The sequence below is a fragment of the Streptomyces sp. NPDC012827 genome, from assembly GCF_042900905.1.
In the GTDB taxonomy this organism is placed as follows: domain Bacteria; phylum Actinomycetota; class Actinomycetes; order Streptomycetales; family Streptomycetaceae; genus Streptomyces; species Streptomyces gulbargensis.
This window is the reverse complement of record NZ_JBIBBY010000010.1, coordinates 55,776-111,076: the sequence shown is the minus strand read 5'-3', so window position 1 is coordinate 111,076 and position 55,301 is coordinate 55,776. Positions and strand designations below refer to the sequence as shown.

Here is a 55,301-nt window from a genome sequence, read left to right as displayed (position 1 = left end):
CCGAGGAAGAAACTCCTGGCGCCCACGTCGCCGTTGACGGTCGAGCGGGTGATGAGGAAGCCCTTGCGCCCGGCCGGGGTGCTCGGCGCCGTCACGTAGCCGGCCGAGGTGCCGTCCCAGCGCTTCTTCAGGGTGAGGACGGAGCGGTCGATGACGGCCGTGGCGCGGCCGAAGACGAAGTCGACGTTGCCGACGACGTAGGAGTTGGTGAGGCGGACGCGGCCGAGCCGGTCCTTGGCGGCCGTGTCCAGCAGGAGGGTGTCCTGGTCACCGCTGATGATCAGTCCGTCGAGGAGGACCCGGTCGGCGGCGGTCCGCAGGGCGACGGCCTGGTGGCCGGTGATGTGCTGGTTCCTCGCCTCGTCGAAGTCGTTGGCGACGGTGAGGTTGCGGGCCTGGAAGTCGTCGGCCTCGACGGCGAGGGTGGCGCTGCCGCCGGTGCCGTACGTGCCCGAACCGTCGGGCCTGGGCGTGCCCGAGGCGCGGCCCTCGACGAGGACGGTGTCCTTCCGGCTCGCGCCCATGCCCTGGATCGTGACGTGCGGCTTGTTCGACGGGACCTTCACCGCCTCCCGGTACGTGCCGGGCTTCACCTGGATCACGACCCGGGAGGAGTTGCCGGCGGGCACGGCGTCGACGGCCTTCTGGACGCTGGTGAACTGGCCGCTGCCGTCCTTGGCGACGGTCAGCGTACGGGTGGCGGCGGCGGCACGCGGGGTGCCGAGCGTGGCCCGGGGGCCGGCACCGGCCTTGACGATCGCGGGCACGTCGGCCGCGGCGTCGAGGGTGTACGGGTAGAAGCGGCGGGGGTCGAAGGCCGTGCCGCCGCTCTCGTTGCGCCCCTTGGTCCCGGAGAAGACGTTCCCGCGCTGGACGAGGGAGGCCGTGGCGTCCTTGATGACGGGGTTGGTGACGCCCTGGAAGTAGCTGTTCTCCAGGACCATCGCGGTCCGGCCCCGGGCGTAGTTGCCGTAGGCGGAGGTGATGGCCGTCCCCGGGTCGTCCTGGAGGTAGTTGTTGTAGAGGTGGGCGTGGGCGGCGTTGTCGGTGGACGGGTTGCGCTGCTCGGTCTCGCGGAACCAGTTGTGGTGGATCGTCAGGTCGGCGGTGGTGTTCTCGGTCCACCCGATGCCGAAGGTCTTGTTGTTGTTCCCGAGCCGGTTCCAGGACACGGTGACGTACGAGGTGTCCTTGCGGCTGTCGATCAGGCCGTCGGCCATGTGGCGCAGGTCGTTGTGGTCGATCCACACGTGGTGGGCACCGTCCATCTGGACGGCGTCGAAGTCGTGGTCCTTGTCGTTCCACACGCCCTGGTACGCGTCCCGGATCGTCAGGTTCCGGATGATCACGTTGTGGACGCCGGGACCGAGGAAGAAGCCGCCGCCGACGATGTGGCCGGAGGTGCCGGAGCCGATGATCGTCTTGTCGGAGGCGACCTTGATCTCCTTGCCGACCGGGGTCACCGGGATGGTGCCGGCGACGACGATGACGTGCGGCCCGGCGGCGGTGGCGTACTTCTCCAGGTCGGCGAGCGTGCGGACGGTGACGACCGGGCCGCCGCGCCCCCCGTACGTGCCCTTCTGTCCCAGGGCGTCGACGGAGGCGAAGCCGTCGGCGGCCTCCTCGGCCCAGGCGGGGGCGGCGGCCCCTGCGGTGGGCCGGGCGTCCTCGCCGAACATTCCGAACGCGGTTCCGTAGGCCAGCGCCCCGGCTGCCGCGAGCGCCACGGGTATCCCGGCCACCAGGGCCGTCCTGCGCCTGCGGTGCCTCGCTCCGCCGCGTGTCCGGTTCACGTCGTGCTTCCTTCCGTACGTGGGGGGTCCGCCGCCCCGTGGGGCGACCGGTGAACAGTCGGTGGTCGCCGCCGGGCGCCGAAAGGTTGCCGTCGGCGCCGCACTTCTCCGAGGTTCCCGCTCTTCTGCGCCGGGGCCGGCCCGTCCTGGGGTCCGGCACGTGCGCCGGCTGAGTACGCGTGCTCATGTCCGGGCGGTGCGCCGCCGGAAGCATGAGGGGCGTCAGCGTTCCGTCTCGGGATCAGGGGCTCCTCGTGCTCAGTCGTCTCGCCGCCCATGTCGTGCCGCTTTTCGGGCGGTTGACCGTCACCACGGACCCGGAAGTCCGGGTCGAGCCGGGCAGCATCCTGGTCGTGAACCACACCTCCCTGGCCGACCCGGCGCTCGTCCTGGCCGCGCTGCGCCGGCGGATGGCCGTCGAGCCGGTGGTGCTGGCCACGGCGGGGCTGTGGCGGATCCCCGGCCTGGGGCGGGCGCTGTCGCGGGAGGGGCACGTGCCGGTGCACCGGGGATCGGCACGGGCTGCGGCCGCCCTGGACCACGCCGCGGTCGCCCTCGCCTCGGGCCGGCCCGTGATGCTGTACGCGGAGGGGCGGATCCCGCCGCGCCGTGACGCCGGTGAGAACCCGCCGGAGCCGTTCCGTACCGGACTGGCCCGGCTCGCGGCCGTCACGGGGGCGCCGGTCGTCCCCGTCGGACAGGCCGGTGCCCGGCGGATCACGTCCGGCGGGCGGGCCAAGCAGATCGCCGGGGTCCTCACGGCCCCGGTCCGCCGGCCCGGCCTGCATGTGCACATCGGCACGCCGCTGCGGCTGCCGGCCGACGTGGCCGCCGCGACCGCCCTGGCGCACGGGGCGGTGACCGAGGCGTGGCGGACGGCGGCACGGGCGCTCGGCGAACCGGCGGCGTTCGCCGAGGGTCCCGGCCGGCCCGCCGGGAGCCGCCGTTCGGCGTGGCGGCGCCGCCCCGATTCCCGGCGGGTCTGAGCCGGCGGCGTTACGGACCACAGGGCCGGGCCGGCCGGCGGCCGGCTCAGAAGACCGACAGGCCGGTGATGGTGGTGAAGCGGTCGAGCGCGGCGACGCCTGCGACCGAGTTGCCACGGCTGTCGAGTCCGGGGCTCCAGACGCAGAGCGTGCACCGGCCGGGGACGACGGCCACCACCGCGCCGCCGACGCCGCTCTTGCCGGGCAGGCCCACCCGGTAGGCGAAGTCGCCGGCCGCGTCATACGTGCCGCAGGTGAGCATCACGGCGTTGACCTGCTTGGCCTGGCTGCGGGTCAGCAGCCGGCTGCCGTCGGCGCGGACGCCGTGGCGGGCGAGGAAGCCGGTGGCGAGGGCGAGGTCGGCGCAGGAGGCTTCCAGGGAGCACTGGCGGAAGTACTCGCGGAGCAGGTCGGGGACGGGGCCGGTGATGTTGCCGTACGAGGCCATGAAGTGGGCGAGGGCGGCGTTGCGGTCGCCGTGGGCGGCCTCGGAGCCGGCGACCTCGGGGTCGAAGTCGAGCCCGGGGTTGCCGCTCTCGGCGCGCAGGAAGTCGAGGAGGCTGCCGGAGGCGTCGCCGGTGAGCCGCTGGAGCCGGTCGGTGACGACGAGGGCGCCCGCGTTGATGAAGGGGTTGCGGGGGATGCCGTTCTCGTACTCCAGCTGGACCAGGGAGTTGAAGGGGTCGCCGGAGGGCTCGCGGCCGACGTGGGCCCAGAGTGCGTCGCCCTCTCCGGCGAGGGCGAGCGCGAGGGTGAAGACCTTGGTGACGGACTGGGTGGAGAAGGGGTGCTGCCAGTCGCCCACCCCGTACACCGTGCCGTCGAGTTCCGCCACGGCCATGCCGAAGCGGGCCGGGTCGCCGGCCGCGAGGGCGGGGATGTAGTCGGCGGGCCGGCCGCGCTCGGTGAGTCCGGCGATCTCCTCGGCGATCCGGTCGAGGACGGGCCGGAAGGAGTGGGTGTCGCTCACGCGCCGCCGTCCCGGGCGGCGGCGTCCCCGGCGCGGAGAGCGGCGGCCAGGCCGAGGTCTCCCCCGGCCGGCACGGCGAAGTAGCGTGCCACGTCGGCGTCGGTGACCTCGGTGAGCTCGGCCGGGGACCAGCGGGGGTCGCGGTCCTTGTCGACCACCTGGGCCCGGATGCCCTCGACGAGGTCGGCCGTGGCCAGGGCGGCGCAGGAGACGCGGTACTCCAGGTCGAGGACCTCCTCCAGAGTGGTGAGGGTCCGGGCGCGGCGGAGGGCGGCGAGGGTGGCCTTGAGGGCGGTGGGCGACTTGGCGAGGAGGGTGGTCGCCGTCTCCTTGGCGGCGGGTTCCCCGGTGTCGAAGAGGCGGTCGACGATCTCCTCGACGGTCGGGGCCGCGTAGCAGTGGTCGATCCAGGGCCGCCGGCCGGCGAGGACCCCGGGGGCGGGGGGCTCGGCGTGCCGGGCGACGGCCTCGTCGGCCGGGAGCCGGGTGAGGTCCGCGGCGAGGGCGGGCAGCCGTTCGGCGGGGACGTGGTGGTCGGCGAGGCCGGTGAGAAGGGCGTCGGCGGCGCCGACGGGGGTTCCGGTGAGGGCGAGGTGGGTGCCGAGTTCGCCGGGGGCACGGCCGAGGAGGTGGGTGCCGCCGACGTCGGGCACGAAGCCGATGCCGGTCTCGGGCATGGCCACGCGCGAGCGTTCGGTGACGACGCGGACGGAGCCGTGCGCGGAGACACCGACGCCGCCGCCCATGACGATGCCGTCCATGAGAGCCACGTACGGCTTGGGGTAGCGCGCGATACGGGCGTTGAGCCGGTACTCGTCACGCCAGAAGGCGGCGGAGGCGGAGCCCCCCGCGCGGGCGTCGTCGTGGATGGCGCGGATGTCTCCGCCGGCGCAGAGGCCGCGCTCGCCGGCGCCCTCGATGACGACGGTGGTGACGGCGGGGTCGTCCGCCCAGGCGGTCAGGGCGTGGTCGACGGCGAGGACCATGGCGTGGGTGAGGGCGTTGAGGGCGCGGGGGCGGTTCAGGGTGACGAACCCCGCCCGGCCCTCCGTCCGGAGGAGCACGTCAGGAGTTCCGGTCGGCACGTTCACTGGGTCCCTTCCCGTGGCGCGGGTCGCTCTCGGGGGCCACCGTACCGGCGGTGGCGGGCGGCCCGGACACGGGGTGGGGCAGGAGGACGGGAAGGCGCATCCGCTTCTCGCGGATCCTGATCGCGCGGTGTGCGACCGGTGAGGGCCGCTGCTCCGCGCCTCACGCGCGTCCTTCCCGTCCCCTTCATGGAACCACCGCACGCCGTGGGGCGCGAGCGCCGGCGGGGCGCTCGCGCCCCCGGTGGCGGGGCGTCTCAGGCGGGCAGCAGGTCCTGCAGACCGGGGACGCGGCGCGGGGCGGAGAGACGGAGCTCGATGATGTCCCGGACGGTGGGCCACTCCTCGTCGAGGATCGAGTAGAAGGCCGTGTCCCGGACGGCTCCGTCGAGCCCTCGTGAATGCGCCCGGCGGACGCCCTCGCAGGTGGCGCCGAGCCGTTCGATCGCGATGCGGGAGCGGGTGTTGCGGGCGTCCGCGCGCAGCGTGATCCGGCGCACCCCCCACGACTCGAAGGCGTGCCGCAGCATGAGGAGTTTGGCCTCGGTGTTGATGCCGGTGCCCCGGGCGTCGCCGGAGATCCAGGTGTTGCCGATCTCGGCGGCGTCCGGGACCGCGGTGAGGGGGTCGCCGTGGGGCATCCCGGGGACGGGAGGCCAGACGAGCGGGCCTCTCCAGTAGTCGAGTTCGAGGAAGCGTGTGGAGCCGATGACCCGGTCGTCGGCCGTACTCACCAGGGCGAACGGCAGGCAGCGGCCCGCCGCCTGATCGGTGAGGGCACGGGCGATGTAGTCGAGCGCCGACTCCAGGCCGTCGGGAACGGGAGTGAAGGCGTACGCCGATCGGTCCGCCCCGCCGGCCCGGGCGAGGGCTTCGGCGTGCCGCATCGCCAGCGGCTCCAGGCGCACGGAGCGCCCGGTCAGGAGAACAGGTACTGGCACGGAACCTCGGGTCTTTCACGGGCAGGGAGCTTCTGCCGCGGTTGCGCCGCGGCAGCAGCTGGGGGGAGGTTCTCGCCGGGTGCCGAGCACGTCGTGGGAAGCACAAACGCGCAGGTGGAACGGTTCGTCACCAGGTGCGAGGAGGACAGTATGCAGCCACAACCGCTCGGAGAACAGAACCCCGGGAGAACCCGCGTCCACGCACGGGTGAAGGCTGCCGCGCGGGCCCGTCCCGCGGTCTCAGCGGGCGGACACGGCCGCCCGCCAGTCGGACGGCCGGTCCCTCCTCGCGCGCTCCCTGCCCGCCCCCGGCCCGGCTCAGGCGCAGGTCAGGGGCGTACCGGGGCGGATCAGACGCAGGTGGCGTGGCCCCAGCCGTCGGGGTTCTTCGCGATGGTCTCGCCCTTGTCGTAGGCGCGGCCGCACCGGCAGCGGCCGGGGAACTTCGCCTTGAGGGTGCCGCCGGACGGGCGACTGCGGCGCGCGGGGGCGGTGCCGGCGCCGGAGGCGCTCCCGCGGGGCGCGGAGGAGCGCGTCCGGGTCGCCGGGGGGCGCGATCCCGGTTCGGCGGGCGGGAGTTCGGCGCCGGTGGCGGAGCCGATGGGCTCCTGCGTACGGGCCGTGTGGCTGGCCGCGCGGTCGGCGGCGTCGTTCAGGGGGTCGCCGTCGACCTGGTGGGCGGGGGTGTACACGAAGTCGATGTCTCGGCCGGTGAGCAGGGCGTCGATCCGGACGACGAGGTCCTTGTTGGCGACGGGTGTGCCCGCCGCCGTCTTCCAGCCTTTGCGGCGCCAGCCGGGCAGCCAGGTCGTGACGGCCTTCATGGCGTACTGGGAGTCCATGCGGACCTCGGCGGGGACGGCCGGGTCCAGCGCTTCGAGCAGTCGTTCCAGGGCCGTCAGCTCGGCCACGTTGTTGGTGGCGCGGCCCAGCGGGCCGGCCTCCCAGCGCTCGACGCCGCCGTCGGCACGGCCGATGACCCAGGCCCATGCGGCCGGTCCGGGGTTTCCCTTCGACGCGCCGTCGCACGCCGCGATGATCTTCTGCACCATCCCACGATCCTGACACGGCCCTGACGGGTGCCCGGACCACCCCCCGGGGCCGCCGGGCCGCCCTCCCGCCGGGGCGGGGGGCGGTCGGGGTCAGAAGGCGCCGTAATTGACCTGCCAGGTGGGCAGGCCCATGTGCCGCCAGAGGGCCACGACGCGGTCGCGGTCGTCGAGGGAGAGGCGGACGGCGTAGCGGTCCCTTATGTGCGCGTCGAACAGCTCGGCCTTCACGATGTCGTCGCCGCGCCCGTCGCCGGCGGCCCGCATCCACAGTTCGTCGTACGGGACCCCGTGGCGGGCGAGCCAGGCCTCGGTGACGGGCCGGTGGTCCTCGCTCCGGCCCGAGAGCAGCACGATCCGGTCGCGCTCGCTGTGCCGGAAGGCGCGCAGGGCGTCGCGCACGGGCGGGTTGAGGAGGTCCTCGCCGCAGCGCGTGAAGTCGTACGGTCCCCGGTCGCCACGCAGGGCGAGGGTGCCGTCGATGTCGCAGAGGACGGCGGAGGGCAGGGCGGGGTCCGGCACGTAGGGCAGGGCGGCGGGGCGGTCGTTGAGCCAGTCCTCGGTGAGGCGCCAGCCGCCGCGGGTGGCCTTGGCGTGCTTGTCGGCGAGCAGGCGGATGATCTCCTCGCCGACCGGGCGCTCCCGGGCGGCGTCGCGCCGCAGGCACTCCTCGACGGGCACGGTGGTGAAGTCGTGGACGACGAAGGTGGCCGGGCGGCCGGCGACGGCCGCCTTGAGGCGCTTGGGGATGTGCGGGGTGAGGTGGGTGTTGTCGACGACGACGTCGAAGCCGTCGTCGAGGGCGGCACGGACGGCGGCGTCCTGGATGCCGAGCACGGTCTGCTCGTGGGCGTGGGAGCGGCCCCGGCCGGCCTCGGGCCGGTCGAGCATGGCGCGCAGATCGTCGAGGTTGACGCGCCGCATCCGGCCCTCGGAGGCCTCCTGGAGCGCGCGGGCCGCGGTGGTCTTGCCCGAGGCGGGCAGTCCGGTCATGACGTGGACGACGGGCACGGTCAGTTCTCCTCGTCGCGGGCGAAGGGGTCGGTGGCCTCGGGGCGGAGCTGCCGCCAGACGAGGAGGTCGGTGCGGCGCCCGTCGAGGCGCAGGAAGACGGCGGCGCGCAGGCCGCGGTCGGTGAGACCGGCGGCGGCGCGGGCGAACGCGGCCCGGTCGCCGGCGAGGTGGGCGAGACGTGCGAAGGCCTCGTCCACGGCCCGCTCGCGGCGGGCGGCGGCCTCTTCGAGGCGGGCGACGACGGAGCGGACCCAGGCGTCGAACTCGTCGGGTACCTGTTCGAGGAGCGCGTCGAGGGGCTTGCCGCCGTGCGCCTCCACCTCGGCGACGGGGCAGCCGATGCCCTTGGCCACCTCGGCCGCGGGCAGTCCGGCGAAGCGCTGGATGCCGTGGCCGCGCCAGATGTCCCGCTCGGTCACACCGGTGAGCACCTTGTGGAGGCGTACGTACTCGGGCAGCTTGGCCTTGGCGCGCACCCCGGAGGCGAAACGGAGGACGAAGCCCTCGGCGTCGGTGCCGGTGGCGCGCCGGCCGCCGGGCAGCGTGTCGGACTCGGTGAGGGCGATCAGTTCGGCGAGGCCGGTGACGGGCCAGGTACGGACGACCGAGCCCAGCGGGCCCCAGCCGGCCGCGGCCTCGGCCGGCGGGATCTCGGTGCCGTCGGCGGCGAAGGCACCGAGGAGGACCAGGTCGCGCCGCTCGCCGTAGTTCACGACGATCCGGTTCTCGGGGTAGAGGATCTCGGCGAGGTAGGTGACGCCGGGGGTGAGCCCGCCGGTGTCGGCGGCGTCCAGGCGGCGCTGGGCCCAGGTGGCCTGCGTGCTGGTGAAGGAGCCCTTGGAGGCGGCGCGCCAGCGGCCCGCGTAGTGGAAGACCACGGCGAGGCTGCCGTCGACCTTGTCGTACACCTCGAACGGCTCGTCGGGCAGCGGCGGCGCGTAGGGGCGGCCCTCGGCGTGCTCGGAGACGTTGAAGAACTTGGGGAAGGGCAGCGCGACGATCCGTCCGCCGTCGTCGGCGACGAGGCCGCGGCAGCGGGTGGTGGCGGTGTTCCAGTGCTGGGCGTACTGGCAGGCGCGTGTGTAGGTGTAGATCGACAGCGGCAGCTCGGGGTGTGCCTTGCGGGTGACGTGTCCGTCCGCGAGGGCGGCCGTCAGCTCGTGGGGCGGTATGAGGTCGTGCAGAGTCAGGGTCGCCTGGCTCATGGGGGTCCCTCCCGTGGTTCGTCGATCCATTCTGCGGACGGGGCGGGCGGGGGGACACCGATTTATCCGGGCGGGGGCGGTACGGTGCGGCGCCCGGGCTCCCCCCTCCCCGGTGTGCGGGCGGCGCCCCGTAGACTCGCCGTCTCCCCGTCGGTGACGGCACCGACCCGGCTGAAGGAAGCGGACTTCATGAACCACGCGGACGGCACCGCACCGATCTACGCCCAGCTCATACGCGAGCGGGGAGATGTTCCGGGTGACGTCCGGCAGGTCGCCGAGGAGGTGCTGCGGGACCTCAGCCGCGTGATCCAGGTGCCCCCGGCGGGTCCGGGCGGACCCGCGGGCCCGGTGGGGGCCATGGGGCAGGGGGGTCCGATGCACCAGGGTGGGCCGATGGGTCAGGGCGGCCCGATGGGCCCGGGCGCGGGCATGGGTCACGGTGGGGGTCCGGGGGCGGGCCACTCCGGTGTCGTCGCGGCCCACCGCGCGATCCGCTAGCCGGTCCCCCTCGGTCGGGACGCGGCCCGTCGTCCCTTCTCCGGACGGCTGTCGGTGGCATGCGCCATGCTGGCCGGCGGACCGGCGCACGCCGGTCCGCACGCGACAGGAGGGGACGCCGACATGGCCGAGGTTCTGCTCTTTCACCACGCGCTCGGGGTGACCGAGGGGGTGCGCGCGGTCGCCGGTGACCTGCGCCGGGCGGGGCACACGGTGCACGTCCCCGACCTCTACGAGGGGCGGGTGTTCGGGGATCTGGAAGCCGGGGCGGCCCACGCCGCGTCGATCGGCTTCGACACGCTCGTGGCGCGCGGGGAGCGGGCGGCCGCGGAACTGCCCGGGCGGCTCGTGTACGCGGGCCTCTCACTCGGGGTGCTGCCGGCGCAGAAGCTGGCGCAGACCCGGGCGGGGGCGGCGGGCGCGCTGCTGGTCGCCGCCTGTGTTCCGGTGACGGAGTTCGGCGGGGCGTGGCCCGAGGGGGTGCCCGTGGAGGTGCACGGGATGGGCGCCGATCCGTATTTCGTGGACGAGGGCGATCTCGCGGCGGCACGCGAGCTGGTCGCGGGCCCCGGGGACCGGCGGCTGTTCCTCTACCCGGGCCGGGAGCACCTGTTCATGGAGCGTGGCGGGCCGTCGTTCGCGCCCGAGGCGTACGCGCTCTGTCTGGAACGGATCCTGGCTTTCCTGGAGCGCTCCGACAAGGACGCGGCCGGCGGGCCGTAAGACTTCCGTCGCTCCCCCGGCGTCCTGGTGCGGTGCCGTCGCCGCACGAGGCGCCCCGGGCCGGGTCGGGTCGGGTCGGCCGATCGGTGGACACCGGTGTCGTCCGGCGGGCGGACCGGTGGGCCCGTCCACGGCGGCGGCGCCGCCCGTCCCCGTGCCGGTGACGCCCTCCGGGAAGGCCGCGCCCGGCACGCTCCTGGTGACCGATTTCGGTGCCGACACCGTCACGTTCGTGGACCCGGCGCGCGGCGCCACCGGCTCCGTGCGGGTCGGGACCGCTCCGTACGGACTCGCCGTCGGCGCGGACGGGCGGGCGTGGGTGGCCACCGCCGAGGGTGTGGCGGTGGTGGACACGGCGAGCCGCTCGCGCCTCGCGCTGATCCCGTACCGGACGGCCACGGGTCCGGTGACGACCGGTGAGTACCGGGGCGGGGGCATGGGCATCGCGCTCGCGCCGGACGGGCGCCGGGTGTACGTGGGCGTGCACGTGCCCGGCGGCCACGGCGCCCTGGAGGTGATCGACACGGCCGCACTGCGGGTCACGGACGCGGTGCCGGTCGGGCGGCGCCCGTTCGACGTGGACGTCGCCCTCGACGGTTCCGAGGTGTACGCGACCGGTCACGACTCCTTCGACGTCACGGTGGTCGCGGCGGACACGCTCCGCCCGCGCCGGGTGGAGGTCGCCCCCTACGGGACGGAAGGCGGGCTCGGCTCCTGGCTGAAGCCGCACTACGCGGCGGTCCGGCCCGCGGACGGGAAGCTGCTGCTGCCCTTCGAGGGCGAGCGGCTCGCGGTCGTGGATCCCCGTACGGGTCGGACGGACATCGAGCCGATGACGGCCGGCACCCATCAGCACGGCACCACCGTGACCGGGGACGGCACGCTCCTCACGGTCGGCACGGGCCCGATCGACCCGGCCGAGGACCAGGGGCCCTCGCTCAGCGTGCGCACCGCCGACGGGGACGAGCGGGTGTACCCGCTGGACGGTCCGCACGAGGACGTCGCCGTCTCCCGGGACGGCGGGACGGCCTATGTGACCGGCGGTTTCACCCGGGACGGCTACTGGGACGGACTGACGGTCGTGGACCTGGAATCGGGGCGGACACGGCGGCTTCCGGCGGGTTCCCGGCCCCTCGGCGTCGCCGTCCTGTGAGGGGCGGACGGACCCTCCCGAGGAGCGAGGCCCCTCCAACAGGGATAAAAAGGGTGAGCCACGGATAGGCGGCGCTAGGAAGGCCATGCGATCCGGAGCGATCGCATCCGATGGCACCGTGCACGCTCCTACGGAAGGGCGGACAGCGTGACTCGACCGAGGATCCTCGTGGTGGGCGCCGGCTTCGCCGGAGTGGCCTGCGTCCGGCGGCTCGAACGGCGGCTCACGGAGCGGGAGGCACAGATCACACTGCTGTCGCCGTTCTCGTACCAGCTCTACCTCCCGCTCCTCCCCCAGGTGGCGGCCGGCGTGCTGACCCCGCAGTCGGTGGCCCTGTCGCTGCGCCGCAGCGAACGGCACCGGACCCGGATCGTGCCGGGCGGGGTGGTGGGCATCGACACGGCGGCGAAGGTCTGCGTCGTACGGACCATCGCGGGCGAGTACGTCACCGAGCCGTACGACCATCTCGTCCTCTCCCCCGGCAGCGTCACCCGCAGCTTCGACATCCCGGGGCTCGCGGAGTACGCGCGGGGCATGAAGACGCTCGCCGAGGCGGTCTACGTCCGCGACCACGTGATCGCGCAGCTGGACCTGGCGGACGCGAGCAACGACGAGGCCGAGCGGGCGGCGCGGCTGCAGTTCGTGGTGGTGGGCGGCGGGTACGCCGGCACCGAGACGGCCGCCTGCCTGCAGCAGCTCACCCACAACGCGGTGAAGCGGTACCCGCGCCTGGACCCGAAACTGATCAAGTGGCATCTGGTGGACATCGCGCCGAAGCTCATGCCCGAGCTGGGCGAGAAGCTGGGCGCCGCCGCCATGGACATCCTCACCCGGCGCGGCATCGAGGTGTCGCTCGGGGTGTCGGTGGCCTCCGTGGACGAGGACACGGTGACGCTGACCGACGGGCGGGTGCTGCCGAGCCGCACGCTCATCTGGACGGCCGGTGTGGCCGCGAGCCCGCTGATCGGGACCCTCGGCGCCGAGACGACGCGCGGCCGGCTGGTCGTGACGCCCGAGATGACCGTCCCCGGTTTCGACGGCCTCTGGGCGCTCGGTGACGCGGCGGCCGTGCCGGACCTCGCCAAGGACGAGAAGGGCGCGATCTGCCCGCCGACCGCGCAGCACGCCATGCGGCAGGGCAAGGCGGTCGCCGACAACCTCGTCGCCACCCTGCGCGGCACGGAGGTGACGCCCTACCGGCACAAGGACCTGGGGCTCGTCGTGGACCTCGGCGGCATGGACGGCGTGTCGAAGCCGCTCGGTGTGGAGCTGCACGGCATGCCCGCGCAAGCGGTGGCGCGCGGATACCACTGGGCGGCGCTGCGGACCGGTGTGGCCAAGACCCGGGTGATGACCAACTGGCTGCTCAACGCGGTGGCCGGGGACGATTTCGTCCGGACCGGCTTCCTGGCGTCGAAGGCCGGCACACTGCGGGACTTCGAGTACACCGACGCCTATCTGACGCCGGAACAGGTCCGCGAGCACACGGGTTCGTTCCGCGGCGCGGTCACCTGAGGGACCGCGCGCCGGCCGGCGCGCGGTCAGCGGGCGAGTTCGGTGCCCGGCCCCATCACCACGACGGGTTCGCGGGCCGGGTCGAGCGCCCGGAGGAGTTCCCGCAGGTCCTCCCGGTCCAGGCTGACGCACGCCTGGGTCGGGCCGCCGTGATCGACGTGGATCCACACGCCGCCGCCCTTCCCCTGGCCCAGGGGGCGTTCCTTGTCGAGCGGAGTCCTGCCGGGCACGCGGTTGTAGTCGATGGCGATCACGTGGTCGAAGGAGCCCTCCAGGGGTTCGCCGAGGAAGCCGGTGCCGCTGATGGCGAACCCGGGGTCCTGGTCGTACGGGAGGCGGGCGCCGGGGTCGGGCAGCCGGCCGCCCGCGTCGCCGAGCCGGAAGACCCCGATCGGGCTGCGCAGATCGCCCGCGTGGTGGTCGTGGGTCCAGCCCTTGAGGGCGTTGTGGGACGCCCAGGGACCGGCGGCGCGCTCCCACCGCCCGGCGGGGCTGCGCGCGTAGAGGACCGTGGTGGCGGTGTTGCCGTCCGGCGAGGCCCCGGCGACGACGAGGGCCTGCGAGGTGCCGTCGGGGACCCGGGCCTGGGTGGCGGGCCCGAGGCCGGGGATCCTCGGGGCGGGCACGGGCCGGGCGTCGCCCGGTGCGGCGGAGGGTGAGGCCGGGGCGGAGGCGGCGGGCGGGCGGGGTGCGCGGGTCGGGGAGGCGGGGGCGGGTTCGGGGGTACGGGCGCAGCCGGTGAGCAGCAGCGCCGCGCACAGGGCACCGGTGCCCAGGTGCAGCGGCGTGGGGGCACCCTTGCGGACGGGCATGGGACGGCATCCTCCTGGCCGGGGGCAGTGGTGCGATGCGTACCCGCTCGGCGGCCGGCACTGTCGCCGTACCCGGGGCCTCACCCGTACGGCCCACTCGGCGGGAGGGAGGCGGGCCGGCCGCCTCCCTCCCGGGCGGTCAGGCCGATGCCGGGCCGGGGGCGCCGGTGAGCCGCTCGGGGGTGAGCAGTTCGGCGAGCCGGTGGGCGGGCAGCAGCCCCTTCTCCAGGGTGAGTTCGGCGACGCCGCGGCCGGTGGCCAGCGCTTCCTGGGCGATGGCGGTGGCGGCGGTGTAGCCGAGGTGGGGGTTGAGGGCGGTGGCGAGGCCGATGGAGTTCTCGACGGCCGCGCGCAGGGCCTCGGTGTTGGCGGTGATCCCGGAGACGCAGCGCTCGGCGAGGGTGAGGCAGGCGGCGCGGAGCGAGAGCATGCTCTTGGACAGGGCGTGGAAGATGACGGGCTCGAAGGCGTTGAGCTGGAGCTGTCCGCCCTCGGCCGCCATGGTGATGGTCATGTCGTTGCCGATGACCTCGAAGGCGACCTGGTTGACCACTTCCGGGATCACCGGATTGACCTTGCCTGGCATGATGCTGGAACCGGCCTGCACGGGCGGCAGGTTGATCTCGCCGAGCCCGGCGCGCGGGCCTGAGGAGAGCAGGCGCAGGTCGTTGCAGGTCTTGGAGAGCTTGACCGCGATGCGCTTGAGGACACCGGAGAGCTGGACGAAGGCGCCGCAGTCCTGGGTGGCCTCGACCAGGTTGGCGGAGGTGACGAGCGGCAGTCCGGTCAGCGCGGCGAGGTGGCGGCGGGCGGTCTCGGCGTAGCCGGGGGCGGCGTTGAGTCCGGTGCCGATGGCGGTGGCCCCGAGGTTGATCTCGTGGATCAGCTCGACGGCCTCGGCGAGGCGGCTGCGGTCCTCCTCCAGCATCACGGCGTACGTGGAGAACTCCTGGCCCAGCGTCATGGGCACCGCGTCCTGGAGCTGGGTGCGGCCCATTTTGACGACCTCGCGGAACTCCAGGGCCTTGGCGGCGAAGGCGTCCTGGAGGACGGCCATGGCGAGGAGGAGTTCCCGGGCGGCGCCGATCGCGGCGATGCGGATCGCGGTCGGGTAGACGTCGTTGGTGGACTGGCCGAGGTTGACGTCCTCGTTGGGGTGGAGGCGGGCGTAGTCGCCCTTGCCGTGGCCGAGGAGTTCGAGCGCCCGGTTGGCGACGACCTCGTTGGCGTTCATGTTGGTGGAGGTGCCGGCGCCGCCCTGGACGACGTCGACGACGAACTGGTCGTGCAGGCGTCCGGACCTGATCTCCCGGCAGGCGCCGGCGATGGCGTCGGCCTTGTCGGCGGGGAGGAGCCCGAGTTCCTCGTTGGCGCGGGCGGCGGCCTCCTTGACGGCGGCCAGCGCGTCGATCAGCAGCGGGTACACCGAGATGGGGGTGCCGGTGATGGCGAAGTTCTCGGTGGCGCGCAGGGTGTGGACGCCCCAGTAGGCCTCGGCCGGTACGTCCCGGTCGCCGAGCAGGTCGTGCTCGCGCCGTACGGCGGGGCCGGCGGTGGGCGGCTGCGGGTCTGCGGGGGCGTGCGGGGCCGGTACGGGAGGCATGGTGCGTCCTTGCGGGTGCGGGTGGCGGGGAGGGAGGTGCGCGCGGCGGCGGCCCCCAGGGGCGGTGCGGCCGTGCGGAGGGGAGGGAGGCGTACGGGGCGGGGGCGCGCCGGCGCGGGGCGTGCGGGCGCTGCCTGCCGGGAGGTGCGCGTACGGCCCGCGCGGGCCGTGGCGTACCGGCGCTCTGCGCGCGGGAGTGGGCGCCGGCTCGCGGGCGGGTGATGCGGGCGCCGCCCGCGAGCCGGGGTGTGGGGGCGCCGGTCAGGCGCGGGTGGCGACGGCGGAGGCCGAGCAGGAGCCGCCGGTGGCGAGGGCCGGTTCCGTGCGGACCGGGCCGTCGAGGAGGCGGCGCAGGAGGGCGGTGCGGCGGGCCGGGTCGGTGCCGCCTGCGGTGTCCTCGTCGGCGAGGAGGGCGGAGAGGACGGCGATGCGGGCCTGGCCGGCGCGGAGCGTGCCGGTGAGGAGGGCGCCCGCGGCGACGAGGTCGACCGCGCCGCCGCCGGTGTAGATCTCGGCGAGCGGACCGGCCGGGACGCGGGTGGTGACGGCGACGAGGACACCCCGCGAGACGGCGCCGGCGACGGCGCGGACGATCTCGGGCGTGGCGTTGCCCGCGCCCGTGGCGACGAGGACGATGCCCCGGGCGCCGGCCGCGAGGGCCGCTTCGAGCAGGACGGGGTCGCCGTCGGAGTGGTGGGTGACGATGTCGACCCGGGGCAGCGGGACGGCGGGAGCCGTGCCCGGGTCCGCGGTGCGGGCGGCCCGCGGGAAGGGCAGCGGGGCGGGGCGCTCGGGCTGCCGCTCGATGTCGACGCGGGAGAACCCGACGCGGCCGAGACGCTCGCTGGAGGGGTCCGAGAAGGCGTCGGCGGCGAGGGTCTGGGACTTGACGGTGCCGCGTGCGGCGTGGACGCGGCCGTCGAAGACGACGAGGACGCCGAGGTCGCGGACGGACGCGGCGACCTGGAGGGCGTCGTAGAGGTTGCCGGGACCGTCGCCGTCGCCCGTGCCGAAGGGACGCTGCGCGCCGGTGAGCACGACGGGGCGGGCGTCGGTGTGGTGCAGGTCGAGGAGGAAGGCGGTCTCCTCCAGGGTGTCCGTGCCGTGGGTGACCACGATGCCGTCGACGCCGGGGTCGGCGAAGGTCTCGTGGACGGTCCGCAGGAGCGCCAGCTGGTGGGCCGCCGTCATCCGCGAGCTGTTGACGTTGAAGAGGTCGGTCACCTCGACGGTGACGCCTTCGGGGAGCGGGGCGGTGGCGAGGACGTCGTCGCCGGAGGCGTCGGCCGCGTAGCCGGTGCCCTGCCAGCGGCTGGCGATCGTCCCCCCGGTGCTGATGACGACGATCCGGCGCGGTGTCCCGTCGTTCGTCCGCTTCATGCCTCTGATGTCCTTCGCTGTGCGTCGTTCCCCTGTCGTCCGCAACCATAGGCCAAAGGAAGCGCAAGAGGATTGCGAATTCCGCCGGAGAAATGTTTCAGCGTGGTGGATGATTGCGCCCATGGACCGAATCGATCTCCATATCTTGCGCGAGCTCCAGAAGGACGGCCGTCTGAGCAACCAGGAGCTGGCCCAGCGGGTCGGACTCAGCCCCTCCCCCTGTCTGCGGCGGGTGCGGCAGCTGGAGCAGGACGGGGTGATCCAGGGCTACCGGGCGGTCATCGATCCGGAGGCGGTGGGGCGGGGCTTCGAGGTCCTCGTCTCGGTCGAGGTGCGGCGCGACCGCGAGACGGTGGAGGCCTTCGAGGAGGCCCTCCAGGACATCCCGGACGTCATCGAGGCGTACCGCCTGTTCGGCAGCCCGGGCTGCCTGCTGCGGATCGCGGTGGCCGACCTCGCGGCGTACGAGCGGCTGTGGATCGAGCGGCTGACGACCCTGGCGGGGGTCACGGAGGTGAACTCCCAGATCATCATGAAGCGGATCAAGGAGCCGGAGGGCATGCCGGTGGACGTCAGGGGCGGCTGACCGGCCCCGGCCGGCGCGGGATCACCCAGTCCGGGGTCCACGTGCCGGCGGCGTCGTGGCCGGTGGCCGTGGCGGCGATGTGGGCGCGGAGGGTCTCCAGGGCGGGGTGGGGGTTGTCGCGGTGCCGGAGCAGGGCGTGCGGGTAGACGGGGGTCGGGTCGGTCACCGGGATGCGGCGCAGTCCGTGGCCGGCGGGCCAGACCAGGCGGGTGTGGGCGCCCATGAAGGTGGCGAGGGCCGGGGTGTCGGCGATGGTGTCGAGGAGCGCGTCGGAGCCGAAGTTCGGGCCGGTCGCCTCGATGCGGAGGCCGAAGGCGGCGACGAGGTCGTCGTAGTAGGCGGCCCACTCGCTGCCGGGGCGCAGGCCGGGCATCCAGATCCGGTGCCCGGCGAGTTCGGAGAGGGTGACCGAGCGGGCGCCGGCGAGCGCGTGGCCGGGGCCGGTGAGCAGTTCGAGGGGTTCGTCGATCGCCCGTACGGCCTCGACGCCGTCGGGGAGGGGGCGCCCGGGTGCGGCGACGGCGCGGAAGGAGGCGTCGATCTCCCCCGACCGGACGGCCTCGACGGCCCGGTCGATGTCGAGCAGCATCACCACGTCCAGGTCGATCCCGGGGTGGCCGCGGTGGAAGCCGCGCATCAGGCCGGAGGCGGCGCCGCGCGAGGCGAGGATGTCGACGCGCAGGGGGCGGCGGCCGGGGTGGACGGACGCGGCCGCCCGCGCGGCGACGCGCAGCAGTTCGCGGGCGTGGGGAAGGAACGCCTGCCCGTCGATGGCGAGTTCGGCGCCTCGTGGGGTGCGGGTCAGGAGCCGTACGCCGAGGTGGCGCTCCAGCGCGGCGACGCGCTTGGAGACGGCCTGCTGGGTGACCGACAGCTCGGCGGCGGCCTTGTGGAACTGGCCCGCCTCCGCGACGGCGACGAAGGTGCGTACCGCTTCGAGATCCATACCGCCCCACCTTAGGGAACAACGGATGGTTGTGAGGTGGGCGCCTGGAGGTTGTTTGACCTGCGGAGGTGTCTCCGGCTTGGCTCTGTCCGGTCACCGCCGGTTGTCGCGGTGGAGGTGCCGGGGCGAGCGCGCGGAGGACGGTCGTGGGGAGTCGGAGACGCCTTGGCCGGGACTTCGGGCTGCTGTGGGCGGGCTACGCGGTGAGCGCGTACGGCTCCGGTCTGGCGTTCGGGGCGCTGCCCCTGGTCGCGGTACTGGTGCTGCGCGCCGGCCCGGCCGAGGTCGCCCTGCTGTCCGCGGCGGGGCCGGCGGTGGGCGCGCTGGTCGCCCTGCCGCTCGCGCCGTGGGTGGACCGCCGGCGCAAGCGGCCGGTCATGATCGCGGCGGATCTGGTCCGGTGCGCGGCCCTGATGTCGATTCCCGTCGCGTACGCCGTCGGCCTGCTCGGTTTCGGTCAGGTGCTCGCGGTCTCGGTGGTGACGGCCGCCGCGCGGATCACCTTCGGCGCGGCGAACGGTGCCCTTGTCACGTCCCTCGTCCGACCGGGCGACCGGCTCGTGGCCCAGGCGAGGTTCGAGTCCACGAACTGGAGTTCCCTCGCGGTCGGGCCTCCGCTGGGCGGGGCGGCCGTGGGCGTGTTCGGGCCGGTGGCCACGGTCGTGGCCGACGCGTTCGGCCACCTGCTCTCGGCACTCGCGATCGGCGCGATGCGGGGCGGCCGGGAGGCGGGGCCGGGGACGGCGGGAAAGGCCCGGGGAGGTGCGGCGGGGAGGGCCCCGAAGTCCGGGCCGCCGGCCGCCGCCGAGGACCGCGGCCGGGCCGGGGCCGTCCTCCGCGGGTGGCGCCACCTTCTGGGGGATCCGGGGCTGCGGGCGCTCTTCCTCAATCAGCTGCTCGTCTCCGGCCTGGTGATGGCGACCGAGCCGCTGCTCGCCGTGCTGCTGCTGCGTGATCTCGCGCTGCCGCCCTGGCAGTACGGTCTCGTCTTCGCCGTCCCGTGCCTCGGCGGACTCGTCGGCTCCCGGTTGGCTCCGCGGGTCGTCGCCCGCCACGGCCGCGACCGGGTCCTGCGGGCCGCCGGTACGCTGCGCGTGCTGTGGCTGCCCGGTCTGGCCCTCGCCCCCGCCGGGGTCGCCGGACTCGTCACCGTGACGGCGGTCGAGCTGGCGATCGTCCTGCACATGAGCCTCTACACCCCGGTCGTGGCGGCCTGCCGGCTGGAACGGACACCCCCGCACCTCGTCGCGCGCACCCTGACGGCCTGGTCCCTCGGCCAGCAGGTATCCCTGGCCCTCTGCACCACGCTCGGCGGCCTCCTCGCCGGCCTCACCGGCCCCCGCCCGGCCCTCGCGGCGGTGGGCCTCCTCGCCCTGGCCACCCCGCTCCTGCTCCCCCGCCCCGGCCAACTGGCTCCGCCCACGGGGGAACCGGCCGGCGGACGGCGGTGACGGAGGTGGCATCGTGGGGACCGTGCGCACCCAGGGGACGACACCGGCACCGGGCGGGCTCGACGCCCTGAGGGAGGCGGCCTGCCGCTCCCGGGCGGAGGGCCTGCGGCCGGAGGAGTTGCCGATGCTCGCGGCCCACGCCCTCGCGGCGGGGGCCGACACCCCGGGCCTGCGCGACCTGGCCGGACTCCCGCCCCGCACGGACCCCCGCGATCTGCGCGAGCTGTTCGAGCGGGCGCTGACCGAGGCGGGGGTCGCACCGCCGGGCCGGCGCGTGGCCCGGCGGCACGCGCTGCGCCGGGCGGCGGCCGCCCTGGTCTCCGGGGAGATCACCCCGGACGGCCTGGCGTCGGAGGACTGGGCGGAGACGGAGGCGGGGACGGGCGCGGAGCGGGCGTTCCTGGCGCTGCTCCCCCCGTGTGCGTGCTGCCTCGCGTACACGGTGGGGCTCGACCGGCGTACCTGGGAGGGCCGACTGCGCGACGCGGCCGGCGTCCTGGTGTCGGCCGTGCCGGGCGTGCCGGGGTGCTGAGGCACGCGTCGCGGGCGGCGGGCACCCGGGGGCCGGGGGCCGCGCCCGATCCGTCCCGGGTTCGGGGCAGTTGGTTGCGGCGTATGCCGGACCGTCACGGAAAAGCCTTCCGGCCGTTACACGGGCCTCCCCGGCGCTGTGCCACCCTCCCGGTGACATCGCGTCAACACGCGTAGAGCGCGGGGGATCCGAGCCGGGCCCCGCGTTCTCACGCGTGCCCTCACCCGGGAAAGGTCCCCCATGTCCGTTGCACACATAGGCCGCCGCAAGGCGTGGGCCGCGGCGCTGGCCGCCGTGTTCGTCGCCCTCACGCTGCCCGCGGTCACCGCGTCGCCCGCCGGTGCCACGACCACCGCGTACGACGACACGTACTACAAGGACGCGATCGGCAGGACCGGCCCGGGCCTGAAGGCGTCGCTGCACACCATCATCAGCAGCCAGCGGAAGATCTCCTACGACGCCGTGTGGAACGCGCTGAAGGTCACCGACCAGGACCCGAACAACAGCAACAACGTGATCCTGCTCTACAGCGGCACCTCGCGGAGCAAGGCCCTCAGCGGCGGCGACGTGGGCGACTGGAACCGGGAGCACGTGTGGGCGCAGTCCCACGGCAGCTTCGGCACCTCGGCCGGGCCCGGGACGGATCTGCACCACCTGCGGCCGGCCGACGTGCAGGTGAACAGCATCCGCGGCAACAAGGACTGGGACTTCGGCGGCAGCCCGGTCAGCGGCGCCACGGGCAGCTACACGGACAGCAACTCCTTCGAGCCGCGCGACGCCGACAAGGGCGACGTGGCCCGCATGATCCTGTACATGGCCGTCCGTTACGAAGGTGACGACGCCTGGGCCGACCTGGAACCGAACGAGTCGACGACCAACGGCAGCGTCCCCTTCCACGGCCGGCTGGCCGTGCTGAAGCAGTGGCACCAGCAGGACCCGCCGAGCGCCTTCGAGGAGCGCCGCAACAACCTCATCCACAGCACCTACCAGGGCAACCGCAACCCGTTCATCGACCACCCGGAGTGGGTCGAGGCGATCTGGTGACGCCCACGGTTCGACGCCGGGCCCCCGGGGGGCCCGGCGTCACCGGACGGAGGCCCAGAGACTCTCAGGGGTGGTCGGGGCGCTGGTCCGGCGGCACGCCGCCGCCCTCGCCGCCGCCCTTGTCACCCCGGTCGGTGCTGTGGGCGCGGCCCTTGCGGGCGGTGTCACGGCCGGCCTCGTCGGCCTTCACCTCACGGCTGTTCTGCGGTGTCGCGCCGCCCCGCCCGCTGCGACGGGCCTCGGGCTGCTGTGGGTTGGACATCTCTGCTCTCCCTCGATCGTCGGACGGATGTCGTGGCCGCGCGGTCGGCGGCGGCCGCGCGTTCCTCCCATGCGCCGCTGTCCGGTGAGTTCGGCCAGGGGGGTCAGCCGGGGCAGCGGCGCCCGAGCGGCCTCGGGGGGCCCGGGTTCACGCGGCGTCCGGCACTCCGGGACCATGTCCCCCTCGCTCGCCCAGGGACCCCTGCGGGCAGTGACGGGTTGCGGGAAGTCCGGCGGAGCGGTCACCGGGTGGCCAGCACGATCGCGTACACGAGGAAGAACAGCGCGCACACGGCGACCAGCAGCCAGAGGATGATCAGGGGGCCCTTGGCCCAGCCCGCGCGGGGCTGCCGGTAGGGGCCGGTGCCGGTGCCGGTGCCCGCCTCGGCGGGCGGGGTGTCGCCCTGGGGCAGGCCGCCCTGGGGGTCGAGCCCCGGGGTGGTGCGGGGGTCCGGGTCGGGATTGCTGGGAACGGTCATCGAGGACACCTCCTCGGAAGTGGTCGGTTCGGGGGGTCGGCCGCCCGGCGCCTACCCCGTTCTCCCCGCTCCATCCGGCGGGGGCCACGCGGGGCCGGGGGAGGGCGGCGCGCCGCTCCGGCGCGTCCGCCCTCCGGGGTGCGGGGCGGGCCCCGTCACTCCCACGGCTTGAAGAGGATCTTCACCGCGCCGTCGCGCTTCGCCTGGAACATGTCGTACGCCTCCGGGGCCCGGGTCAGCGGGAGGCGGTGGGTGGCGAAGTCCTCCACGCCCAGCGGATCGTCGTCGGTGAGCAGCGGCAGCAGGTCGCCGGTCCACCGGTGGACGTTGGCCTGCCCCATGTGGAGGCGGATCTGCTTGTCGAACATGGCGAACAGCGGCATGGGGTCGGCCGCGCCGCCGTACACGCCGGAGAGGGAGACGGTGCCGCCGCGGCGTACCAGCTCGACCGCGAGGTGCAGCGCGGTGAGCCGGTCGACCCCGTACCGGCGCATGAGCGGTGCCGCCACGGCGTCGGGCAGCAGGCCGACCGTCGTCTGCAGGGAGCGGGCGACGGACGCGCCGTGGGCCTCCATGCCGACGGCGTCGATCACCGCGTCCGGCCCCCGGCCGTCGGTCAGGTCCCGGACCCGCTCGGTCAGGTCGGCCCCGAGCTCGGAGAGGTCGAGGGTGTGGACGCCGCGCCGGGCGGCGCGGGCGAGCCGTTCCGGGACGAGGTCGATGCCGATGACCGTCTCCGCCCCGCGCAGCAGGGCGATCCGGGCGGCCATGTCGCCGATCGGTCCGAGTCCGAGGACGGCGACCGAGCCGCCGGGCGGCACCTCGGCGTACTCGACGGCCTGCCAGGCCGTCGGCAGCACGTCCGAGAGGTAGACGAACCGGTCGTCCGGCGGGCCCTCGGGCACCGGGATGGGCAGGGTGTCCCCGAAGGGGACGCGCAGGTACTGGGCCTGCCCGCCGGGCACCTGCCCGTACAGCTTGGTGTAGCCGAACAGCGCGGCGCCCGTGCCCCGGGCGTGGACCTGGGTGGTCTCGCACTGGGAGTGCAGGCCCCGGTCGCACATCGGGCAGGTGCCGCAGGAGACGTTGAAGGGGATGACGACGCGGTCGCCGGGGGCGAGGCGGCGGACCTCGGGGCCCACCTCCTCGACCACCCCCATGGGCTCGTGGCCGAGGATGTCGCCGGGGTCGAGGAACGGCCCCAGCACCTCGTAGAGGTGGAGGTCGGAGCCGCACAGGCCGGTCGACGTCACCTTGACGATCACGTCGGTGGGCTCGCGCAGGACGGGGTCGGGCACGGTGTCCACGGAGACCTTGCGCCGGCCCTGCCAGGTGACGGCCTTCATGAGGGGGTACCTCCGTCGCTCTCGTCACGCACGTTCGCGGGGGTCACGGCCAGGAGACCTCGCGCCGGGGGACGACGACGAGCTCGGCGACGGCGCTGCCCGCGGGCACCGACAGGGCGTACATCACGGCGTCGGCGACGATGTCGGGGCTCTGCAGGAGCGCGACGTCCGTCTCCGGGAAGCGCTCCATGATGAACGGGGTCTCCATGCCGCCCGCGACGACACCGGTGACGCCGATGCCGGGGCAGTCGCGCTGGGCCTCCTTGAAGAGGGTGTGGGTGAAGGCGCGCAGGCCGGACTTGGCGGCGGAGTACGGGCCGGCCTCGGTCCAGGTGCGGAGCGCGGCCGTGGAGAGGATGTTCACGATGTGGCCGCCGCCCCGGGCGACCATCCGGCGGTACGCCTCCCGGCACAGGTACATCGGTCCGAGCAGGTCGGTGGTCACCACGCGGCTCATCTCCTCCGCGGTGAGCTCGGTGACCGGCTTGGTGACGTCGACGGCCGCGCAGTTCACCAGGACGTCGAGGGTCTGGCCGGTGGTGTCGAGATCGCCGAAGAGCTCGGCCGCGGCCTCGGGGTCGCGGACGTCCAGGGGGACCGGCCGGGCCTGCCGGCCCTCGGCCAGCAGGTTCTCGCACAGCTCCTTGGCGGCCTCCTGGCGCACGTCGGCGACCAGGACGGACGCGCCGGCCGCGGCGAGCCTGCGGACGATCGCGGCGCCGAGGCCGCTGGCGCCTCCGGTGACCAGAGCCTGTCCCCCGTCGATCTTCGTCACGCTGTTCATCGGTACCTCTTCTCCCCGGGCTTCCCGGGTCGCTGGAACGGGTGGTGGCGCCCCGGTGGGCGCCGCTGTGTGAGCAAGCCCACGCGAAGGCCGACGGCCTTGCCGGGCACGGGAGTTGGGCGGGCCGGTGGGCCCCGTCCGCGGGGGGCGCGCCGGGGCGTCGCCGCTTCCCGGGAACCGTCTGCCACGATGGGTCGCCGGGCGCACCCCGCCCACGCCCGTCCCTCTCCGACCGCGCCGCGGCCCCGGGGCCCGGACCGGGCCCCCGCCCGTCGTACTCCCGCCTCCCCCGTGCCCGTGCCCGGGGCGCGCCCCCCGGTGTTCTCGTGCCTTCCTTCCACAAGCCCCTGTCCCTGTCCCTCGTGCGCCCGGTCACGTCCCGGCCCGCCGTCCCGTCCCCCCGGCCCGCCGGAGACGGTGGGTCGCCCCCCGGTGAGCGCTCCCCGTGGCGGTCGCTGCGCCACCGCAGCATGCGCTGGTGGGCGGTGGCCCACCTCGTCTCCAACACCGGTACGTGGATGCAGCTGACGGTGCAGAACCTGCTGGTCCTGCAGATCACCGGCTCCCCGGCGGCCGCCGGTCTGTCGATCTCCGCCCAGGCCGCCCCGGGCCTCCTGATGGGGCTGCTCGGCGGCGCGGCCGTCGACCGCTGGCCCCGGAAGCTCACCGCGGCGCTCGCCCAGGTGGTGCTGGGCCTGGTGGCCCTGGCCACGGCGGCGCTCGTCGCCCTCGACCAGCTGAACCTGCCCGTCCTCATCGGGCTCGCGGTGCTGACCGGCCTGGTCGCCACCGTCGACGGGCCGGCCTGCGCGCTCCTCGGCAACGACCTGGTCCCCGCGCGCGACGTGCCCTCCGCCATCGGCGTGGGGTCGCTCGCCCACAGCGCGGGCCGACTGGCGGGCGCCGCGCTCGCCGGTGTCACCGTCGCCACGCTCGGCACCGCCGCCGCCTACCTGGCGAACGGCGTCTCGTTCTTCTTCGTGGCCGCCGTGATCCCCTTCCTCACCCTGCTCAGGCCCCAGGGCTCGGCTCCCGACGGGGACGGCGCGCCGCTCACCCCCGAGGAGGCGGACACCAGCGTCCGGGGCGGTCTGGTCTTCTTCGCGAAGCGGCCCCGGCTCGTCGCCCTGGCCGGTCTCAACGCGGTGAGCGCGCTGTTCGGCCGCAACTACTCGCTGACGCTCGCGGTCCTGGTCACCGGTCCGCTCGCCGGGAGCGCCGGTTCCTTCAGCGCGGTCTCCACGGCGCTGGCCGTCGGCGGCATCGCCGGCGCGGTGCTCGGTGCGCGGCTCCGCGCGCCGCGCGTGCGGCTCGTGGCGCTGCTCACCGCGGGCGGCGCCCTGCTCCAGGTGCTCGCGGGCGTCTCCCCGAGCCTGGCCTTCCTGGTCGTGCTGGCCCTGCCGATGGCCGTGGCCGAGTCCGTCGGGGACACCGCGCAGAACACCCTGCTGCAGACCGACCCGCCGCCCCGGATGCGGGGCCGGGTGCTCGGCGCCTGGAACAGCATCCGCACCCTGTGGGGTCTGGCCGCGCCGCCCACCCTGGGCCTGCTCATGGAGGTGCTCGGCGCGCGCGGGGCGCTCGTCACGGGCGGTCTGGTCGTCGCGGCGGCCATCACGGCGGGAACGTTCCTGCACGGCCGCCGGAGCGCCGCCGGGGAACCGGTCCCGGTTCCCGTGCCGGTCCCGGTCACCGTTCCCGTACGGGTCGGGGCGGGGCTCCCGGCGCGGGGCGGGGCCGCGGCGGACGGACGTCCCGGCGTCCCGGCGGAGCTCGAAGCCGCTGTCTGAGGCGTGCGTGCGGACGCCCGGGCCGCGCGTCACGAGCCCGCTCCCGCCGTGGCGGGCAGCAGGGCGTGGACCGCGTCCAGGACGTCCCCGGGGGTGATCCGCAGCAGCCGGGGATCCGGGCGGCCGGCGTGCGGATCGCCCGAGCGGGCGGTGTCGTCGCCTCGGGAGGGGCGCCAGAGGACGCGGTGGAGACCGTTGTCGGGCGGTCCCCACAGCGAAGGGGCGACCGGCCCGAACAGCACCACGGAGGGGGTGCCGAGGGCGGTGGCCACATGGGCGAGCCCGGTGTCCCCGACGACGACGCAGCGGGCATGCGCGACGAGCCCGCACAGCGCGTCGAAGGCCAGGGGGCGGGGCACGCCGAGCACGGCGGCCGGAGGCAGCCCCGCCTGGGCGGCGACCGCCGTGGCCAGGGGCCCCTCGCCCGGACCGGCCGTGACGACGACCGGAAGGCCCGCGCGGCGGAGCGCGGCGGCGACGGCGGCGAACCGCGCCACCGGCCATCGGCGGGCGGGCGCCTGCGCGCCCGGGTGCAGGACGACCGCGCCGGGCGCGGGGGAGGCGGTGCCGGGCGGGGTGATCCGTACGTCGTCGGGGTCCGCCGGGCAGCCGTACCAGGCGGTCAGGGCGCACCAGCGGTGGCGTTCGTGGGCGTACGGGTCCCAGGGCGGGCCCTCCAGGCCGGGGAGCTCCGGGTGGTGGAAGGCCCAGAGCCGCCGGGGGGCGAGGGAGGCGAGCAGCCGGTGGCTGGCGGGGCCGCTGCCATGGAGGTTCACGGCGAGGTCCGGGCGCCGGGCCTCCGCCGGGAGAGCGTCGGGCACGGCTCGTCCGGGCCCCGCGGCCGGCAGCAGCCGGTCGACGCAGCCGGTGGCGCGCGCCACTCCTTCGAGTTCCGGCGGGGCGGCGAGGACCAGTTCGTGCCCGGCCAGGGCCCGGCGCAGCGCGCGCAGCGCGGGCACGGCGGTGAGGAGGTCCCCGAGCCCGAGCGCGCGCAGCACGAGCACGACCGGACGGCCGGGCCCTTCCCTGACCGCGCGGCCCCCACGGGCCCGGGCCGGCTCACCGCCGCGGTGACCGACGGAGGCGGTACGGCTCCCGGCGTCCGGGTCCGGCTCGTCGCCCGCACGGCCGGTGCGGGTCCCACCGGCACGGAGGCCGGTGTTCGGGGCGCGGTCTTCGCCGGCCAGGGCCGACCGGCCCCTCGCGCGGCCGGCGGGGCCGGTGGTCGTCGCCTCCGTACCCGGCGCGGCCATGACGGGACGGCTCGCGCCGACCTGGTCCGGTCCGGGGTGGCGGTCGGCGGTGCCGGTGGCGGGTTCCTGGGCAAAGTGGCCGGATCCCGTACCGCCCGGGGGCGTGGTGCGCGGGTTCATCGGGTCGCCGGAGGGGGTGCCGGGGCCGGGGTGTGTGCCGAACGGGCCGCGCGGTGGGCGAGCGAGGTGGTGGAGCGGCCGTCGAGGTACGGGAGGACCACCGTCTGGCCGCCCCAGCTGCGCAGGAGTTCCGCCTCGGGGAGTTCGTCGGGTGTGTAGTCGCCGCCCTTGACCCAGACGTCGGGGCGCAGGGTGGCGAGGAGCCGTTCCGGGGTGTCCTCGTCGAAGGCGAGGACCGCGTCGACGCTGGCGAGGGCGGCCAGGACGCGCATCCGGTCCGCGAGGGGGGTGAGCGGGCGCCCGGGGCCCTTCAGGCGCGCCACGGAGGCGTCGGAGTTGACGCAGACGATCAGGCAGTCGCCGATGCGGCCCGCGCTCTCCAGGAGCCGGACGTGTCCGGCGTGCAGGAGGTCGAAGCAGCCGCCGGTGGCGACGACCGTGCCGCCCCGGGCGCGGACGCGGCGGACGAGGGCGGTGGCGTCCCCGTCCGGCGCCGGGTCGGGGGTGCGGGCGGTGCCGTCGGCGGGGGCTCCGTCGGTGGCGCCGACGGCGGCCGCGCCGCCGGCGGCGACGAAGGCGGCGGCCGCGGCGACCGCCCGTTCCACCGCCTCCTCCGGCAGGGCGCCGTCGGCGAGCGCGGCGGCGGCCGTGGCGGCGAAGCAGTCGCCCGCGCCGCAGGGGTCGCCCGTGGTGGCGCGGACCGCCGGGACGAAGAGGGGGGCGGCCGCGTCGGCCCGGGTGAGCAGGGCGCCGCGCGCCCCGAGCGTGACGGCCACGTGGGTGGCCTCCCAGCGGGCCGCGAGGTCGGCGCCCCGGTCGGCGTGGGCGCGCAGGGAGGTGCCCGGGAGGCGGCTGAAGAGGGCCGCCTCGCCCGCGTTCGGGGTGGCGAGGCGGGTGCCGGGGACGGGCGGCCCGCCGCGTGGGTGAGGGTCCCAGACGACCGGGACCTTGTGGGCCAGGGCGCCGAGGGCGGTGCGCAGCACGTCGGCCGTGCCCCGCCCGTAGTCGGAGACGAGGACGGCGCGCGCGGAGCGGAGGGCGTCGAACACCCCGGCGTCCGGGGAGCCGGGGGTGCCGCCGCCCCGGTCGAGCCGGACGAGGGGCCGGCCGCCGGCGAGGACGCGGGTCTTCACCGGCACGGTGCCGTCGAGGGGCAGGCCGGCGAGGCGGACCCGGTCGCCGAGGGCCCGGCGGGCGCGGGCGCCGTCCTCGTGGTCGCCGGGGCCGGCGGCGGCGACGAGGACGACCTCCCCGCCGTGCCGGGCGGCGAGCAGGGCGGCCAGCCCCGCGCCGCCGGGCCTGCGGCGGACCCGGGCGATGTCGACGACGGGCGCGGGGGCGTCGGGTGCGAGGCGGGTGGCCTCGCCCTCGATGTCCTCGTCGAGCAGGAGGTCGCCGACGACGACGAGCGGTCCGCGGTTCATGAGGCTCCTCCGAAGAAGGCGTACGGGGGTTCCTCCCGGCTGGGCACCCCGTCGGCCACGGCGGCCGTACCGGCGGGGGCGGCGGCCCGGGCCCGGGCGGTGGTCCCCCGGCCCGCGCCCGCCTCCCGCGCCGCCCGCTCGGCCACGGCCGCGTCGAAGAACTCGCACAGCAGGTGGACGGCGACCAGGTGGGTCTCCTGGACGGTGGCGGTGGTGGCGCCGGTGACGCGGAGGGCGTCGTCGGCGGCCTCCGCCAGCGGGTTGGGGGCGGCTCCGGTCAGGGCCCAGACCGTCACGCCCCGGGAGCGGGCCGTGACGGCGGCGGAGAGCAGGTTGGGGCTGCGGCCGGAGGTCGACAGGAGCAGCAGCACGTCCCCGGCCCTGCCATGGGCGGCGACCTGCCGGGCGAAGACCTGCTCGAATCCGTAGTCGTTGCCGATGGCCGTGACGCTGGACGTCTCCGCGTGCAGGGACAGGGCGGAGAACGCGGGCCGCTCCCCCTGATAGCGCCCCACGAGCTCGGCCGTGAGGTGCTGGGCCTGCGCGGCGCTGCCGCCGTTCCCGGCCGCGAGCAGCCGCGCCCCGGCCGACAGGGCGGTGGCCAGCCTCTCGCCCCATCGGGCGAGCCGCCCGAGGTCGTCCTCGTACAGCCGCTCGACGGCCTGGCACACGGACCGGCAGTGGCGGCGCGCTTCCTCGTACGTCCGTGATTCGGTCATGGTGTCCGGCCGCGACGCGAGTGGTCCGGCCGCACCTCCTTCGGCTGTCCGGGCGGGGCGCCGGGTGTGCCCGCCGCCCCGGAGGGGGCGGGTCACAGGGCTCCGGCGAGGGGCGCCTGCGCGGCGACGACGGCCCGGTAGGACCGTTCGGTGGCGGCGGCCACGCGGGACCAGGAGAACCGTTCGAGCACGCGCCGCCGGCCGGCCCGGCCGTACCGCGCGCGCAGGGCGGGGTCGGCGAGCAGGAGCCGTACGGCCGCCGCGAGGAGCGGGGCGTCGCCGGCGGGGACGAGGCGGCCGGTGACGCCGTCGGCGACCGAGTCGAGCTGGCCGCCGACGGCGCTGGCGACGACGGGCCGGCCGCAGGCCATGGCCTCCAGCGGGACGATGCCGAAGGGCTCGTAGTCGGCGGGGCAGAGCACCACGTCCGCGCCGCGCATGAGCACGGGCACCATGGCGGGCGGTACCGCGCCGGTGAAGCGGACCCGGTCGGCGACACCGGTCTCCTCGGCGAGGGCGCGCAGGCGCCGGACCTCGGGGTCCGTGTCGAGCCGGTCGGCGGGCGGGCCGCCGGCGATGACGAGTTCGGTCCCGGGGAGCCTGCCGAGGGCGGCGACGGAGACGGCGGCGCCCTTGCGGGGCACGAGCCGGCCGAGGTGCAGCAGGCGGTGGCGGTGGGGCCCGCGGGGGGCGGCCGGGCCGTCGGGCCGGAACGCGACGGGGTCCACGCCGCAGGGCACGATGTCGGCCTTGGCGCGGGGTATGCCCATGGCGGCCAGTTCCTCGACCTCGTCCCGGCAGGTGGCGACGATCCGGTCGCAGCCCAGGCCGACGTCGGTCTCGTGGGCGATCCGGGTGGGCGGGCTGGTGTCGGCGGCGCCCTGGTGGCGCCGCTTCACCGTGCCGAGGGCGTGGTACGTGTGCAGGAACGGCAGCCCGGCGATCCGGGTGGCGCGGAGGGTGGCCAGGCCCGACATCCAGAAGTGCGAGTGGACCACGTCGGGCGGCCGGGTGCGCCACTGGCGGGCGAGGTACCGGCCGAAGGCGTCCATGTACGGCAGGAGGTCGTCCTTCGGCACGGGCTCGGGCGGTCCCGCGGGCACGTGGTGCACGAGGACGCCGGGCCGCAGCGGGGCGACGACCGGCAGGGCGGGGTCGTCCCTGCGGGTGTAGACGGTGACGTGGTGTCCCCGGTCGGCGAGGCCGGCGGCGAGCTGGGCGACGTGGACGTTCTGGCCTCCCGCGTCGACGCCGCCGAGCGTGGCGAGCGGGCTCGCGTGCTCGGAGACGAGGGCGATGGAGAGGGGCGCCGGGGCGGGCAGGGGATGGGAAGTCATCAGCATGCCTCCGTGATGAGGCGCTCCCAGTCGTCCAGGAAGCGTTTCAGGCCGTAGCGTTCGAGGGCCGCCTGCCGGGCGCGGGCGCCGTCCGCGGCGGCGGCCTCGGGCTCGGCGAGGTAGTGGCGGGCGGCCCGGGCGAGTTCCTCCGGTCGGGTGGAGAGGGTCCCGGTGCCGGGCGGTACGGCTTCGACGGCCTCGGTGGTGGCGAGGACGACGACGGGCATGCCGAGGTGCATGGCCTCCAGGAGGGACAGTCCGAGCGAGGTCCACCGGATCGGGTGCAGGTAGAAGCGGCGTTCCGCCATGGCGTCGTGGAGCCGCGCCTGGGGCAGGTCGGCGGTGCGGCAGCGGTCCTCGGGGAGGCCGAGGTGGGTGGCGAGGCCTTCGGTCCGCATGCCGAAGACGTCCAGGGGCGCCGCCTCCGCGAGGGCGGGGAGCAGGTCCGTGCCGACGAACCGGTCGCGCCGTACGGGTTCGTTGACGACGACGGCCGCGCGGGGCAGGTGCCCGGTGTAGCGGTGGCCGGGGTCGACGATGCCGTGTTCGACGACGGCGGTGCGGGTGGTGCCGTTGTCCCAGAGGAGCCGGTTGAAGTGGGTGACGTGGACGAGGGTGAGGTCGGGGCGGTCGGCCACGGGGTGCCGGCTGACGGGGACGTCGCCGCGGGGGGTGTTGTGCTCGACGTAGACGGCGGGGACGTCCCGCCCGGGGCGCCGGCCGCCGAGCCACTCGGTGGCGAGCCGCTCCTCGTGAGGGCGCTGGAGGACGACCAGGTCGACAGGGAGGTCACGGAGTTCGGCGGGCGGCACCTCGCGGACGGAGGCGGGCCAGGAGAAGGTACGGGCCCGGCCGCGCCCGTCGGGGCCCCGGTCGGGGGTGACGGGTACCAGGTACGAATGCGGCCCCTGGACGAACGCCGTGGTCCAGGACCCGTGGACGTGCCACAGAAGGATGTTCATGCGGCGGTTGCTCCTTTCGAACCGGTCGCGGCCTCGGGGCGGGCGCGGCCTGGGGGCCGTTCACGGTCTCCGGGTGGTGGGGGATCTGCGGTCGGCGGGGGCGGTACGGACCGTCGGGGACCGGCTGGTGCCGGGCCGTGAGCCCGGGCCCGGTCCGGGGCCGCCGGTCGGGGGCGGTGGTCCGGGCGCGGTCACGGTCGTCCGCGGGGCCGGGGCGGCGGGGGGCGGGTGGTGGTCGGCGCGTGCCCCGCGCAACAGGGTGGCCACGGCGTCGACGACCTCGCTGTCGGGCACCTTGTCGAGGCAGGGGTGGCCGGGGACGGGGCAGACCCGGGCCCGGGAGTCCGCGCACGGCGCCTCCTGGTCACCGAGCAGGACGTGGGGGACCCCGTAGGGGCGCCAGCGTTCGGCCGGTACGACGGGGGCGAAGAGGCACGCGACGGGCGTGCCGACGGCGGCGGCGAGATGGGCGGGGCCCGTGTTGCCGGTGACGACGGCGCCGGCTCCGGCGAGCACGCCCGCGAGTTCGGCGAGTCCGGTGGTGGCACCGCCGAGGTCGAGGGCGTGACGGCCCGCGACCGCGGCCGTCCGCTCCCTCTCCCCGGGGCCGCCGGTGACGACGACCCGGTGGCCGGCCCGGTGGAGGGCCTCGGCGGCGCGCCGGGCCCGGTCGGGGCTCCAGGCGCGGGCGGGGACGGCCGCGCCGGGGTGCAGCACGACGTACGGGCCGGGGCCGGTGAGGGCGCCGGTGTCCGGCGGGGGCAGCACGCGCAGAGCGCCGTCGTCGCCGGGCGGCGGTACGAAGCCGGCGGCACGGGCGAGGTCGAGGGCGGCCTCGGCCTCGTGGCGGTGCGGCGCCCGCCGGTGGCGCAGGTCGAGCAGGGCGCCCGGGTAGTCCTCGCTGTCGGCGCCGATCCAGGGCACGCCCGCGAGCCGGAGCAGCAGGGCGGCGGGCAGCGGGCTCTGGTGGTAGGAGACGAGGATCAGCGCCCGGTCGAAGCGGCGGGCGGCCACGGCCCCGATCAGCTCGCGGCAGGCGTCCGGGGAGACCGGCGGCGGGTCGAGGCCGACCCACGGGGCTTCGTGGACGAGGACCTCGTCCACGCCGGGCAGGAGCCGGGCGGCGGGCGCGCCGGCCGGGCCGCAGAGCATGGCCGTGGTCGAGGAGCCCGCGGCCACGGCCCGTACGGCCGGTCCGGCGAGGAGGACGTCGCCCGCGCTGTCCAGGCGGACGACGAGGGTGCGGGGTGCGGCGTTCACGCGGCACCGTCCGGGGGGAGGGCGGTGAGCGCGAGCCGTACCGCGGTCATGAGGTCGGGGGCGGTCCTCGGCGCGGCGGCGATCTCGTCGGGGAGGGTCGCGGCGGTGGGCACGAGGACGCCTTCGGCGCCGGCCGCGCGGGCGGCGGCCATGTCGCCGCCGATGTCGCCGATCACGACGGTACGGGAGGGGCGGGCGCCCAGCCGGGCGCAGGCGGCCAGGACGAGTCCGGGGGCGGGCTTGCGGCAGGGGCAGCCGTCGTCGGGACCGTGGGGACAGACGGCCCAGACGGGGAAGGGGCCCAGGAGCCGGTCGACCCGCTCGCGTACGGAGGCGACCTGCCGCCGGGTCAGCAGGCCCCGGGCGACGCCGGACTGGTTGCTCACCACGCCGGTGGGGACGCCGAGCGAGCGCAGCAGGGCGGTCGCCTCCCCCGCGCCGGGCAGCGGCCGGACTCGGCGCGGGTCGCCGTTGTAGGGGACGTCCACGATCAGGGTGCCGTCCCGGTCGAAGAGGACGGCGTCGGGGAGGCGGCCGTCCCGGGCCCGTCCGCCGGTGGCCGGCCGGCCGGGAGCGGTCCGGTCCCGCGGGGCCTCGAAGATCCAGGGACCGTCGTCCGGGGCGCCGGCCTCCACGGACCGGTCGTGGGCGGGGTCTTCCTCCGTGATCCGGACGCCGCCCGTGGTCCTGAGCACCGTGGGCGCGGGCCCGGTCCTGCGGGAGGGCGTCTCCGGCGGGCCGGAGGCGGTGGCCGTACGGGGGCCCGCCGGCGCCGCCGGGGCGCCGGGGGCGCTCCCGGCGCCGTGCGGGGCGCGTTCGGGCGCGTCGGTACGGGGGGTGGGCCGTTCGGGCCGTCGCCGGTTCGTCACGCCGCCTCCTGTCGGGCCGCGGTCCCTTCCGTCCGCCGGGTCTCCCCCGTGGGGGCGGCGGGGCCGGGGTCCCGGTCGGCCGCCGGAGGGCGGGCCGGGGCGCGGGCGGGGCGGCCGGGGATGACCGAGCGGTGGAGGACGAGGCCGCGCAGCCAGTGCCAGGTGGCGGCCGGGGGGATGACCGCGCTGGTGAGGATCATGTCGATGATCTCCTGACGGGTGCGGGGGCCCGGCATGACGCGGATCAGGGTGAACTCGGCCGTGCCGGCGGCCCAGCCGAGGGCGCAGACGAGGGCGGCCGAGCGGTGGCCGGTGAGGGCGCAGACGAGGGCGGCGGCGCCGGCGGCGGTGACGGCGCGGTGGCGGGAGAGCCGGCCGCGGGGCGCCGCCGCGCGGGCGCGCCAGTCGGGGCCGTGGAGGCGCCGCATGAGGACGTCGTCGGCGTTGCCGGCCTGCTGGCGCACGGAGATCCAGCGGTCGGCGGCGCGGGCGGGGTGGGTGGTGCGGCGGCTTCCCTCGGCCAGGTGCCAGCCGCCGGCCAGCAGGCGCAGGGCCAGGTCGGCGTCCTCGCGGAAGGCGCGGTGGAAGCGTTCGTCGAAGCCGTCCGCCGCGTCGAGGGCCTCGGTGCGGACGGCCATGTCGGCGGTGATCCAGCGGGCGGTGGCGAGTCCGGCGGTGTTCCGCTCGTTGTCGGTGGGGCGCCGCCCCCCGGGCAGCGGCACGTCGATCCGGGCGGTGACCGCTGCCGTGTCGGCACGGGCCGCGGCGAGGTCGCGGGCCAGGTCCGTGCGCCAGGTCTCCGAGGGCACGACGTCGTCGTCGAGGAAGACGATCCAGGGGACGTTCCCGGCCCGGCGCGCCCCGGTGTTGCGGGCGGCGGCCGGTCCCCGGGCGCGGCCGGGCACCACGACGGTGACGGGGCGGAGCGCCTCGGGGACGGGCAGGTCCGGCGGGTTCCCGCCGTCCCCCGGGCGGTCGTGCACGAGGATCAGGCGCGCGGGGCCTGGGCCCGGGGCGGCGGCGAGGGCCTCCAGGCAGCGGCGCAGGCTCGGCCGGCCGAGGGTGGGGACGACGACGGCGTAACGCGGGTGTTCCGCGGGGCCGTTCACCGCGGGCCGCTCTCGTCGGGGCCCTCGGAGGGGCCGTTGCCGCCGGCCCATCCGCTGCCGGTGGACCAGCCGTTGGCGCCGGTTCCGTCGGTGCCGCCGGCGCGGAAGAAGTCGGCGCGGCGGACGGCGAAGGGGCCGATGGCGAGGAGGTCTACGGGGGTCGAGCCGAAGCATTCGAGCGCGTCGCGGGGGTCGTCGACCATGGGCCGGCCCGCGGTGTTGAGGCTGGTGTTGACGACGACGGGCAGGCCGGTGCGTCGCTCGAACTCCTCCAGCATGCGGGCGACGAGCGGCTCCTGCCGCCGGTCCACGGTCTGGATCCGGGCCGTGCCGTCGACGTGCACGACGGCCGGGATGCGGTCCCGCCACTCGGGGGCGACGTCGTGCACGAACAGCATGTACGGGCTGGGCAGCGGCCCGTCGAAGATCTCCGCCGAGCGTTCGGTCAGCACCATGGGGGCCACGGGCCGGAACTGCTCGCGTCCCTTGATGTCGTTGAGCCGCTCCAGGTTCCCGGCGTGTCCCGGGTGGGCGAGGAGCGAGCGGTGGCCGAGGGCCCGCGGACCGAACTCGGACCGGCCCTGGAACCAGGCGACGACGGCGTTGTCGGCGAGTGCCTCGGCGACGGTGACGGCGATGTCGGGCGGCCGTTCGAAGGGGACGGCCGCGGTCTTCAGCCAGCTGGCCAGTTCCGCGTCGCTCCAGTCCCGGCCGAGGTCGGCGCCGGGCATCGGCGAGGGGCTCGTACCGGACTGCGCCGAGTGGAGCAGGGCGGCGCCCAGGGCCGTACCGGCGTCTCCGGCGGCGGGCTGGACCCAGACGCGTCCGAAGGGTCCCTCACGGGCGATCCGCGCGTTGGCCACGCAGTTGAGGGCGACACCGCCGGCGAGGGTGAGGACGTCGTCGTGGGTACGGCCGTGGAGCCAGCGCACCAGGTCGAGGAGGGTCTCCTCCAGGACCGCCTGGGTGCTGGCGGCGACGTCGGCGTGCTGCTGGTTCCACGGCTCGTCGGGGGCGCGGCGCGGGCACAGTTCGGACCAGGGCACGCCGTGGGCGACGAAGCCGCCGTCACCGGTGGGGTGCACGTACCGGCGCAGTTCGCCGAGCATGCGCGGGGTGCCGTGGGAGGCGAGCGCCATGACCTTGAACTCGTCGGAGGAGCGCAGGAACCCGAGGTGGTCGGTGAGTTCCTCGTAGACGAGGCCGAGCGACTCGGGGAGGTTCTGGGCGCGAAGGGGTTCGAGGTGGTCCCCGACGCGGTGGGCGGCGAGGTGGGAGGCGCGTTCGCCGCGGCCGTCGAGGACGAGGACGGAGGAGGTCTCGGCGCCCTCGGCGGCGAAGGCGCTGGACGCGGCGTGGGCCATGTGGTGACCGACGAAGCGGACGGCTGCGGGGTCCAGGCCGGGCAGGGCGGTGGCGAGGAAGCCGGGGGCACTGCGGGCGTACGCCTGGCGGAGGTTGTCCCAGGGGTCGTTCAGTCCCATGGCCTCGGCGGGGAGGGCCAGTTCGGGGTCGTACGCGTACACGACGGCGTCCAGGTCGGCGGGGCGCAGTCCGGCCCGGCTGAGGCACCAGCGGGCGGCTTGTTCGGGGAGCTCCCAGGCGGAGAAGGGCACGGGGCGTTTGCCGTGTTTGCGCCGGGAGAAGCGTTCCTCCTCCGCCGCCGCCACGGTGACGCCGTCGATCACCAGGGCGGCGGCGGGGTCGTGGAAGAGGGCGTTGATGCCGAGAACTCGCATGGGAGGCCTTTCCGGTGGGGGGCGGGGTACGGCCGCGGTGCGGGGCGAGGGCGGGCCGGCGGGGCGCGGAGGTGCCGTGGTCAGTCGGCGGAGCGGCCGCGGAACCAGTCGATCGTCCGGCGCAGCCCTTCCTCGGCGGGGACGAGGGGCTCCCACAGGAGCTTGTCGCGGGCGAGGGTGATGTCGGGGCAGCGGACTCCGGGGTCGTCCACGGGCCGCTCCACGAAGCGGAGGGTGGAGCGGGAACCGGTCAGTTCCACGATCCAGCGGGCCAGGTCGAGCATGGAGATCTCGCTGGGGTTGCCGATGTTGACCGGTCCCGGCATGCCGTGGGCGGCGGCCGCCAGGATGCCGCGGACGGTGTCGTCCACGTAGCAGAGGGAGCGGGTCTGGCGTCCGTCGCCGGCCACGGTGAGCGGTTCGCCCGCGAGGGCCTGCCGGACGAAGGTGGGGACGGCGCGGCCGTCGTACCCCCGCATGCGCGGGCCGTACGTGTTGAACAGCCGGACGATCAGGGTGTCGGTGCCCCGGGCGGAGGCGTCGGCGGTCGTGAGCGCCTCGCCGAAACGTTTCGCCTCGTCGTAGACGCTCCGTGGTCCCACGGGGTTCACATGGCCCCAGTAGCGCTCGTTCTGCGGGTGTTCCTCGGGATCGCCGTACACCTCCGAGGTCGAGGCGAGCACGAACCGCGCGCCGGCGGCGTGCGCCAGGGCGAGCGCGTTCCTGGTCCCGAGGCTGCCCACCTCCAGGGTGTGCAGCGGCAGGCGCAGGTAGTCGACCGGCGAGGCGGGCGAGGCGAAGTGCAGGACCAGGTCGGGCTCCCGGTCCACGGCGTGCGCGAACGGCCGGCGGACGTCCGCCTCGACGAGGCGGAACCGGGGGTCGTCGCGCAGGTGCGCCACGTTGTCCGGGGTGCCGGTACTGAAGTCGTCCACACAGGTGACCGCCGTTCCCTCGGCGAGCAGCGCGGTGCAGAGGTGCGAACCGACGAAGCCCGAACCGCCGGTGACGACGGCGTGCTCCCAGCGGGGTGCGCGGGGTATCGCCATGGTGATCTCCTCAGACGGACGTGAGGGGAGATGAGCCGCGGCTCCTGGCGGCCGGTGCCGCCGTGCCCTGACCGGTCACGGACCGGCGGGACTTGTCACGCGTGGCCCATCCTGCCCCGGGGGGAGGCGGGCCGCTTCCCGAGGCTCACCCGGCGCGCTGCGCCGTTCGGGTGAGAGCCGGGGTGGCGGTACGGCTCGTTCTCCTGCCTGCATGAACATCCGGAACGCGAGCTTCCGGTTCATCGCCCCGGCCGCTACCCACGGGGAGCAGCGCTACTCATCGCGTCCGAAGGATTCTCCCGCGAAGCGCTTCCCGGCGGCGGCGGTGAAAGGTGTTGCGGACGGCCGCATGACGCTCCGGCGAGCGGGCGGCCGACCACTGCCGTCCGGGGTTCGCCCGCCGCTCCGGCCGGGGGGCGGCCGTCGTGCGCTCCCCCGGAAGAGGTCGGAGGGGGCTCACGCGCATGAAGCACCGCGAAACCGGTCATTCGCCCGGGCATGAGAAGGAGCCGAACCGGGCCGCTGCGCCCCGTGGACCGTCCGGTGGTCGTCGTCACCGGCGCCTCCAGCGGTGTCGGCCGGGCCGTCGCCCTGGCTTTCGCGCGCCGCGGCGGGCAGGTCGTCCTCGCCGCGCGCAGCGCGCACGCCCTCGACGAGGTGGCACGGGAGTGCGCCGGTGCGCACCGTGCAGCCCAGGCCCTCGCCGTCCCGGCCGACGTCACCGACGAGCAGGCGGTCGACGCCCTCGCCCAGGCGGCGTTCGCCTGGGGCGGGCGGATCGACGTCTGGGTCAACGCGGCGGGCGTCGGCATCCTCGGCGCCGTCGACCGAACACCCCCGCGGGAGGTGCGCCGGCTCCTGGACGTCAACGTGATGGGCGTCGTCCACGGGGCCCGCGCCGCTCTGACGGTGATGTGCCGCCAGGACAGCGGGGTCCTCATCGACGTCTCTTCGCTCCTCGGTGGGGTGGTCGGCGCCCCCTACATGTCCGCGTACGCCATGTCGAAGGCCGCGCTCGTGACCTTCGACGACATCCTGCGCCAGGAACTGGCTCTGGCCGGGGCGCGCGGCGTGGCCGTGTGCAGCGTCCTTCCGGCCGGGGTCGACACCCCCTTCTTCCGGCACGCGGCCAACCACACGGGCCGGGAGGTGCGTGCCGTGCCTCCCCCGGCCACCCCGGAACGCGTGGCCCGGGCCGTGGTGCGCACGGCCCGCCGTCCGCGCCGCCGGGTCGTGGTGGGCCCCTCCGCCCGGCTTCTGACGTGGGGGCACGCGCTCGCGCCGGGCCTCGTGCGCGCCCTCGTCGTCCGGGTCACCGAGCACCGCTGTCTCGCGCCGCGGGGGACGGCTCCCTCCACGACGGGCATCCTCTCGGCCCCCTCCGCGTCCACGGCCGCCCTCCGCGGCGGCTGGTCGGCGGGACGCAGGACGGCGCTGCGCCGGGCGGCGCTGCTCGCCGCCGCGGGCGCGGCCGCGGCGCTCGGCGCCCGCTCCACCGGACGCGCCCCCTTCGCTGGCCGGCGCGCGCCGCGTGCGGGGCTCAGGTCCTGATGCCACCGCGCTCCCCCTGGAGCCGTACGCCCCCGTACCGACCTCGATCACCCTCGTCCCACCCGCACCTGACTCCCTCCCCCGATTCCGACTCCCGCCCCGCTCCGACGCCAGGTCGCAGCGGGTCCGGGCCCGCACCGAGGAGAACCCCATGGCCATCCGCCACCAGCTCGTCCGCAGGCCCCCGGCCGACGTGTGGGCCGTCCTCCGCGACGCCGACCAGTACTGCCGCTGGGTGATCGGCACTCATGACTCCTGGGAACAGGAGGGCTCCTGGCCCGAGGAGGGAGCCTCGCTGGGGTTCACGCTGAAGCTCGGCCCGGTGACCTACCGCAGCAGGACCATCTCCCGCATCCATCGTCCGGGTGAACGGCTGGAACTGGAATCCATCGCCGGCCGCGCGGGCACCGCCCGCATCGCCATCGAGGTGCTGCCGTGGGGCGGCGACACCCTCGTCACCGTGGACGAGCACCCCCTGCGCGGACCGACCGCCCGCTGGCACAACACGGCCCTGGACGCGCTCATCCAGCTCCGCCACCGGGGCATGCTCGCCCGGCTCGCCGAGGTCGTCGAGTCCCGGGCCGGCGCTCCGACCGGGGAGGACGTGTCCCGTGCCCGCTCCTGACGCGGTCGTCGTCGGCGCCGGCCCCAACGGCCTGGTGGCGGCGAACCTCCTCGCGGACGCCGGCTGGGACGTACTCGTGCTCGAGGCGCAGGACGAGCCCGGCGGCGCTGTCCGCAGCGACCGGGGGCTGCGTCCGGAGTACGTGCACGACCTGTTCAGCGCCTTCTACCCACTGGCCGCCGCCTCCCCCGTCCTGCGGGCGCTGCACCTGGAGAGGAGCGGTCTGCGCTGGAGCCACGCGCCGGCCGTCCTCGCGCACCCGCTCCGGGACGGGCGCTGCGCCGTGCTGTCCCGTGACCCGGAGGAGACGGCCGCCTCCCTCGCCTCGTTCGCGCCCTCCGACGGTCCGGCCTGGCACCGGCTCCTCCGGCTCTACCGGCGCGTCGAGGACGACGTGATGGGCTGTCTCTTCACGCCGTTCCCCCCGGTCCGCGCGGGGCTGGGCCTCGTCCGGCGCACCGGCCCCTCCGGCGGACTGCGCCTCGCCCGTACGATGCTGCTGCCCGCCCGCCGGTTCGGCGAGGAACACTTCGCCGGCGAGGGCGGCCCGCTCCTGATCGCGGGCAACGCGCTCCACTCCGACCTCGGACCCGAGTCCGCCCTGGGCGGCGGACTGGGCTGGCTCATGACCATGCTCGGGCAGGTCCACGGCTTCCCCGTCCCGGTCGGCGGCGCACAGGCCCTGACACAGGCCCTGGTCCGCCGTCTGGAGGCGCGCGGCGGTGTGCTGCGCTGCGGAGCGCGGGTGACGGAGATCGTGGTCCGGGACGGGCGGGCGGTGGCGGTCCGCACGGCGGACGGCTCCGCCACGCCGGTGCGGCGGGCGGTCCTCGCCGACGTGCCGGCGCCGGCGCTGTACGGCGGCCTGGTGGGCGAGGCGCACCTCCCGCCACGGCTCCTCGCGGACCTGCGGCGCTTCCAGTGGGACCTCTCCACGGTGAAGATCGACTGGGCGCTGTCGGGCCCGATCCCGTGGTCGGCGCCGCAGGCGCGCGGCGCCGGGACCGTCCATGTGGCGGATTCGCTCGACGCCCTCACCCACCACGGGGCGCAGCTCGCCACGGGACACGTGCCCGCGGAACCCTTCACCGTGCTGGGCCAGATGACCACCGCCGACCCCACCCGCTCCCCCGCCGGAACCGAATCGGCCTGGGCCTACACCCACGTGCCGCAACGGGTGCGCGGTGACGCCGGGGACGACGGGCTGAGCGGGCGGTGGGACGCCCGCGAGAAGGACGCCCTGGCGGCACGGGTCGAGGCCGGCATCGAACGCCTGGCCCCCGGTTTCCGGGACCGCGTCCTCGCCCGCCGCGTGCTCGCCCCTCCGGACCTGGAGCACCTGAACGCCGCGCTCGTCGGCGGGTCCGTCAACCAGGGGAGCAGCGCCCTGCACCAGCAGCTGGTCTTCCGCCCCACCCCGGGCACGGGCCGGCCCGCCACACCGGTGCGGGGGCTCTACCTGGCCTCGGCGACCGCCCACCCCGGGGGCGGTGTGCACGGCGCCCCCGGCGCCAACGCGGCCCGGGCCGCCCTGCGCGCGGCCCGGTGGCGGCGGCACTGAGGGACGCGGGACGCCCGGGCGGGCCCCACGCTCACGGGGCCCGCCCGGCCGGTCGGACGCACCGACGCCGACCGCCGACCGCCGGAACGGACCAGTGGCCCGCGACCGAGGGCGGAAGCCCGTACGGTCCTGGTGCGGCCCGGCACCGCGGGGACGGCCCGGCACCGGCCGGAGCGGACCGCCCTCGGCCGCCCGAAACCCACCGACGCCGGCCGCCGGGCACCCACCGGGAGGCCGCAACGGCCCGGCACCGCACCGAACAGCCCGGCACCGCACGGAACGCACCGACGCCGGCCCCGGCACGCCGAACCGCCCGGCGTCGGCCGACCGTACCGGCACCGCCCACCCGGACCCACCGGCAGCCCGCGACGGCCCGGAAGCCACCGTCGCGGTCCGGCTGCCGCCGCCCGTCACCCGCCCGGCGGTCGGCCGGCCGGGTGCGCCTGCGGCGAGCCCGGGCGGCGCCGCGCCGGACCCGCGACCACCCGCGCCGCTCTCCCCACCCGGCCGCCCGCACCGCCCGCCGCCGTTCCCGCCCGCCACTCGAACCGCTCCCCCGCCCGCCCCGTACGTTTCCGCCGCGCCGGACCGGTAATCCGCCCGGCATGGAGACGCTCACCCCTCTCGCCCGAACCGTGTCGGCCCTCCGGGCCGCCCTGCCCAAGTCCCGGGGGCCCGGCCGGGTCCTCGACGCCCTGGACCGCTGGGAGTCGTTCGAGGGCGTGGACCCCGTGACGGACGCGGTCAGATCCGTGGTGCGGTCGTTGCCCCTCGGCGGGGCCCGGGACGTGCTGCACGGCCGCTGGCTGGGCCATCCCGTGCACCCGCTGATGGTGCAGCTGCCGGTCGGGGCCTGGCTCTCTGCGGCGGTGCTCGACGTCCTTCCGGGAAAGCGCCGCGCGGCGCGCGCGCTCGTCGCCACCGGTCTCGCCGGGGCGGCGCCGGCCGCCGTCGCCGGCTGGGTGGACTGGGCGGAGCTGCGCCGCCCGCAGATGCGGGTGGGGTTGCTGCACGCCGTGGCCAACACCACCGGGGTCGTCTGCTACGCCGTGTCCCTGTCGGCCCGGTGCCGGGGGCGCCACTGGCGCGGCAAGGCCTGGGGTTTCGCGGGCCTGACGGCCGTGGCCGTCGGCGGCGCGCTCGGCGGCCACCTGTCGTACCGGCTGGGTGCGGGGGCGAACCACGCCGAGGAGGTGCCGGATCTCGTCGGGTCCGGCTGGCACGAGCTGGGCGACGTGACGGATCTGCCGGTGGACCGCCCCCGGCGGGGCATGATCGGCACGGTGCCGGTGGTGATGGTCCGCACCGGCGACGGCCTGGTGCACGTGCTGGCCGAGCGGTGCAGTCACATGGCGGGACCGCTGGCCGAGGGAACGGTCGAGGACGGCTGCCTGCGCTGCCCCTGGCACGGCAGTACGTTCCGCCTCTCCGACGGCTGGAACGTGACGGGTCCGGCCACCGCCCCCCAGCCCGTCTTCCGTACGCGGGTCGTGAACGGCCGTCTGGAGGCCCGCCTGGAGCCGGCCGCCGCGCGGGACCGCGCCCCGGAGGAGGAGGACGCGGAACACCGGTCGGGCGAAGCGGCCTGACGGTCCGTCGGGGCCCCTCGCCGGGCCTGCCGGGCGGAGCACCCCCGGGCACGGTGACGACCCGTCGGCGGCGCTCACGGGCGGACAGCCCGTTTTGGATTGTCGGACGATCATCAATACGATCCGGCGATGATCACGAGAAAACGGCTGGCGACCGGGGCCTGCGCGCTGCTCGCCGCCCTGGGCGCGGCGCTCCTGCCGACGGGCGCGGCCGCCGACGAGCCGGTGGCCGAGGAATCCCCCAAGGTCGAACTGGTCCTCGACGTCAGCGGCTCGATGCGGGCCCGCGACATCGACGGCCGGTCCCGCATGACCGCCGCCAAGCAGGCCTTCAACGAGGTGCTCGACGCCGTCCCCCAGGAGGTCCGGCTCGGCATCCGCACCCTGGGCGCCGACTACCCGGGGCCCGACCGCAAGCGCGGCTGCGAGGACACCCGGCAGCTCTACCCGGTCGGCCCGCTGGACCGCACCGAGGCCAAGACGGCCGTCGCCACGCTCGCCCCGACCGGCTGGACGCCGATCGGTCCGGCCCTGCTCGGCGCCGCCGACGACCTGGGGACCGACGGGGCCACCAAGCGGATCGTGCTCATCACCGACGGCGAGGACACCTGCGCGCCGCTCGACCCCTGCCAGGTGGCGCGGGAGATCGCGGCGAAGGGCATCCACCTGGTCATCGACACCCTCGGCCTGGTGCCGGACGCCAGGACGCGGCAGCAGCTGACGTGCATCGCCGAGGCCACCGGAGGCACGTACACCTCCGTCCACCGCACCGAGGAACTCTCCCGCCGCGTGCGCCAGTTGGTCGACCGCGCCGCCGATCCGGTCGTGACGCCCGTCGCCACCCGGGGCACCGACCGGTGCGCCGGCGCGCCGCTGCTGCGGCCGGGCGTGTACACGGACCGCGAGACCTTCGGCCAGCACCGCTGGTACCGGGTGGAGGTGCTGCCCGGCCAGGAGCTGCGCGCCTCGGTCAGCCTCGCCTCGGACCGGGCGGTCCACCGCGACTACGGCGTCCTGCTCCGCGCTGTCACCCCCGCCGGGCGGGAGATCGTCCGGGGTTCGGAGGCCGGGGACGGCCGGACGGACGTGATCTCGACGGGGCTGCGCCATCCCGTGCCCGAGCGTGACGACGACGGCCCGGGCGACGTGAAGCCCGCCGCCGAGACGGTCTGCCTGCAGGTCAGCAACTCCTTCTCCGCTCCCCCGTCGGTACGGACGACGCCCGGCATGCCCGTCGAGCTGAGCGTCGACGTCGTCGACGGCCCGGCCGGCGCCTCCGACCTCGCCTCGTTCGGGCTCGGCCGCGGCTGGTGGCTGCTCGGTGCGCTCGTCCTGACCGGTTTCCTGGCCGGGCTGATCTGGGGCCGGCTGTCCCGCTGGCGCGTCGCCGTCCGGAGGTCCAACTGATGCGTACCGTGCGTATGTTCGGCGCGGCCGTGACGGCCGCCGCCGCCCTGCTGGGCCCGGCCGCCCCCGGAGCCCTCGCGGCCCCGGCGGCTCCCGCCGCCCGGACGGAGTCTCCCGCCACCCCGGCGACGCCCGGTTCCGGCGCCGAGGCCGGCCCCACGGAGGCGGGCACCACCTTCCGTACCGCCGCCGCCTTCCGCCCCGGGCAGGAGGCGACGGCGCAGGCCGCCACGGGCGACTACCTGTACTGGGTGTTCCCCGCGGACACCGGTGAGCGCCCGACCGTGCGCGCCGCGGTCACGCTGCCCGCGGCCTCGCTGCGGCACGGCCCCGCCACCTGGCGGATCGACGTGTACGACGGGCTGCGGCGGCGCCAGCCCTGCATGTACGGCACGCAGGCCCGGGCCGCGGCGCGGGACGCGGCGGAGGTCCGCCTGGCGTGCGTCCTGCGGCCCGTACGGGGCGCGGCGGACCCGTGGGCCGGCGACCCGCTGCCCGGGAGCTACTTCGTACGGCTCACGGTGACCTCGCTGCCCGACGAGGACCTGGGCCAACCGTTCACCGCCCGCCTCGGGGTGGACGTCCGGGACGAGGGCGGTGCGCACGCCGCCGACGGGCCTCCGGCCGTCCCGCTGGTGCCGGGGGCGACGACCGCCGACGTGGCGGAGGCCGAGACCGCGGCCGGCCGCACTCCGGCGGTGGAGGCCGCCGCCCCGGAGGACGGCTGGGCCTCGGCCTGGTGGTCGGACCGCTGGCTCTGGACCGCGGCCGGCGGGGTGCTCGCGGCGCTCGCCGGAGTGGGCGGACACGCCCTCACCCGTGGCTCGGGCCGGCCCGCCCGGACACCACCGGGCGCCTGACGAGCCCGTACCGCGCACGGCCCGAAGGCCCCCACCGCTCCCCGCGGTGGGGGCCTTCCGCCGCCCGGGGCCGGTTCCGGGCCGGGCCTGGCCCGCCCGCCGATGTCTCACCCGGACGAGGGGCCGGACGGGCACACCGCGGGCGCCAGGGGGTAGGCGTACGGACCAGCAGACGTGTCCGTGTCAGGAAGGCAGCCCCATGAGCGCACCGGCCCACCCGCCCGCGGTCCCCGAAGCACGGCCCGAACCGCGGAGGTCGGCGGTGGTGTGCGGCGTGATCGGGGTCGCCGTGACGGCCGCGGTCGACGAGATCGTCTTCCACCAGATCCTCGGCTGGCACCACTTCTACGACCGCTCGACCCCCGCCGTGGGGCTGCTGTCGGACGGGCTGCTGCACACCGCCGAACTGCTCGCCCTGGTCGCCGGGTTCTTCCTCTTCGCCGATCTGCGCCGCCGCCGCGCCCTGGCACGGGACGACGCCCGGGCCGGCTTCTTCCTGGGGCTGGGGACCTTCCAGCTCTTCGACGGCGTCGTGGACCACAAACTGCTGCGCCTGCACCAGATCCGTTACGGCGTGGACGTCACCCCCTACGACTGGGCGTGGAACGCCTGCGGTCTGGTCCTGCTGCTGACCGGCGTGGCCCTGGCCGTCCGCGCGGCCCGCCGGGACCGGGCCGGGGCCGTGGTGTGATCCTCGCGCACGCGCACCCCGGTACGGCCGGGGCCCCGGACCTGGCGGGACTGGTCGCCGCGGCGGCCTGCGTACCGGCGGTCGCCGCCTACGCGGCGGGCGCGGCCCGCCTGCGGCGCCGCGGGGACGCCTGGTCGAGGTGGCGCGACGCGTCGTTCACCTCCGGCGGTACGGCCCTGGCGTGGGCGGCGGCGGGCCCGCTGCCGGGCGGCCCCTTCACCGCCCATGTGGTGCAGCACCTGATCGTGGGCATGGCGGCCCCGCTGCTGTTCGTCCTCGCCCGCCCGCTGACCCTCGTCCTGCGCGCCCTGCCTCCCGGTGCCGGGCGCGGAGGCCTCCTCACCCTGGCACACTCCCCCGGGGTGGGCCTTCTCCTCTTCCCGCCGCTGGCGGCCGTGATCGACATCGGGGGGCTGTGGCTGCTCCACCGCACCGGGCTGTTCGCCGCCGTGCGCCACCTCCCGTGGCCGCACGCCCTGATGCAGGCCCATGTCCTCGCCGCCGGGCTGCTGTTCACCTTCTCCGTCACGCAGCTCGACCCGGTGCGCCGCCGCTGGAGCCCGGCGCTGCGCGGGGCGACCCTGCTGGCCGCCGGAGCCGCGCACGCCGTTCTCGCCAAGAGCCTGTACGCGGCGGCGCCCCCCGGCACCGCCTTCACCGCCGCCGACCTGCGCACCGGGGCCCAGGTCATGTATTACGGCGGTGATCTGGTCGAGGTCGCGCTGGCCGTCGTCCTGGCGGGCACCTGGTACGCGGCCACGGGGCGCGCGTGGGCACGGCGGCACCGGACGGGCCCGCGCGCGGGGCGGGGCACGGCCGTGGCGGCCCGACGGGAAGGGGCCCGGCACACCGGAGCCGCCGGCCGGCCCGTCGGGACGGTACCGCCGTACGGACTCAGAAGGTGATGTCGGCCGCGTCCTCGATCCGGCCGTTCATGTTCCGCTCGATCATCCGCAGCGCCGCCTCCGCCAGGTCCTCGTGGATATGGGCGACCGCGTCCCGGGGGACCGTGACCCGCAGGTGGCGGATGTGCGCGTCCAGGGCCGAGTAGAGGACGCACTGCTCGGTGACCTGGCCCGTGAGCACGAGATCGGTCACGTCGAGGGAGTGGAGCAGGTAGCCGAGCGGGGTTTCGTAGAACGCCGAATGGCGCGCCTTCACGACGAAGAGGGCGTCCTCGTCGGGCCGGACCGGGTCGACCAGTTCGGGGTGGCGGCCCGCGAGCGCCATGTCGAGGATCTCCCCGTGGTGGGAGCGCCACTGGCCGAAGTTGTCGTTGGCGTAGACGACCGGCACGCCTGCTTCCCGGGCCCGCCGCAACAGGTCGGTGATCGCGGGCATCGCCTCCTTCACCGACGGCACGAGCAGGTCCGCGTCCTCGTGCTCGTACGTGTTCAGCATGTCGATCACGAGGAGCGCCGAGTGCGCCATGGCTGCCTCCGCCTCTTCCGGTCCTCCGTCACTTCCTTCTCCTCCGCCTTCCCCCGTCTCCCGGATTACCTCCCCGGACGGTGGCCCGCATCCGGAGCGGGTGCCGTGCACGCCCCGGCGTGGTGTGCTGGTGGGGAGGGGGCTGTCCAGCACCTCACGAGGAGGAAGTGCCATGGCGATCCTCGTTCACGCCGTCCTCGACGGCATGCGCACGGAGCAGTACGACGCGCTCAACGCCCAGCTCCAGACGACGCCCGAGATCTTCGACGGCTGCCTCTCCCACGCGTGCGTGGCGACCGACAGCGGCCTGGAGATCTTCGACGTGTGGGAGAGCGAGGAGAAGATGCGGGCGTTCGCCGACCGGATGATGCCGGTCGCGGTCGAAAACGGCTGGCCCGAAGGGCCGCAGCCGCGCGTGGAGCCCGTCCACAACCACTGGGTGCCCGGCGCCGGCGGCTGACCGGACCCGCCCCGTCCCGCGTCCGGCACCTACCGGGCCGCCGGGCGGTCCGGCCGTGGGGTGGTCGCGTCGAGGACGAGGGCCAGCAGGCGGTCGGGCTGCCCGGTGTCCGTGCCGTGCGCCGTGGAGAGCGCGATTCCGGCGACGAGCCGGACCAGGTCGTCCGGGTCGAGGTCGGCGCGGGCGAGGCCGTCCGCCTGGGCCCGGGCGAGCACCCGCCGCGCCGCGTCCACGACGGCCCGGCGGCAGTCGGCCCCGGAGCCGTCCGGTGCCTCGACCATCAGGGCGCTGCCCATCCCCTGGTGGAGCCGGGCGTGCGCCAGGAGCGCTTCCAGCCACCGCGCGAGCGCCGTGCCGGGCTCCTCCGTGGCGAGCAGCAGGTCCGCCTTGGCGGTCAGGCGCGCGATCCGGTCGGCGAGGACCGCCGCCAGGAGCGCCTGGCGGTCGGGGAAGTGGCGGTAGAGCGTGCCGGGGCCCACGCCGGCGCGCCGGGCGATCCGGTTGAGGGAGGCCCCGGGCCCGGACTCGGCGAACTCCTCGTGCGCCGCCGCGACGAGACGGTCGCGGTTGAGGCGCGCGTCGGTGCGCCGGGGCTCCGGAGCGGGGCCGCCGCGTCCCTGGTTCACCGGCATCGTCGGGTGCCTTTCGGTCGTACCGCGGCCGGCCCGGCGGGCGGGCACTGGCCAAACGGAGAGGGTCTCCGTATCGTACCGCCCCATAACCGGAGAGCCTCTCCGGTACGTGACCCGAGGGGGCGGCATGGCCGGCGACGCGCGCGACGGACTAGGACGGATCGGGATCTGGACCTTCGCCTTCGAAGGGCAGCCCGCCGGCCGGGTACGGGAATCGGCGGCGGAGATCGAGGAGTTGGGGTACGGAGCCCTGTGGTACGGGGAGGCGTTCGGCCGCGACGCGATCGGCCAGGCCTGGCTGCTGCTGTCGGCGACCCGCCGGATGACCGTGGCCTCCGGCATCGCCAACATCGCCTTCCGCGAGCCGAACACGCTCGCCGCCGCGGAACGCACCCTCGGCGAGGCGTTCCCCGGCCGGTACGCCCTCGGCCTCGGCGGTCACCGGGTCGACGCCACCGTCCGCCACGTCGACGGCTACCCCGTACCGACGCGCGCCCGCGCCGTCACCACCATGCGCTCCTACCTGGACGCCATGGACGCCTCCCCCGCCCACGGGCCGGTGCCGGCCCCCGCGCCCCGGCGGCTGCTGGCCGCCCTCGGCCCGAGGATGCTGGAACTGGCCGCCGCGCGCACCGACGGCGCCCACACCTACTTCGTCCCGGCCGAACACACCGCCCACGCGCGCCGAATCATGGGCCCCGGCGCCTTCCTCGCCGCCGAACAGGCCGTCGTCCTGGACACCGATCCCGCCAGGGCCCGCGAGACCGCCACCGCGCACGTCGCCGGATACCTCTCCGCCGCCCCACACCAGGAGGCCAACGTGCGCCGGCTCGGTTTCACGGACGAGGACATCGCCGGCGGCCCCAGCCGGCGACTGGTGGACGCGATCGTCGCCCACGGCGACGCGGAGGTGATCCTCCGCCGCGTCCGGGAACACCTCGACGCGGGCGCCGACCACGTCTGCCTCCAGGTCCTCACGGCCGACCCCACCGTCCTGCCGGACACCGAATGGCGGGAACTGGCCCCCGCCCTCACCCCGCTCGACCGACCCGCCGCGCCCGGCGGCGTCTGAGACGGCCCGCCGCCGCCCACTCCCCGGAAGCCCCGACCACGGAACGGACCACACCGCCCCGGCCCCCTGGAATCCGCAACTCTCCTTTTCCTTCTTTACAGTTCGCACCACGAACTACTACTGTTCGTGGTGCGAACCAATTGGGATGTCTTCCGAGGGGGAACAATGAACGCAGTTGTCGCGGTCATCGGTGGCGGTTACGGCGGAGCCGCCGTCGCCAAGGCGCTGGACGAGGCGGCCGACGTCGTCCTGGTCGAGCCGAAGGACGCGTTCGTGCACGCGGCCGGCTCGCTGCGGGCGCTGGTGCGGCCCGACTGGGCGGAGAACATCTTCTTCCCGTACGACCGGCTGCTGAGCCGCGGCCGGGTGGTGGCGGAGCGGGCCGCCTCCGTCGACGCGAACGGCGTCACCCTTGCCTCGGGGGCCCGGATCGACACGGACTACGTGGTCCTCGCGACCGGCTCCTCCTACCCGTACCCGGCGAAGTTCGAGACCGACTCCGCCCGGGAGGCACTCGGCGGTCTGCGCGCCACGCACGGTGAACTGGCCCGCGCCGAGCGGGTGCTGATCAGCGGCGCAGGACCGGTGGGCCTCGAACTCGCCGGTGAGATCAAGGCGGTCTGGCCCGGGAAGCGGGTGACGGTGGTGGACCCGGGCACGACGCTGATGCCGGCCTTCGCGGACGGACTGCGGGACGACCTGCTCGCCCAGCTCGACGCCCTGGGCGTGGAGCTGCGGCTCGGCGTCACCCTCTCCGAGGAGCCGCCCGGCGGCCCCGGCCGCGCCGGGGCGTTCACCGTCGCCACCTCCGACGGCGGGGAGGCCGCGGCCGACATCTGGTTCCGCTGCCACGGCGTCCGCGTCCACAGCGACTTCCTCGCCCTGGAGCTGGCGGAGACGCTGACGCCCGCCGGACACGTACGGGTGGACGAGCACCTGCGGGTCGAGGGGCAGGAGCGGGTGTACGCCGTCGGCGACATCACCGCGCTCGACGAGGCCAAGATGGCCGGTTACGCGATGCAGCACGCCGAGGTCGTGGCCGCGAACATCGCGGCCCAGGTGCGCGGCGAGCTCCCCGAAAGCACCTACCGTCCGTCGCCGATCCCGTCCGTCCTGCTGCCCCTGGGACCGCTGGGTGGCGTGGGCCAGTTCCCGTCGCCGGACGGACCGCTGGTCCTGCCGGCCGAGACGGTCTCCCAGTACAAGGGGAACGACCTGTTCACCGGCCGCTTCGCCGAGCTGTTCGGGACCGGAGTCCCGGCGACGGCGTAGGACGAAGGCCGGGCCCCGCACTCCGGCGCCGGGGCCGGTGGAGGTCCGTCAGGATCAGGGGCGCGCGGGTGGCGACGCGCGCCCCTTCCGGGTCATTCCTGGTCGGCGAAGACGTCCGGCACCTCGTTGCCGGTGACGACCCGGCCGAGCAGTTCGGCGAGGAGTTCCCGCTCGGGGCCGTCGAGCCCGGCGGGAAGCTCCGCGATCCGGCGGCAGGTCTCGGCGTGGAACGCCTCGGCCGTCCGGGCCCCTTCCCCCGTCAGGGCGACCCGTACGGCCCGCCGGTCGGTGGGACAGGTCTCGCGGTGGACGAGACCGAGTCGCGAGGTCCTGTCGACCAGACCGGTGAGACTGGACTTGGCGAGGCCGAGCTTGCAGCCGAGTTCGCTCATGCCGGTCGGGCCGGGCATGAGGACGCACAGCAACTGCCCCTGCTGCGGGGTCAGCCCGTACACGCGACTCGCCGCCGCGTAGACCTCGTTCACGAGAAAAGCCGAGCGCACCAGTGCGGTGACGATCCCGAGCTTTCCCCCCTCGTCCTTCGCCATGCCGCCACCCTACCCGCGCGGACCATGAAATTCGCATCACGAACTATCCGGTGGGCGTTCACCGCCCGTCGCCCGGCGTGGGCGCCTTCCCTCCCATGCGGCGGGCGCCTTCCAGGACCGCCCGGCGGATCCGGTGGTAGGTGCCGCACCGGCAGATGTTGCGGATGGCGTCGAGATCGGCCTCGCCGATCTCCCGGCCGGCCTCGCGGGCCCGGCGGACGGCCGCGACGGCGGTCATGATCTGCCCGGGCTGGCAGTAGCCGCACTGGGCCACGTCCAGGTCGAGCCAGGCCTCCTGCATCGGGTGCAGCGCGGCGCCCACCGTGTCGGGAAGTCCCTCGATGGTGGTCACCTCGTCGGTGGGGTCGAGATCCCCGACGGGTACGGCGCAGGGCGTGAACGCCCGGCCGTTGAGGTGGCTCGTGCAGGCCTGGCAGACGCCGACCCCGCAGCCGTACTTGGGGCCGGTGACGCCGAGGACGTCGCGCAGGACCCACAGCAGGCGGACGTCCCCCTCGATGTCGGCGGTGACGGCCTTGCCGTTCAGGATGAAGGTGTGCTGCGGCACGAGGGCTCCAGTCTCTACAGGGCGCGGTCGCGGCCGTCGGCCGGGGAGGCGGGCACGGGCGGAACGGTGGGCAGGGGGGTGAAGGCGAGCGGTTCGCGGTGGTTGACGGGGAAGACGGTCGGCATGGTGCCGGTCGCCCGTCCGTAGGCGCAGGCGACGGCGGCCATGGCGCCCGCGACCGCCAGCTCACCCGCCCCGCCCGGCTCGTCACCGGTCGGCGGCATCACGATGATCTGCAGTTCGGGCGGGGTGTTCCACTGCCGGGTGTAGAAGTACTGGTCCCAGCTGCCCTCGAGGAAGTGGCCGTCGCGCAGGTGGAGCCCGGAGGTGAGGGTGATCGCGATGCCGTCCGCGATGCCGCCCATCATCTGGGCCTCCAGCCCTCGCGGGTTGACGGCGAGGCCGACGTCGACGGCGCACACCACCTTGGTGACACGCGGACCCGTGTACGCGTCGCGGATCTTCCGCCCCGTCGTCGCGGGGCGGCAGTCGATCTCGGCGAGGACGGCGACGACGGAGTGGTACTCGGCGTGGACGGCGATGCCCTGCGCCGTGCCGGGGGCCATGGTCCGGCCCCACTCCCCTGCCTCGGCGGCCTTCTCCAGCACGGCCCGAGCCCGGGCGTCCTTCAGGAGCCTGCGGCGCATCGCGTACGGGTCCTGGCCCGTGCGGCGGGCGATCTCGTCGAGGACGAGCTCCTGGGCGCAGCGCACGTTGGGCGAGTAGATGTTCCGCATCGAGCCGGTGTTGAAGCCCCGGTCGGTCTCGGAGAGCAGCTGGGTGGTGACCCCGAGGTGGTAGGGGCTGATCTGGGTGAGCCGGAACATCGTCTCGGAGAAGGTCAGGTCGGCGACGGGCAGCCGGGCCGCCTCGGCCGTGAGGACCTCGCCGACACCGTGCCCGAAGTCGGTGACGACGGAGGTGTGCCGCTGCTCGTACGTGAGGATCTCGCCGAGCGCGTACGTGGCCCGGACCCGCGAGGTGGACATGGGGTGCGTACGGCCCTGGCGGAAGTCGTCCGTGCGGTGCCACATCAGTTTCACGGGCTTGCCCAGGGCACGGGAGATCTCGGCGGCCTCGTGCGCGGCGTCGGCGAACAGCTTCCGGCCGAAGGAGCCGCCGCCCTCGGTGACGTGGACCCGCACGGCGGACGGGGGAAGGCCGAGCATGAGGGCGATCCGCTGCTTGGCGACGATCGGGGCCTTGAGCGAGGCCCAGATCTCGGCCGAGTCCGCGCGGACGTCCGCGACGGCGCAGTTCGTCTCCAGCGCGGCGTTACTGGCGAAGTGGAAGGTGAAGCGGGCGTCGACGGCCTTGGTGAGGAGGTCGAGCGGCGGGACGACCAGGGGGAGTTCGGCGCGCCGGAGCTTCTCCAGGACGGTGTCGTCGGAGGCTCCCTCGGCGGTACCCGGCCCCCAGGACACCCGGAGGGCGCGGATCGCGTCGACGCACTGGCCGAAGGTGCGGGCGCGGACGGCGACCCCGGTGGAGACGGTGACGACGTCGGTGACGCCCGGCATGGCCCGTACCTCGGGAAGGTTGGCGACGGACCGGACGGTGCCGTTGAGGGTGGGCGGGCGGCAGACCATGGTGGGCAGGGCGTCCGGGATCCGCAGGTCCATGGCGAACTTCTTGCGTCCGGTCACGGCGTCCAGGGCGTCGAGGCGGCGCTGTCCGGTGCCGATCACGCGGAAGCGGGCCCGGTCCTTGAGGGTGACCTCGACCGCCGTGTCGGTGAGCGCGGCGGCGCGTTCGGCGAGTTCGCCGTAACCGAGGCGCGCGCCGGTGGGTGAGAGGACCGCGCCGGCCTTCGTGGTGAGGGTGGAGACGGCCTCGCCCAGGGCGAGGGAGGCGGCGCGCAGCAGCCGGCCCCGGGCGACGGCGGCGGCGACGCGCAGGGGCGTGTAGGTCGAGACGGTCGTGTTCGACCCGCCGGTGAGCTGGTTGAAGAGGAGCTCCGGCCGCGCGTCGGCGAGGGTGACCCGCACCGCGTCCAGCGGCAGGTCGAGTTCCTCGGCGATCAGCATGGCGCTGGAGGTGGTGACGCCCTGGCCCACTTCGGCGCGCGGCAGGGCGAAGTGGGCCGTGCCGTCGGTGTCGAGCGTGATGGTGACGAGGTGACTGGTGGGCAGGGCCGCCGCGGTGAGCAGATCGTTGAGGTCCAGGATCTTGGCGGGGCCGGGCAGGGAGGGCACGAGGCCCGGGACGGCCGCCTCGGCCCGGCGGGGCGCGAGGGCCTGCGCACCGAGCTGGGCGGCGACGGTCAGGGTGGGCGCGGCCAGCACGTACCCCAGGAACCGCCGGCGCCCCAGGCCCGGGCCCGCGCCCCGCCCCGTACCGCCGGTGAGGTGCCTGGCGCCGTCCGCGCCGCGCGCGCCTTCCCCGCCCGCGCCGTCCCCGCCGCCGTCCCGCGCGGAATGCCGTCTCGCCATGCGCCCTCCCCCTCCGTCGTGGTCCCGGTCTCCGGCGCCGGGTCTCCACGGGTGCGCGCCGATCATCGCGCATCGGGCGGGAAACGGGGACGGGTTCTCGCCGGTCCGGTCCGACGAGGGGCGTCCTCGGCGTTTCGGCCAGGCGCGGGCGCGTGGCGGCCCGCGTACCGAGGGGGTCGGTGTATTCCACACGAACGCGCATTCGCCTGTTCCCGGGGTTCCCGCCCCGTCCGAAACACATGTGTTCGAGCAGGCGGGCGGCGTCGTTGAGCCCGGCAACACCCCCAACTCGCCTGTGGAGGCCGCGATGCATCCCCTTCCCCTTCCCTCGGCTTCTCCCCTCCGCGGTGCCGGCGCCCCCGGCATCCCGGCACGTCCCGACGTGCGGAGGTGCGCATGACCACGACGACCGCCGGGACGACGGGCGCCGCGACGGGCGCCCCCTCCGCGTCCGAACGGCTCCTGTTCGGGGGCGAACTCACCTACGACCACGGATGGGGCGCCCATGACGGTGCCTGGCTGAAGCTGGGCCTGCGCGCGATGGCCGGCTCGCTGCCGCGGCAGGTGGCGGTGGCCGTCCGGCTGGCCCGGGAGGCCGATCCGCGTGCCTTCGCCACGGTCGCCCTGAGCGAGGTCACGCGCGGCGTCGCCCAGGCCGTGTCGCTGGTCGCCGTCAACGCCCTCCTCGTGGAGCTGCTCGCCCCGGGCGACATCGCGGGCCGGCTGCGGGCGGCGCAGCCGTCGCTCGTGCTGGTCGCGGTCCTGGCGGTGATCGCCGCGGCGTGCAGGTCGGCCTCGTCCGCCGCGACGGG

General features: G+C 75.7%; 52 protein-coding genes (2 of these 52 cut by a window edge). 22 read left to right on the top strand and 30 right to left on the bottom strand.

Features of this window, described 5'->3' with window-relative positions; translation table 11 throughout:
* Positions 1–1,679 carry the 5' portion of a pectinesterase family protein gene (locus ACFY60_RS22280; RefSeq protein ID WP_388613507.1) on the bottom strand. 262 nt of this gene lie to the left of the window's left edge, so the window shows 1,679 of its 1,941 coding nt (coding positions 1–1,679); the start codon lies at positions 1,677–1,679; the stop codon falls past the left edge of the window.
* 368 nt (positions 1,680–2,047) lie between these two features.
* Here ACFY60_RS22280 and ACFY60_RS22275 point away from each other — a divergent pair, with 368 nt between their 5' ends.
* Positions 2,048–2,779, top strand: coding sequence for a lysophospholipid acyltransferase family protein (locus ACFY60_RS22275; RefSeq protein WP_388613333.1), 732 nt, complete (start codon positions 2,048–2,050; stop codon positions 2,777–2,779).
* Between the two features lie 46 nt (positions 2,780–2,825).
* Here ACFY60_RS22275 and ACFY60_RS22270 read toward each other — a convergent pair whose 3' ends face one another.
* From ACFY60_RS22270 to ACFY60_RS22245, 6 genes are all read right to left on the bottom strand, one after another.
* Positions 2,826–3,749, bottom strand: a complete 924-nt coding sequence (locus ACFY60_RS22270) for a glutaminase (RefSeq protein ID WP_309049454.1) — start codon at positions 3,747–3,749, stop codon at positions 2,826–2,828.
* Positions 3,746–4,840 (bottom strand): enoyl-CoA hydratase/isomerase family protein, encoded by a 1,095-nt coding sequence (locus tag ACFY60_RS22265; RefSeq protein WP_388613334.1) that lies wholly within the window; start codon positions 4,838–4,840, stop codon positions 3,746–3,748. Before ACFY60_RS22265 ends, ACFY60_RS22270 begins: the two co-directional genes overlap by 4 nt.
* Before the next feature lie 254 nt (positions 4,841–5,094).
* Entirely contained in the window at positions 5,095–5,778 is a 684-nt protein-coding gene (locus ACFY60_RS22260) for a GNAT family N-acetyltransferase (protein ID WP_388613336.1), read from the bottom strand.
* A 350-nt stretch (positions 5,779–6,128) separates the two neighbouring features.
* Positions 6,129–6,830, bottom strand: a complete 702-nt coding sequence (locus ACFY60_RS22255; protein WP_388613338.1) for a ribonuclease H — start codon at positions 6,828–6,830, stop codon at positions 6,129–6,131.
* A gap of 90 nt (positions 6,831–6,920) precedes the next feature.
* The gene (locus tag ACFY60_RS22250; protein WP_388613340.1) at positions 6,921–7,838 is read right to left on the bottom strand and encodes an AAA family ATPase; all 918 of its coding nucleotides are present in this window, start codon (positions 7,836–7,838) and stop codon (positions 6,921–6,923) included.
* Positions 7,839–7,840: 2 nt separating this feature from the next.
* Positions 7,841–9,046, bottom strand: a complete 1,206-nt coding sequence (locus tag ACFY60_RS22245; protein ID WP_388613342.1) for an RNA ligase — start codon at positions 9,044–9,046, stop codon at positions 7,841–7,843.
* A gap of 189 nt (positions 9,047–9,235) precedes the next feature.
* On the opposite strand from ACFY60_RS22245, the gene ACFY60_RS22240 reads away from it, so the two are divergent.
* The 4 genes from ACFY60_RS22240 to ACFY60_RS22225 all read left to right on the top strand — a co-directional run bounded on the left by ACFY60_RS22240 (position 9,236) and on the right by ACFY60_RS22225 (position 12,935).
* Positions 9,236–9,544 (top strand): hypothetical protein, encoded by a 309-nt coding sequence (locus ACFY60_RS22240; protein WP_388613344.1) that lies wholly within the window; start codon positions 9,236–9,238, stop codon positions 9,542–9,544.
* Between the two features lie 123 nt (positions 9,545–9,667).
* The gene (locus ACFY60_RS22235) at positions 9,668–10,267 is read left to right on the top strand and encodes a dienelactone hydrolase family protein (protein WP_388613346.1); all 600 of its coding nucleotides are present in this window, start codon (positions 9,668–9,670) and stop codon (positions 10,265–10,267) included.
* An 82-nt stretch (positions 10,268–10,349) separates the two neighbouring features.
* Positions 10,350–11,420 carry a YncE family protein gene (locus ACFY60_RS22230; protein ID WP_388613509.1) on the top strand — a complete coding sequence of 357 codons (1,071 nt, stop codon included), beginning with the start codon at positions 10,350–10,352 and terminating at the stop codon, positions 11,418–11,420.
* A 147-nt stretch (positions 11,421–11,567) separates the two neighbouring features.
* Positions 11,568–12,935: an NAD(P)/FAD-dependent oxidoreductase gene (locus tag ACFY60_RS22225; RefSeq protein WP_388613348.1), complete on the top strand. Its 1,368-nt coding sequence runs from the start codon at positions 11,568–11,570 to the stop codon at positions 12,933–12,935.
* A 26-nt stretch (positions 12,936–12,961) separates the two neighbouring features.
* Here ACFY60_RS22225 and ACFY60_RS22220 read toward each other — a convergent pair whose 3' ends face one another.
* From ACFY60_RS22220 to ACFY60_RS22210, 3 genes are all read right to left on the bottom strand, one after another.
* A complete protein-coding gene (locus tag ACFY60_RS22220; protein ID WP_388613350.1) occupies positions 12,962–13,747 on the bottom strand; it encodes a hypothetical protein in 786 nt (261 codons plus the stop codon).
* A gap of 139 nt (positions 13,748–13,886) precedes the next feature.
* On the bottom strand, positions 13,887–15,350 hold the full coding sequence (locus ACFY60_RS22215) for an aspartate ammonia-lyase (protein ID WP_388613352.1): 1,464 nt from the start codon (positions 15,348–15,350) through the stop codon (positions 13,887–13,889).
* Between the two features lie 261 nt (positions 15,351–15,611).
* Positions 15,612–16,730 (bottom strand): asparaginase, encoded by a 1,119-nt coding sequence (locus tag ACFY60_RS22210; RefSeq protein WP_388613353.1) that lies wholly within the window; start codon positions 16,728–16,730, stop codon positions 15,612–15,614.
* Between the two features lie 121 nt (positions 16,731–16,851).
* Between ACFY60_RS22210 and ACFY60_RS22205 the strand changes: the two genes are divergently transcribed.
* Positions 16,852–17,316 carry an Lrp/AsnC family transcriptional regulator gene (locus ACFY60_RS22205; RefSeq protein ID WP_309054213.1) on the top strand — a complete coding sequence of 155 codons (465 nt, stop codon included), beginning with the start codon at positions 16,852–16,854 and terminating at the stop codon, positions 17,314–17,316.
* Here ACFY60_RS22205 and ACFY60_RS22200 read toward each other — a convergent pair.
* Positions 17,303–18,262 carry a LysR family transcriptional regulator gene (locus ACFY60_RS22200; protein WP_388613355.1) on the bottom strand — a complete coding sequence of 320 codons (960 nt, stop codon included), beginning with the start codon at positions 18,260–18,262 and terminating at the stop codon, positions 17,303–17,305. The two genes, ACFY60_RS22205 and ACFY60_RS22200, sit on opposite strands and share 14 nt — an antisense overlap.
* Before the next feature lie 146 nt (positions 18,263–18,408).
* On the opposite strand from ACFY60_RS22200, the gene ACFY60_RS22195 reads away from it, so the two are divergent.
* The 3 genes from ACFY60_RS22195 (at position 18,409) to ACFY60_RS22185 (ending at position 21,289) form a co-directional block, all read left to right on the top strand.
* The gene (locus tag ACFY60_RS22195; RefSeq protein ID WP_388613356.1) at positions 18,409–19,713 is read left to right on the top strand and encodes an MFS transporter; all 1,305 of its coding nucleotides are present in this window, start codon (positions 18,409–18,411) and stop codon (positions 19,711–19,713) included.
* A gap of 22 nt (positions 19,714–19,735) precedes the next feature.
* On the top strand, positions 19,736–20,245 hold the full coding sequence (locus ACFY60_RS22190; protein ID WP_388613358.1) for a hypothetical protein: 510 nt from the start codon (positions 19,736–19,738) through the stop codon (positions 20,243–20,245).
* A gap of 240 nt (positions 20,246–20,485) precedes the next feature.
* Complete coding sequence (locus tag ACFY60_RS22185; protein WP_388613360.1) at positions 20,486–21,289, top strand: endonuclease I family protein; 804 nt, start codon at positions 20,486–20,488, stop codon at positions 21,287–21,289.
* 64 nt (positions 21,290–21,353) lie between these two features.
* Here ACFY60_RS22185 and ACFY60_RS22180 read toward each other — a convergent pair whose 3' ends face one another.
* From ACFY60_RS22180 to ACFY60_RS22165, 4 genes are all read right to left on the bottom strand, one after another.
* Positions 21,354–21,551: a hypothetical protein gene (locus ACFY60_RS22180; RefSeq protein ID WP_388613362.1), complete on the bottom strand. Its 198-nt coding sequence runs from the start codon at positions 21,549–21,551 to the stop codon at positions 21,354–21,356.
* Between the two features lie 241 nt (positions 21,552–21,792).
* On the bottom strand, positions 21,793–22,029 hold the full coding sequence (locus ACFY60_RS22175) for a DUF6480 family protein (protein ID WP_388613364.1): 237 nt from the start codon (positions 22,027–22,029) through the stop codon (positions 21,793–21,795).
* Between the two features lie 155 nt (positions 22,030–22,184).
* The gene (locus tag ACFY60_RS22170) at positions 22,185–23,375 is read right to left on the bottom strand and encodes an alcohol dehydrogenase catalytic domain-containing protein (protein ID WP_388613366.1); all 1,191 of its coding nucleotides are present in this window, start codon (positions 23,373–23,375) and stop codon (positions 22,185–22,187) included.
* 43 nt (positions 23,376–23,418) lie between these two features.
* On the bottom strand, positions 23,419–24,159 hold the full coding sequence (locus ACFY60_RS22165) for an SDR family oxidoreductase (RefSeq protein ID WP_388613368.1): 741 nt from the start codon (positions 24,157–24,159) through the stop codon (positions 23,419–23,421).
* A gap of 326 nt (positions 24,160–24,485) precedes the next feature.
* On the opposite strand from ACFY60_RS22165, the gene ACFY60_RS22160 reads away from it, so the two are divergent.
* The gene (locus ACFY60_RS22160; protein WP_388613370.1) at positions 24,486–25,949 is read left to right on the top strand and encodes an MFS transporter; all 1,464 of its coding nucleotides are present in this window, start codon (positions 24,486–24,488) and stop codon (positions 25,947–25,949) included.
* A 29-nt stretch (positions 25,950–25,978) separates the two neighbouring features.
* Here the strand turns inward: ACFY60_RS22160 and ACFY60_RS22155 are convergent, their stop codons facing one another.
* From ACFY60_RS22155 to ACFY60_RS22110, 10 genes are all read right to left on the bottom strand, one after another.
* Complete coding sequence (locus tag ACFY60_RS22155; RefSeq protein WP_388613372.1) at positions 25,979–27,322, bottom strand: glycosyltransferase family 9 protein; 1,344 nt, start codon at positions 27,320–27,322, stop codon at positions 25,979–25,981.
* Positions 27,319–28,746, bottom strand: coding sequence for a D-glycero-beta-D-manno-heptose 1-phosphate adenylyltransferase (gene rfaE2, locus ACFY60_RS22150; protein ID WP_388613374.1), 1,428 nt, complete (start codon positions 28,744–28,746; stop codon positions 27,319–27,321). The genes ACFY60_RS22155 and rfaE2 overlap by 4 nt, the downstream gene beginning before the upstream one ends.
* The gene (locus ACFY60_RS22145; protein WP_388613376.1) at positions 28,743–29,465 is read right to left on the bottom strand and encodes an SIS domain-containing protein; all 723 of its coding nucleotides are present in this window, start codon (positions 29,463–29,465) and stop codon (positions 28,743–28,745) included. Before ACFY60_RS22145 ends, rfaE2 begins: the two co-directional genes overlap by 4 nt.
* A 92-nt stretch (positions 29,466–29,557) precedes the next feature.
* Positions 29,558–30,802 (bottom strand): glycosyltransferase, encoded by a 1,245-nt coding sequence (locus ACFY60_RS22140; protein WP_388613378.1) that lies wholly within the window; start codon positions 30,800–30,802, stop codon positions 29,558–29,560.
* Positions 30,802–31,764 (bottom strand): glycosyltransferase, encoded by a 963-nt coding sequence (locus ACFY60_RS22135; protein ID WP_388613380.1) that lies wholly within the window; start codon positions 31,762–31,764, stop codon positions 30,802–30,804. The genes ACFY60_RS22140 and ACFY60_RS22135 overlap by 1 nt, the downstream gene beginning before the upstream one ends.
* Positions 31,765–31,824: 60 nt before the next feature.
* Entirely contained in the window at positions 31,825–33,024 is a 1,200-nt protein-coding gene (locus tag ACFY60_RS22130; RefSeq protein WP_388613382.1) for a glycosyltransferase family 9 protein, read from the bottom strand.
* Positions 33,021–33,893 carry a D-glycero-alpha-D-manno-heptose-1,7-bisphosphate 7-phosphatase gene (locus ACFY60_RS22125; protein ID WP_388613384.1) on the bottom strand — a complete coding sequence of 291 codons (873 nt, stop codon included), beginning with the start codon at positions 33,891–33,893 and terminating at the stop codon, positions 33,021–33,023. Before ACFY60_RS22125 ends, ACFY60_RS22130 begins: the two co-directional genes overlap by 4 nt.
* Positions 33,890–35,002: a glycosyltransferase family 2 protein gene (locus ACFY60_RS22120; RefSeq protein WP_388613386.1), complete on the bottom strand. Its 1,113-nt coding sequence runs from the start codon at positions 35,000–35,002 to the stop codon at positions 33,890–33,892. Before ACFY60_RS22120 ends, ACFY60_RS22125 begins: the two co-directional genes overlap by 4 nt.
* Positions 34,999–36,741 carry a carbamoyltransferase gene (locus ACFY60_RS22115; protein ID WP_388613388.1) on the bottom strand — a complete coding sequence of 581 codons (1,743 nt, stop codon included), beginning with the start codon at positions 36,739–36,741 and terminating at the stop codon, positions 34,999–35,001. The genes ACFY60_RS22120 and ACFY60_RS22115 overlap by 4 nt, the downstream gene beginning before the upstream one ends.
* Positions 36,742–36,821: 80 nt before the next feature.
* Complete coding sequence (locus ACFY60_RS22110) at positions 36,822–37,790, bottom strand: NAD-dependent epimerase/dehydratase family protein (RefSeq protein ID WP_388613390.1); 969 nt, start codon at positions 37,788–37,790, stop codon at positions 36,822–36,824.
* A gap of 498 nt (positions 37,791–38,288) precedes the next feature.
* Here ACFY60_RS22110 and ACFY60_RS22105 point away from each other — a divergent pair, with 498 nt between their 5' ends.
* The 8 genes from ACFY60_RS22105 (at position 38,289) to ACFY60_RS22070 (ending at position 46,979) form a co-directional block, all read left to right on the top strand.
* Positions 38,289–39,341, top strand: a complete 1,053-nt coding sequence (locus ACFY60_RS22105; protein ID WP_388613392.1) for an SDR family NAD(P)-dependent oxidoreductase — start codon at positions 38,289–38,291, stop codon at positions 39,339–39,341.
* A 151-nt stretch (positions 39,342–39,492) separates the two neighbouring features.
* Positions 39,493–39,966 carry an SRPBCC family protein gene (locus ACFY60_RS22100; protein ID WP_388613394.1) on the top strand — a complete coding sequence of 158 codons (474 nt, stop codon included), beginning with the start codon at positions 39,493–39,495 and terminating at the stop codon, positions 39,964–39,966.
* Positions 39,953–41,527, top strand: a complete 1,575-nt coding sequence (locus ACFY60_RS22095) for a phytoene desaturase family protein (protein ID WP_388613396.1) — start codon at positions 39,953–39,955, stop codon at positions 41,525–41,527. Before ACFY60_RS22100 ends, ACFY60_RS22095 begins: the two co-directional genes overlap by 14 nt.
* 605 nt (positions 41,528–42,132) lie before the next feature.
* The gene (locus ACFY60_RS22090; RefSeq protein ID WP_388613398.1) at positions 42,133–43,116 is read left to right on the top strand and encodes a Rieske 2Fe-2S domain-containing protein; all 984 of its coding nucleotides are present in this window, start codon (positions 42,133–42,135) and stop codon (positions 43,114–43,116) included.
* Between the two features lie 129 nt (positions 43,117–43,245).
* Positions 43,246–44,523 (top strand): VWA domain-containing protein, encoded by a 1,278-nt coding sequence (locus ACFY60_RS22085; protein ID WP_388613400.1) that lies wholly within the window; start codon positions 43,246–43,248, stop codon positions 44,521–44,523.
* A complete protein-coding gene (locus ACFY60_RS22080) occupies positions 44,523–45,383 on the top strand; it encodes a hypothetical protein (protein ID WP_388613402.1) in 861 nt (286 codons plus the stop codon). Before ACFY60_RS22085 ends, ACFY60_RS22080 begins: the two co-directional genes overlap by 1 nt.
* Positions 45,384–45,582: 199 nt before the next feature.
* Entirely contained in the window at positions 45,583–46,074 is a 492-nt protein-coding gene (locus tag ACFY60_RS22075) for a DUF2243 domain-containing protein (RefSeq protein WP_388613404.1), read from the top strand.
* Positions 46,071–46,979, top strand: coding sequence for a cytochrome c oxidase assembly protein (locus ACFY60_RS22070; RefSeq protein WP_388613406.1), 909 nt, complete (start codon positions 46,071–46,073; stop codon positions 46,977–46,979). The genes ACFY60_RS22075 and ACFY60_RS22070 overlap by 4 nt, the downstream gene beginning before the upstream one ends.
* Here ACFY60_RS22070 and ACFY60_RS22065 read toward each other — a convergent pair.
* Positions 46,969–47,505 (bottom strand): isochorismatase family cysteine hydrolase, encoded by a 537-nt coding sequence (locus ACFY60_RS22065; protein ID WP_388613408.1) that lies wholly within the window; start codon positions 47,503–47,505, stop codon positions 46,969–46,971. The genes ACFY60_RS22070 and ACFY60_RS22065 overlap by 11 nt on opposite strands.
* Positions 47,506–47,677: 172 nt before the next feature.
* Here ACFY60_RS22065 and ACFY60_RS22060 point away from each other — a divergent pair, with 172 nt between their 5' ends.
* Positions 47,678–47,965, top strand: a complete 288-nt coding sequence (locus ACFY60_RS22060) for a hypothetical protein (protein WP_388613410.1) — start codon at positions 47,678–47,680, stop codon at positions 47,963–47,965.
* A 29-nt stretch (positions 47,966–47,994) separates the two neighbouring features.
* Here the strand turns inward: ACFY60_RS22060 and ACFY60_RS22055 are convergent, their stop codons facing one another.
* A complete protein-coding gene (locus tag ACFY60_RS22055) occupies positions 47,995–48,597 on the bottom strand; it encodes a TetR/AcrR family transcriptional regulator (protein ID WP_388613412.1) in 603 nt (200 codons plus the stop codon).
* Positions 48,598–48,724: 127 nt separating this feature from the next.
* Here ACFY60_RS22055 and ACFY60_RS22050 point away from each other — a divergent pair, with 127 nt between their 5' ends.
* Complete coding sequence (locus ACFY60_RS22050; RefSeq protein WP_388613414.1) at positions 48,725–49,669, top strand: TIGR03620 family F420-dependent LLM class oxidoreductase; 945 nt, start codon at positions 48,725–48,727, stop codon at positions 49,667–49,669.
* A gap of 165 nt (positions 49,670–49,834) precedes the next feature.
* Positions 49,835–50,941 (top strand): NAD(P)/FAD-dependent oxidoreductase, encoded by a 1,107-nt coding sequence (locus ACFY60_RS22045; RefSeq protein WP_388613416.1) that lies wholly within the window; start codon positions 49,835–49,837, stop codon positions 50,939–50,941.
* A gap of 92 nt (positions 50,942–51,033) precedes the next feature.
* On the opposite strand, the gene ACFY60_RS22040 is transcribed toward ACFY60_RS22045, so the two are convergent.
* Genes ACFY60_RS22040 through ACFY60_RS22030 form a run of 3 tightly spaced genes read right to left on the bottom strand, consistent with a single transcriptional unit; the run spans position 51,034 to position 54,489 of the window.
* Complete coding sequence (locus ACFY60_RS22040; RefSeq protein WP_388613418.1) at positions 51,034–51,489, bottom strand: MarR family winged helix-turn-helix transcriptional regulator; 456 nt, start codon at positions 51,487–51,489, stop codon at positions 51,034–51,036.
* Between the two features lie 58 nt (positions 51,490–51,547).
* The gene (locus ACFY60_RS22035) at positions 51,548–52,057 is read right to left on the bottom strand and encodes a (2Fe-2S)-binding protein (RefSeq protein WP_388613420.1); all 510 of its coding nucleotides are present in this window, start codon (positions 52,055–52,057) and stop codon (positions 51,548–51,550) included.
* Between the two features lie 14 nt (positions 52,058–52,071).
* Entirely contained in the window at positions 52,072–54,489 is a 2,418-nt protein-coding gene (locus ACFY60_RS22030; RefSeq protein ID WP_388613422.1) for a molybdopterin cofactor-binding domain-containing protein, read from the bottom strand.
* Between the two features lie 396 nt (positions 54,490–54,885).
* Between ACFY60_RS22030 and ACFY60_RS22025 the strand changes: the two genes are divergently transcribed.
* Positions 54,886–55,301, top strand: the 5' portion of a protein-coding gene (locus tag ACFY60_RS22025; protein ID WP_388613424.1) for an ATP-binding cassette domain-containing protein. It continues 1,579 nt past the right edge of the window; 416 of the gene's 1,995 nt are visible here — the first part of the coding sequence; the start codon lies at positions 54,886–54,888; its stop codon lies beyond the right edge, outside the window.

What these genes read in the sequence shown, in the direction of transcription:
- ACFY60_RS22220 (WP_388613350.1), bottom strand. Translation starts at nt 13,747, where the DNA reads ATGCCCGTCCGCAAGGGTGCCCCCACGCCGCTGCACCTGGGCACCGGT.
- ACFY60_RS22100 (WP_388613394.1), top strand. Translation starts at nt 39,493, where the DNA reads ATGGCCATCCGCCACCAGCTCGTCCGCAGGCCCCCGGCCGACGTGTGG.
- ACFY60_RS22210 (WP_388613353.1), bottom strand. Translation starts at nt 16,730, where the DNA reads ATGAAGCGGACGAACGACGGGACACCGCGCCGGATCGTCGTCATCAGC.
- ACFY60_RS22080 (WP_388613402.1), top strand. Translation starts at nt 44,523, where the DNA reads ATGCGTACCGTGCGTATGTTCGGCGCGGCCGTGACGGCCGCCGCCGCC.
- ACFY60_RS22040 (WP_388613418.1), bottom strand. Translation starts at nt 51,489, where the DNA reads ATGGCGAAGGACGAGGGGGGAAAGCTCGGGATCGTCACCGCACTGGTG.
- ACFY60_RS22185 (WP_388613360.1), top strand. Translation starts at nt 20,486, where the DNA reads ATGTCCGTTGCACACATAGGCCGCCGCAAGGCGTGGGCCGCGGCGCTG.
- ACFY60_RS22065 (WP_388613408.1), bottom strand. Translation starts at nt 47,505, where the DNA reads ATGGCGCACTCGGCGCTCCTCGTGATCGACATGCTGAACACGTACGAG.
- ACFY60_RS22235 (WP_388613346.1), top strand. Translation starts at nt 9,668, where the DNA reads ATGGCCGAGGTTCTGCTCTTTCACCACGCGCTCGGGGTGACCGAGGGG.
- ACFY60_RS22060 (WP_388613410.1), top strand. Translation starts at nt 47,678, where the DNA reads ATGGCGATCCTCGTTCACGCCGTCCTCGACGGCATGCGCACGGAGCAG.
- ACFY60_RS22090 (WP_388613398.1), top strand. Translation starts at nt 42,133, where the DNA reads ATGGAGACGCTCACCCCTCTCGCCCGAACCGTGTCGGCCCTCCGGGCC.
- ACFY60_RS22135 (WP_388613380.1), bottom strand. Translation starts at nt 31,764, where the DNA reads ATGAACATCCTTCTGTGGCACGTCCACGGGTCCTGGACCACGGCGTTC.
- ACFY60_RS22170 (WP_388613366.1), bottom strand. Translation starts at nt 23,375, where the DNA reads ATGAAGGCCGTCACCTGGCAGGGCCGGCGCAAGGTCTCCGTGGACACC.
- ACFY60_RS22075 (WP_388613404.1), top strand. Translation starts at nt 45,583, where the DNA reads ATGAGCGCACCGGCCCACCCGCCCGCGGTCCCCGAAGCACGGCCCGAA.
- ACFY60_RS22115 (WP_388613388.1), bottom strand. Translation starts at nt 36,741, where the DNA reads ATGCGAGTTCTCGGCATCAACGCCCTCTTCCACGACCCCGCCGCCGCC.
- ACFY60_RS22180 (WP_388613362.1), bottom strand. Translation starts at nt 21,551, where the DNA reads ATGTCCAACCCACAGCAGCCCGAGGCCCGTCGCAGCGGGCGGGGCGGC.
- ACFY60_RS22145 (WP_388613376.1), bottom strand. Translation starts at nt 29,465, where the DNA reads ATGACCGAATCACGGACGTACGAGGAAGCGCGCCGCCACTGCCGGTCC.
- ACFY60_RS22175 (WP_388613364.1), bottom strand. Translation starts at nt 22,029, where the DNA reads ATGACCGTTCCCAGCAATCCCGACCCGGACCCCCGCACCACCCCGGGG.
- ACFY60_RS22165 (WP_388613368.1), bottom strand. Translation starts at nt 24,159, where the DNA reads ATGAACAGCGTGACGAAGATCGACGGGGGACAGGCTCTGGTCACCGGA.
- ACFY60_RS22085 (WP_388613400.1), top strand. Translation starts at nt 43,246, where the DNA reads ATGATCACGAGAAAACGGCTGGCGACCGGGGCCTGCGCGCTGCTCGCC.
- ACFY60_RS22255 (WP_388613338.1), bottom strand. Translation starts at nt 6,830, where the DNA reads ATGGTGCAGAAGATCATCGCGGCGTGCGACGGCGCGTCGAAGGGAAAC.
- ACFY60_RS22240 (WP_388613344.1), top strand. Translation starts at nt 9,236, where the DNA reads ATGAACCACGCGGACGGCACCGCACCGATCTACGCCCAGCTCATACGC.
- ACFY60_RS22050 (WP_388613414.1), top strand. Translation starts at nt 48,725, where the DNA reads ATGGCCGGCGACGCGCGCGACGGACTAGGACGGATCGGGATCTGGACC.
- ACFY60_RS22105 (WP_388613392.1), top strand. Translation starts at nt 38,289, where the DNA reads ATGAGAAGGAGCCGAACCGGGCCGCTGCGCCCCGTGGACCGTCCGGTG.
- ACFY60_RS22030 (WP_388613422.1), bottom strand. Translation starts at nt 54,489, where the DNA reads ATGGCGAGACGGCATTCCGCGCGGGACGGCGGCGGGGACGGCGCGGGC.
- ACFY60_RS22245 (WP_388613342.1), bottom strand. Translation starts at nt 9,046, where the DNA reads ATGAGCCAGGCGACCCTGACTCTGCACGACCTCATACCGCCCCACGAG.
- ACFY60_RS22110 (WP_388613390.1), bottom strand. Translation starts at nt 37,790, where the DNA reads ATGGCGATACCCCGCGCACCCCGCTGGGAGCACGCCGTCGTCACCGGC.
- ACFY60_RS22200 (WP_388613355.1), bottom strand. Translation starts at nt 18,262, where the DNA reads ATGGATCTCGAAGCGGTACGCACCTTCGTCGCCGTCGCGGAGGCGGGC.
- rfaE2 (WP_388613374.1), bottom strand. Translation starts at nt 28,746, where the DNA reads ATGAACCGCGGACCGCTCGTCGTCGTCGGCGACCTCCTGCTCGACGAG.
- ACFY60_RS22155 (WP_388613372.1), bottom strand. Translation starts at nt 27,322, where the DNA reads ATGAACCCGCGCACCACGCCCCCGGGCGGTACGGGATCCGGCCACTTT.
- ACFY60_RS22140 (WP_388613378.1), bottom strand. Translation starts at nt 30,802, where the DNA reads ATGACTTCCCATCCCCTGCCCGCCCCGGCGCCCCTCTCCATCGCCCTC.
- ACFY60_RS22215 (WP_388613352.1), bottom strand. Translation starts at nt 15,350, where the DNA reads ATGCCTCCCGTACCGGCCCCGCACGCCCCCGCAGACCCGCAGCCGCCC.
- ACFY60_RS22055 (WP_388613412.1), bottom strand. Translation starts at nt 48,597, where the DNA reads ATGCCGGTGAACCAGGGACGCGGCGGCCCCGCTCCGGAGCCCCGGCGC.
- ACFY60_RS22045 (WP_388613416.1), top strand. Translation starts at nt 49,835, where the DNA reads ATGAACGCAGTTGTCGCGGTCATCGGTGGCGGTTACGGCGGAGCCGCC.
- ACFY60_RS22205 (WP_309054213.1), top strand. Translation starts at nt 16,852, where the DNA reads ATGGACCGAATCGATCTCCATATCTTGCGCGAGCTCCAGAAGGACGGC.